Here is a 57371-nt window from a genome sequence, read left to right on the forward strand (position 1 = left end):
CGCTCCCGCGCGAGCCCTCCGCGCCGCGCAGCGTCACCGCGCGCGTGACGACCAGGTTCTCGCGGTACGTGCCGGGGGCGACGGACAGCACGTCCCCGTCCACCGCCGCTTCCAGGGCCGAGGCGAGGGAGTCGTACTCGCCCGTGCGCCGCCGCCATCGCGCCGTGCCGGTGTGCGTCACCTGGACCGAGCCCTGTGCCATGGTGCTGCTCTGCCCCCACCTCGTGCGTGCGTTCACCCGGGACCGGCGTACCGGACCCGGGACCGGTACGTGCCGGACCGGCCACCGGAGCCACCGTAGCGCGCGCAGGCCCCGGGAGTTGACCGGTCAGCTGCCTGCGTCCGCCCGGCCCCAGGTCTGCCCGGCCCGTTCCCACGCGCGGTCCCAGTGGGCGTACCGCCGCTGCACGAGCCGCCATACGACCAGCCGGCGCACCGCCTCCAGGAGGCCGCAGGCGACGGCGGCCGCTCCGGTGCCCGCCAGCCCGGCGTGGACGGCGGCCGTGTCGTGGTCCATGGGGCGCCCCGAGAGCCGCCCCTGGTCGTCCGTCCACAGCGGGAACGGCTGCCCGGGGCGCGTGGGGTGGCGTACGGAGACCACGCCGGAGCGCTCCTTGCCGTCCGGCCCTTGCCAGCGGGCGACCACCCGATGGTGTCCCTCACGGCCCGCCGTGGCCTCGCGGTCGGTCTCCGCAGGACCGCCGTGCAGGGCGCGCAGCGTCGTGGCGGTCGTCAGATGCCGGTGCCGGTGCTGTTCCCGGACCGTGTGCCGCAGGGCCTCGTGGGCGAGCGACCCCGTGGCCCAGCCGGCGGCCGGGCCCGCGAGCAGCATGAGCACCACGGCGACCAGCCCCACCCAGGCTTCCAGGACATCGGTCCGGCGACGCAGGGAATTGCGCCGCCATCGCCATGCGAGTGCCGTAGCGCGCACCATGCTCACCCCCTTCCGGGTCCGTAAATACCTCACACAGGGCATCGCATGCGGAGGAAGACGGCGGAGAGAGCAAAATCACCTCCTCCGGATGCCGTTCGGGGCGGCGCGTTGACGGCCGGCGTGCGGTGGGGAGGAGAGTGACGGAAATGCTGCAAAAGCTGTAGAAGGGGAGAGGCGCGGAGGCGGCAGGAGCGGCGGTCGTTCAGCCGAGGATCTCGACGGGGTCGCCCACGCGCACGGTCCCGGTGTGTTCGGGGATGAGGTTCCGGCCGAACACGGCCTTGCCGCCGATGCGGTGGTGCCGGGCGAGCGTGCGCAGCGGCTCCTTGCCGCGCTCGGCGGTGCTCTGGTCGGTGGTGGTGACCACGCATCGGGCGCAGTCCTTGACCGCCCGGAACGTCACCTCGCCGATCCGCAGGCGCTGCCAGCCGTCCTCGGCCCACGGCTCGGTGCCGCCGACCACGACATTGGGGCGGAAGCGGTTCATGGGGAGCGGGCCCTCGGAGGGGAGGTCGCCCTCGGCGATGAGCGCGTTGAGGGCGTCGAGGGAGGCGAGGGTGGTCACGAGCAGCGGATAGCCGTCGGCGAAGCTCACGGTCTCACCGGGGAGGGAGTACCGGGGATCGATCGGGCGGCGGCTCGCGGGCTCGTCCATGTGGAGGAGGCGGGCCGGGATTCCCAGGTAGGCGCTGATCCACGCGTCGGCGGCGGCGCCCGCGGGGACCGCCTCGATCTTGTCCCGGAACACCTGCACCGTGACTGTGCCGCCCGCTTCCGCGAGGGCGGGCACGGCGACGTCGAGCGGATCCGCCCCGGGCGCGGCGAGCCGGACGCCGCCGCCCGGGAGCGGGTGCGCCGAGGCCAAGGCGAGCCTCGGCTGCTGCCGTTGGGTGATCATCATCCCGTCGGCGCCGGCCAGCATCCACCGCCGGTCCCCGGCGATCCCCCACGGCTCCACGGCCGCCTCCGGGGCGGCGCAGCCGGCCAGCGACTTGACGGGATAGAAGTGCAGTGCGGTCAGTACAGGCGGCGTGGACATGTGGTCATCCTGCCACCCGGGTCGGGCGGTTGAACGAATACCCCTGCCCGCCGTAGCGGGACCCCCAGCACATCGGACAGATGGTCAGTAACCCCCCTGATTCGGGTATTGACGGTTGTACGGGTCCTCGTACTGGGCCGCAGCCGGGCGGGGCGCGACCGGACGCATGGCGTCATAACCGGACGGAGCGGCCGGCGCCGCCGCCGGGCGCTGCTGCTGGTACTGCTGCGGGCCCGGGTAGGCGCGCGGCGGCGTCTGCTGCGGGATGTACGGGGCAGCCGCCTGCTGCAGCCCCGCGGGCTGCTGGGGGCCGGGCGCGGGATAGCCGTACGGGGCGCCGCCCTGGGCGCCGTACGGGGCCTGCGGGGCCTGGGGTGCCTGGGCGGCCGAGGGGCCGGAGGGCAGCGCGGGAAGCGCCGGCAGGTGGCTGCCGCTGTCGTACGGCGACGACACGCGGATCGGGGCGATCTGCGGGGTGCCCCGCTCGGCGACGAGGCTGTCGTAAATCGGGGTGTCCGGGAACGACGACGAGGCGTAGTAGCCGCCGCCGTAGGTGCTGCGGGGGGAGGTCATAGCGCATAAGTTAAGCCCACGCCCCTGGCGCGGTCTATGCCACGGTCGCCATAAACCCTTCGCTGACCTGCAAAGACGCAGGTCAGGGCAGAACGGGCAAGATCGGACACATCCCTACGTACAGCCATCCGGGGGTATCGGGGCGCACGCCGGGGTGCGCGGCGCCCGCGGGTGTGCACGGACGGGGTCAGGCGGTCTGCACCTCGCTGCGGTCGCCGCCCCACAGCGTGTGGAACGAGCCCTCGTGGTCGGTGCGCCGGTAGGTGTGCGCGCCGAAGAAGTCGCGCTGCCCCTGCGTCAGGGCGGCCGGCAGCCGCTCCGCGCGCAGGGCGTCGTAGTACGCGAGCGCGGCCGAGAACCCCGGTGCCGGCACGCCCCGGCCCACCGCGGTGGCGACGACCGAGCGCCAGGCGTCCTGCGCCTTCCCGGTCTCCGCGGCGAACCCCTTGTCGGCGAGCAGCGTGGGCAGTTGCGGATCGGCGGCGAACGCCGCGCGGATGCGGTCGAGGAACGCGGCCCGGATGATGCAGCCGCCGCGCCAGATGGAGGCGACCGCCCCGAGGTCGATGTCCCATCCGTACTCGGCGCTCGCAGCACTGATCATGTTCCAGCCCTGGGCGTACGAGACGACCTTCGACGCGTAGAGCGCCTCCTCGACCAGCGCCGCGAACTCCTCCGCCTCGGCGGGGGAGAGCGGCTCCCGCGCGGGGCCCGGGAGTTCGCGCGCGGCCCCGCGCAGCTCCCGGTGGCCGGAAACCGACCGGGCGAAGACGGCCTCGGCGATGCCGGAGACGGGGATCCCGAGGTCGAGCGCGGTCTGCACGGTCCACCGGCCGGTGCCCTTCTGCTCCGCCTCGTCGGCCACGACGTCCACGAACGGGCGGCCGGTGGCGGCATCGGTGTGGGCCAGGACCTCGGCGGTGATCTCGATCAGATACGAGTCCAGCCGGCCGGTGTTCCAGGTGCGGAACGTCTCCGCGATCCGCTGCGGCGCGTAGCCCGCGACGTTGCGCAGCAGGTCGTAGGCCTCGGCGATGAGCTGCATGTCGGCGTACTCGATGCCGTTGTGCACCATCTTGACGAAGTGTCCGGCGCCGTCGGGGCCGATGTGCGTGCAGCAGGGCGTGCCGTCCTTCGCCTTGGCGGCGATGGATTCGAGCAGCGGGCCGAGGGACTTGTAGGACTCGGCCGATCCGCCGGGCATGATGCTGGGCCCGTTGAGCGCGCCTTCCTCGCCGCCGGAGATGCCGGCACCGACGAAGTGGATGCCGCGCTCGCGGAGCGCCTTCTCGCGGCGGCGGGTGTCGGCGAAGTGGGCGTTGCCGCCGTCGATGATGACGTCGCCGGGTTCGAGGAGGGCGGCGAACTCTTCGATGACGGCGTCGGTGGGATCACCGGCCTTGACCATGACGACGATGCGGCGCGGCTTCTGCAGGGCGGCGACGAAGTCCTCGGCGGACTCGGCCGGGACGAAGCTCCCCTCGTGGCCGTGCTCGGCGACGAGGGCCTCGGTCTTGGCGTAGGTGCGGTTGTGGACGGCGACGGTGTGCCCGTGGCGGGCGAAGTTCCGGGCGAGGTTACTGCCCATGACGGCCAGTCCGGTGACGCCGATCTGTGCGGTGGCCGTGGGGGCGGGGGTGCTGGGCATGGCGGTTCCACTCCTGTCACGTGCGTCGAAAGGCTTGTGCGGGGTGTCAACGCCGGACGCCCTCCACGATCTTCCCTCGGTCGTCCCTCCGGCAGCCGGGCGTCGCACGGTCATCGTGACACGGGCACGCGCGGGTGGCCGGGAGGGTGCCGGGGCGGCTCCGGGTCTGTCACCTTCTTCGCGCATGGGGGTCCCGTTACTTCGCGCGTGGGGACGCCGGCCGGTGGGCCGGGGCGCCGCGCCCCTGCGACAGGGGCCGATCGGCCCTAGGGGGACACGAATGCCGCCCGTTTACTGTCGGGTGAGGCATGCGGACAGAGGCAGTGCGGACAAGGCAGTGCGGACAAGGCAGTGCGGACACGAGATCGGAGGCTCCGCGTGAACAGCGATACCGGCCGGCGGCTCTCCGCCGTCCGCCGTCCGGGCCGGGCGGACCAGGGCCAGGACCAGGACCGGGATCCGGACCCCGCCGGGCCGCGCCGTGCCATCGGCCTGGACCGCTTCGAGGCGCTGCGGCTCCTCGGCAGCGTCTCCCTCGGCAGGGTCGTCTTCACCCGGCACGCGCTGCCTGCCATCCGGCCGGTCAACCACATCGTGGACGGCGGGGACATCGTCATCCGCACCCACGAGGGCGCGGCCCTGGTCTCCCGCACCCGGGAGGCGGCGGACCTCGGCGTCGTCGTGGCGTACGAGGCGGACGCCATCGATCCCGTGACGCACCTGGGCTGGAGCGTGGTGGTCACCGGCTACGCCCGCGCGGTCGCCGACCCCGGGGACCTCACCCGCTACCGGGCCGCGCTGCGCCCCTGGGTGGACGGGACCATGGACTGCACCGTACGCATCCACCCGGAGGAGATCACCGCCGTCCGTCTCGTCCCCTGCGACGAGTAACGGTCCTTGGCGCCGCGGGGCCCGGCCGGTCCCGCGGCTTCGCGCACCCGTTCCCGGCGCGTCGCAGAGGGCGGTTACCGTGAGTCCTCGCAGGGCCTCCCGGCCCCGTGAAGCGCAAGGAGGGTGCCGGTGGACGGGGACGAGAAGCGGTCGCGCATGCCGCGGCTGCGCCTGGACGAGCTGCTGGACGAGCTCCAGGCGCGGATCGACGACGCGCGCGGCACCCGCGACCGGGTGCACAGCCTGCTGGAGGCGGTGCTCTCCGTGGGGCGGGAGCTCGATCTCACCCAGGTCCTGCGGAGCATCGTCGAGGCGGCGGCCGTGCTGGTGGACGCGCAGTACGCGGCGCTGGGCGTGATCGGTCCGGACGGCCGCACGCTGTCGCAGTTCCTGACCGTGGGCCTCTCGCAGGAGGAGATCGAGACGATCGGTCCCTTCCCTTCCGGCCACGGCATTCTCGGTGAACTGATCCGCAAGCCCGAGCCGCTGCGCCTGAAGGACCTCGGGACGCATCAGGCCTCCTACGGCTTTCCCGCCCATCATCCGCCGATGCACACCTTCCTGGGCGTGCCGATCCGGGTGCGCGAGGAGGTCTTCGGCAACCTCTACATGACCGACAAGCGCGGCGGAGCGGAATTCGACGCCGAGGACGAGGCGGTCCTCACCACGCTGTCCGTCGCCGCCGGCGTGGCCATCGACAACGCCCGCCTGTACGAGGCGTCCCGGAGGCAGCACCAGTGGCTGCAGGTCGCCGGGGAGATCACCAGCAGCCTGCTGTCGGGCACGGCGCGCCAGGACGTGCTGGAGCTGATCGCCGTCCGGGCCCGGGAGATCACCGGGGCGGTGGTGGCGGACATCTGCGTGCCCGTCCCCGGCACGGAACGCCAGGCCGAGTCCGGCACGGAACTCCAGGTCGAGCTGGCGATCGGGAGGGCGACCGAGGTGCGCGCCGGGCTCGTTGTCCCGGTGGCGGGCACGCTCTCGGGGCAGGCCTACGGCTCGCGGGCCCCGGCGGTCACCGCCGATCTGGCGGCCGACCCGCGGTACGCCGCCGGCCCGCGCCGCTTCGAGGGCCTGGGGCCGGCGGTCGCGGTGCCGCTGGGCACGGCGGCCGGGGCCGTGCGCGGCGTGCTGCTGCTGGCCCGTCCCGCCGGCCGGCCGGCGTTCACCGACGACGAGATCCGGCCGCTGGAGGTCTTCGCCGGACAGGCGGCTCTCGCGCTGGAGCTGGCCGACCGGCGGCGCGACGCCGAGCAACTGGCGCTGCTGGAGGACCGCGACCGCATCGCCCGCGACCTGCACGACCTGGCCATCCAGCGGCTCTTCGCCACGGGCATGACCTTGCAGAGCGCCGCCCGGCTCATCGACCACTCCGGAGCCGCGGAGCGCGTCACACGGGCCGTGGGCGATCTGGACGACACCATCAAAATCATCCGCTCGACCATCTTCGGGCTGCGGGCCAGGGACTCCGAGCCCAGCCCGCTGCTGCGCGCCCGCGCGGCGCGCGCGGTGGGCGAGGCTGCCGCTCACCTCGGCTTCCCGCCGCGCCTGAGCATGGAGGGCCTGCTGGACACCGATGTGCCCTCGCACGTGGCCGACCATGTCGTCGCCGTGCTCGTCGAGGCCCTGAGCAACGTCGCCCGGCACGCCCGCGCCACGCGCGTGGAGGTGGGCTTGCAGGCCACGGCCGACCGGGTGCTGCTGACCGTGGCCGACAACGGCGTCGGCATCCCCGGAGGCGGGCGCCGCAGCGGGCTGCGCAACCTCGCCGAACGGGCCGAGGCCGTCGGCGGCGGCCTGGAGATCGAGTCTCCTGCCGAGGGCGGCAGCCGCCTGGTGTGGACGGCGCCCCTCGGTTGTTCCTAGCCGCCCTGGTGCCCGTGCCCGGGGCGCGGAGGCTGCTGGTGCTCGGCGGCCAGCGCCTCGGTGGCGATCACGGCGGCCTGTACGCGCCGCTCGACGCCCAGCTTGGCCAGCAGCCGCGAGATGTGGTTCTTGACGGTCTTCTCCGCCAGGTACAGCTTCTGGCCGATCTGGCGGTTCGTCAGGCCCTCGCCGATGAGGGCGAGGATCTCGCGTTCGCGGTCGGTGAGGCCCGCCAGGGCCTGCGGCTGCTGCTTGCCCGTCTCCTCGCCGCGCAGCCGGGCCATCAGCCGGGTCGCGGCGCCGGGGTCGAGCATCGACTGCCCGGACGCCACCGTGCGGACCGCCGTCACCAGGTCGGTGCCGCTGATCTGCTTGAGGACGTAACCGGCCGCGCCGGCCATGATGGCGTCGAGCAGGGCCTCCTCGTCGTCGAAGGAGGTCAGCATCAGACAGGCGAGCCCGGGCATGCGCGAGCGCAGCTCCCGGCAGACCGCCACGCCGTCGCCGTCGGGCAGCCGTACGTCCAGCACCGCCACGTCCGGGCGCAGCGCCGGGACCCGGGCCAGGGCCTGTGCCGCGGTGCCCGCCTCACCGACGACCGTCAGGCCGGGTTCGGCGTCGAGCATGTCGTGGACCCCGCGCCGCACCACCTCGTGGTCGTCGAGCAGGAAGATCCTGGTCGTCCTCGGCTGCTCCGTGGCACTGTCCGGCATTCCCAGCACTCTCCATCACGCTCGTCCCGTCAGGTCACCCCCGACGGGTCCTGTCGTGCAGCGTGCCCCGGAACGGGCCCGTTCAGCCAGGGCCTAACGGCCCCATGAACCCGCGTACAGGCCCCATCCCGGTACTTCGGCCCGCCAACGCGAACGGCTGCCGCATGCCGGTCGGGCCCGGCCGGAGCCGGGCCCGGTCTGCGCCGCGCGGGCCCTCAGCCGAGAGCCGCGCCGAGCACCATGAAGCCGGTGACCGCAACGAGCAGCATGCCCATGAGCGGGGCCATGAACCGCAGGTACCGGTCGTAGCGGACCTTCGCCAGGGCCAGGCCGCCCATCACGACCGCCGACGTGGGGGTGATCAGGTTGATCCACCCCGACGCCGATTGGTAGGCGGTGACCACCACGGCCCGGCTCACCCCGGCGAAGTCGGCGAGCGGGGCGAGGACGGGCATGGCCAGGGCCGCGTGGCCCGAGGACGAGGGGACGAGGAACGCCAGCGGCAGGTTGACCAGGAACATCAGCACCGCGAAGAACCCGGACGACGTGCCCGAGACGACGTTGTGCAGCCCATGGAGGATGGTGTCCGTGATGCTGGCGTTGTTCATGATGACGGTGACGCCGCGGGCCAGCATGATGATCATCGCTGCCCCGATGAAGTCCCCGGCGCCGGCCACCACGGCCTCCGCCGTGCCCTTCTCGCCCAGCCCGGCGAAGAGCCCGACCGCCACGGCCGCCACGATGAACAGCGCTGCCAGCTCGGGGAAGTACCAGCCCAGTGTGGGCAGGAAGCCGACGCCGATGCCGGCCCAGGGGATCACCGCGAAGATCATGAAGAGGAAGGTCGCCGCGAACAGTCCCAGCACGATCCGCTGCCGGACGGTCAGCGGCTCGGCCGCGGCCTCCTGCCGGCGCAGCTCCTTGTCCTCCGGCAGTCCCTCCACCAGCGAGCGGCCGGGGTCCTTCCGGACGCGGTCGGCGTACCGCACGAGGTACCGGGCGGCGAGCCCGGTCAGCACCACCCACATCAGCAGCCGGAGGACGATGCCGTCGCCGGTGCCGATGCCGGCGCTGTCGGACGCCACGCCGGTGGCGAACGGGTTCACCGTGGAGGCGAGGGTGCCCACCCCGGCCCCCACCATGATCACGGCGGCGCCGGTCATCCGGTCGTAGCCGAGCTTCAGCACGAGCGGGACCATCAGGCCGTAGAAGCCGAGCGTCTCCTCGGCCATGCCGTAGGTGGTCCCGCCCAGGGAGAACAGCGCCATCAGGACGACCAGCAGCAGGGTCCGGTGCCCGCGCAGCCGCTCGGCCAGCCGGGCGACCCCGCGGGTGAGGGCGCCGGTCCGCAAGGTGACGGTGATGAAGGCGCCGACGGCCAGGACGAACAGGAACACTCCCGCCGCTCCGAAGAACGCCCCGTCACCGCCGGGCGCGGTCAGTCCGGAGTCCGCGTTCGTGACGCCGTACAGACCGTTCACCGGGGAGAGGAAGAGGTCCTTGAGCCGGCCCGCGAACCCCGTGGTGAGGCGGACCGCGTGGTAGGTGTCCGGAACCGGGGCGCCGTCCTTGGTGTCGTAGCGCCCGGCCGGCACGACGAACGTCAGGCCCCAGACGATGACGGTGACGGCCACGAGCACGGTGAAGGCGGACGGGAAGCGCAGCTTCCTTCTGCGGGAACCGTCGTCCTGCTCCGGGACGTCCTGCGGCTCCGGGGCGGTGCGCGGTGCGGTGCCGGTGCTCATGACCGCACCAGCGCTTCCCCGGCGACCGGTTCGAGCGGGCGCCCGCCGGGGGTGACCACCGTTCCGGCGGTGCCCTCCAGGATGGCCTGCGCGTCGGCGAGCGACCCGATGGCGGCCATGCCGCCGGTGAGCTCGACGAACCGGCACACCGCCTCCACCTTCGGGCTCATGGACCCCGCCGGGAAGTCCCCGGCACGCAACTGCCCGGGCGTGGTGTGCCCGATGGGCTCGGCCTCCGGGGTGCCCCAGCCGCGCATCACCTGCGGTACGTCGGTGAGCAGGAGCAGCGCGTCGGCGTCGAGGGCCTCGGCGAGCAGGGCCGCGGTGAGGTCCTTGTCCACCACGGCCTCGACCCCGGTGAGCTGCCCGGCCTCGTCACGGACGACCGGGACGCCGCCGCCTCCGGCGCACACGGCGACCGCGCCGGAGGACAGCAGCAGCCGGATGAGCCGGGTCTCGATGACGCGCTGCGGGGCCGGCGACGGTACGACCCGGCGCCAGTGGTCGCCGTCCTGCCGTACGGTCCAGCCGCGCTCGGCCGCCAGCCGCTCGGCCACCTCCTTGCCGTACACCGGCCCCACGAACTTGGTGGGATGCGCGAACGCCGGGTCGGCGCCGGAGACGAGAGTCTGGTTGAGCAGGGCGCACACCTGCCGGTCGGGAAGGGCGTTCTGCAGCGACTGCAGCAGCCAGTAGCCGATCATGCCCTGGGTCTCGGCCCCCAGGACGTCGAAGGGGTACGGGGAGGTGAGGCTCCGGTCCGCGGCACTCTGCAGGGCGAGCAGGCCGACCTGAGGTCCGTTCCCGTGGGTGATCACCAGCTCGTGGCGGTGGGCGAGGGGGGCCAGGGCGGCCACGGCCGCCCTGACGTTGGCGAGCTGCACGGCTGCGTCCGGCCGGTCTCCCCTGCGCAGCAGGGCGTTCCCGCCGAGCGCGACGACGACGCGCATGACTTCTCCTGAGGGAGCGATGGGTGGGGGCGGGGGGCGTCAGTCGCCGAGAGTGGCGACGAGGACGGCCTTGATGGTGTGCAGGCGGTTCTCGGCCTGGTCGAAGACGACGGAGTGCGAGGACTCGAAGACCTCGTCGGTGACCTCCAGGGCCGTCATCCCGGTGCGGGCCAGGATGCCGGCGCCCACCGTGGTCCCGTCGTCGTGGAAGGCGGGCAGGCAGTGCAGGAACTTCACCCGCGGGTTGCCCGTCGCCCTGACCATGTCCATGGTCACCTGGTAGGGCTTGAGGAGCCCGATGCGCTCGTCCCATACCTCCTTGGGCTCGCCCATGGAGACCCACACGTCGGTGTAGAGGAAGTCCACGCCGGCCACACCCTCCGCCACGTCCTCGGTGAGGGTGATCCGGGCGCCGGTGGACTCCGCGATGCGCAGCGCCTCCTTGACCACGCCGGGCGCGTTGCGCAGGCTCTTCGGGCCGGTCATGCGCACGTCCATGCCGAGCATCGCGCCGGTGATCAGCAGGGAGTTGCCGACGTTGTTGCGGGCGTCGCCGAGGTAGGCGAAGGAGATCTCGTGCAGGGGCTTGTCGGTGTTCTCCCACATGGTCAGCACGTCGGCGAGGGACTGGGTGGGGTGCCAATCGTCGGTCAGGCCGTTCCACACCGGCACGCCCGCGTAGTCGGAGAGTTCCTCGACGGCGCTCTGGCTGCTGCCGCGGTACTCGATGCCGTCGTAGAAGCGGCCGAGGACGCGGGCGGTGTCCTTGATGGATTCCTTGTGGCCGATCTGGGAGCCCGACGGCTCCAGGTAGGTGACGTGGGCGCCCTGCTGGTGGGCGGCCGCCTCGAAGGCACAGCGGGTGCGGGTGGAGGTCTTCTCGAAGATGAGGGCGATGTTCTTCCCGCGCAGGCGCTGCTGTTCGGTGCCCGCGTAGCGGGCGGCCTTCAGCCGGGCGGAGAGGTCGAGAAGGAAGCGGAACTCCGCGGGGGAGTAGTCGAGTTCCTTGAGGAAGCTGCGGTGGCGGAGGTTGAGAGCCATGGCCGGTTTCTCCTTCGGGGTGGGGGCGGGTCGGACGGGTCGGACAGGGCAGGCGGGTCAGACGGCGTCGCGTTCGACGGGGCAGCTCATGCAGCGCGGGCCGCCGCGGCCGCGGCCGAGCTCGCTGCCGCGGATGGTGATGACCTCGATGCCGCTGCGGCGCAGGTGGGTGTTGGTGGTGACGTTGCGCTCGTAGGCGACGACGACGCCCGGCTCGACGGCCAGGACGTTGCAGCCGTCGTCCCACTGCTCCCGCTCGGCGGAGTGGACGTCCTGGGTCGCGGTGAGGACGTGGATCGAGGACAGGCCCAGGGCGTCGGCGATCGCGTGGTGCATCTCCTGCGGGGCGTGGTCGGTGATGCGGAGCTTCTCGCCGTCCCCGCCCGGCTCGATGGTGACCGAGGGGAGCATGCCCAGGCCGGCGTACTGGGTGAAGGCGTCGCCGCTGACCATGGTCATCACGGTGTCGAGGTGCATGAAGCTGCGCTTCTTGGGCATCTCCAGGGCCACCACCCGGCGGGCGGAACCGGCGGCGAACATCCGCAGCGCCAGCTGCTCGACGGCCTGCGGGGTGGTGCGCTCGCTCATGCCCACGAGGACCGCGCCGTTGCCGATGACCAGGACGTCGCCGCCCTCGATGGTGGACGGGTGGCCGGCCCGGTCGCCGGACCACCGCTGGAACTCCTGCTTCTCGAAGAGCGGGTGGTGCTGGTAGACCGCCTCGAAGTGGACGGTCTCGCGCCGGCGGGCCCGCTTGCTCATCGGGTTGACGCTCACCCCGTCGTACACCCAGCAGGAGGTGTCGCGGGTGAAGAGGTGGTTGGGCAGCGGGGCCAGGACGAAGTCGTCGGGGGCCATGGCGTGCAGGCGGACGCTGGAGACGGCGCCGAGGCGGCTCATCAGCTCGCGCTTGGTCACACCGCCGATGAGGCTCCGGGCGAGCCCGGCCGGGTCCATCGCGTCGAAGGCGTCCCGCATGCGGTCGGTGGCCAGGGGGCCGAACTCCCGCTCGTCGAAGACCCGGTCGTGCACCAGGGCGCGGGCGGCCGGCCGGGCCAGGGCCTCGGTGAGCAGGTCCGTCAGGTAGTGCACGGTCACCCCGCGGTCCCGCAGGGCGTCGGCGAAGGCGTCGTGCTCCTCGCGGGCGCGCTTGACCCACAGCACGTCGTCGAAGAGCAGCTCGTCCTTGTTCGTGGGGGTGAGGCGCTTCAGCTCCAGGTCCGGGCGGTGGAGGATGACCTGCCGCAGCCGGCCGGCTTCGGAATCAACATGGAAGTTCATGACTTCTCCAGGGACGGGAGCGGCGAATGGCGGGCCACGGGCCGGGCGGCGGCCGCTCTCCGGGAACCGGTGGCCGGTGTTCCGGGCCTCCGGTCGAACAACTCCACCGTGTCACGCCGGCACCACCGTTCCCGGCCGCCACTGGGCCTCAACAGAGGCCCAGTGGTCCCTGCTTGAACAGGCCCCCTGCCTGCCGGGCGACCCGGGACCAACGGCCCTGCCCGTGCCCGCAGCGCACGGCCGGAGAGGACCCGGTCGGCCGGAGAGGACCCGGTCCCGCCTCGCGCCGGAGGAGCGCGGAAAGGGGCGTCGCCCTTCACCACCGCCAAGTCGCTCGGTGGTGAAGGGCAACGCCCCTCGCTGTACCGCTGCGGTCAGCGGCCGCCCGCCGGAGTCGCGTTGCGCGCGTAGTAGGCGCTGCGCATGATGTCCTGCATGTCGTCGAGCATCGGCATGCGCGGGTTGGCGGGGGCGCACTGGTCCTCGTAGGCGTTGAGCGCCTGCCGGGGGAGGGCGCCGAGGAAGACGTCCTCGTCGATGCCCAGCGCCTCGAAGGACGGCTCGATGCCCACCGCCTCGCGCAGGCGCTCGACGGCCGCGGCGTACGAGGCGACGCCCTCCTCGGGGGTGCCGGCCGGCAGGCCCAGGGAGCGGGCGATCTCCTGGAAGCGCTCGGGGGCCCGGTAGCTCTCGTACTTGGGCCAGCCGGTGAGCTTGCCGGGCACGGTGCCGTTGTAGCGGATGACGTGCGGCAGCAGGACCGCGTTGGTCCGGCCGTGGGCGATGCGGAACGTCGCGCCGAGGGTGTGGGCCATGGCGTGGACGATGCCGAGGAAGGCGTTGCCGAAGGCCATGCCGGCGATCGTGCTCGCGTTGTGCACCTTCTCCCGGGCCACGGGCTGCGCGGCCCGGTCCGTGACGGCCGCCTCCAGGTTCTCGAAGACCAGCTTGATGGCGTGCAGGGCGAGGCCGTCGGTGAAGTCGCTCGCGTAGACCGAGACGTACGCCTCGGTCGCGTGCGTCAGCGCGTCGAACCCGCTGTCCGCGGCCAGGGCCGGCGGCAGGTCCTTCGTGAGCAGCGGGTCGACGATGGCCACGCTGGGCGTCAGCGCGTAGTCCGCCAGCGGGTACTTGCGGCCCGTCGCCGGGTCGGAGATCACGGCGAACGGGGTGACCTCCGCTCCGGTGCCGGAGGTCGTCGGGATGCACACCAGCCGGGCCCGTTCACCGAGCTCGGGGAAGCGGAAGGCGCGCTTGCGGATGTCGGAGAACTTCTGCCGCATGTCGGAGAAGTCGACATCGGGCTGCTCGTAGAGCAGCCACATCACCTTGGCGGCGTCCATCGGGGAGCCGCCGCCCAGCGCGATGATGGTGTCGGGCCGGAACTCCCGCATCAGCCGGGCGCCGTGGCGCACCGAGTCGATGCTCGGCTCCGGCTCCACGTTGTCGATGATCTGGACGGTCACGGGCTCGGGCCGGTGCCGCAGGACCCGGGTGACGCGGTCGACGTAGCCCAGCCGGGTCATGGTCGCGTCGGTCACCACGGTGACCCGCCGGACGCCCGCCATCGACGCCAGGTAGCGGATCGCCTCCGGTTCGAAGTAGATCTTCGGCGGGACCTTGAACCACTGCAGGTTGTTCCGGCGCGAGCTGACGCGCTTGACGTTCAGCAGGTTGACGGCCGAGACGTTGTCGGAGACCGAGGTGTGCCCCCAGGAGCCGCAGCCCAGCGTCAGCGACGGCACCAGGGAGTTGTAGATGCCGCCGATGGCCCCTTGCGACGCGGGCGCGTTGACGATGACCCGCACGGTCCGCATCCGGTGCCCGAACTCCTCGGCGACCGCCGGATCGCCGGTGTGGACGACCGAGCTGTGCCCCTGGCCGTGGAAGGCGACCATGGCGGCCGCGAGGCCGAAGCCCTCGGCCCGGGTGCCGGCCCTCAGCACGGCCAGGACCGGGCACAGCTTCTCCCGGGTCAGCGGCTCGTCGGTGCCCACGTGCCCGGCCTCGACGAGGATGACGGACGTCTCCGCCGGTACGGTGAAGCCCGCCTGCTCGGCGATCCACGCGGGACTCCGGCCCACGACCGAGGGGTTCACCCTCGGCTCGCCGCCGGCGGACGGGCCGGCGGGGAACAGGAACTCCTCCAGCAGCCGCTTCTCCTCCGCGGTCGCCAGGTGGGCGTGCAGCCGGCGGAACTCCTCCACCGCCCGGTCGTAGATCGCGGCGTCCAGGATCACGGCCTGTTCCGATGCGCAGATCATGCCGTTGTCGAAGGACTTCGACAGCACCAGGTCGTTGACCGCCCGCCGGACGTCGGCGCTGTGGTGGACGTAGGCGGGGACGTTCCCGGCGCCGACGCCGATGGCCGGCTTGCCCGCCGAGTAGGCGGCCTTGACCATGCTGTTCCCTCCCGTGGCGAGGATCAGCGCAACCCCCTCGTGGTGCATCAGCAGCCGGGTCGCCTCCAGCGACGGCGTCTCGGTCCACTGGACGCAGGCCCCCGGGGCGCCCGCCGCGACGGCCGCGTCGCGGACGATGCGCGCCGCCTCGGCGCTGCAGTGCTGGGCGGCGGGGTGGAAGGCGAAGACCACCGGGTTACGGGTCTTGAGCGCCAGCAGCGCCTTGAAGACGGTGGTGGACGTGGGATTGGTGACCGGGGTGATCGCGCAGACGACGCCCACGGGTTCGGCGATCTGGACCATGCCGTCGGTGTCGTCGCGGGAGATCACTCCGACCGTCCGCATCCGGGACATGCTGTCCGTCACGTGCTCGCAGGCGAACATGTTCTTCGCCGCCTTGTCCTCGAAGACGCCCCGGCCGGTCTCGTCCACCGCCAGCCGCGCCAGGTGGGTGTGCCGGTCGAGTGCGGCCACCGATGCCTTGGCGACGATGTGGTCGACCTGCTCCTGGGTCAGGGACGCGTAGTCGTCGAGCGCCTTCAGCCCGTTCGTGACCAGCCGGTCCACCGCTACGGCGGTGTCGGAGGGCGCGTCGGCGGTGGCGGTCCGGGGTGCGGCGTCGTGTCGGTTCATGGAAAGGACTCCGTCGTGGTCAGTGCGCGGCCGGGCTGCCGGCGGCCTTACCGGGCGGCACTCGCACGGGCGCCGCTCGCACCTCCAGCCTTGCCCACGGCCCGCACCGCACCGAGGGCCCGAACGTCCCCGGCAAGGGCCCGGTGGTCCGCGGTCCGGCGAGCCCGGCGGGCCGGTCGGCCCCCTCCCGGGAAGGGGCCTGCTGCGGGACCGGTCGGCCCCTGTGCGGAAGCGGCCGGCGGGGCAGGCTGGAAGGGATCAACGCCGTCCGGTTCCGCGGCTCGTGAACGTTCCGCGGCGGCTCGGGAACCTTCCGCGGCGGCTCGCGGACACGTCCTGAAGGGACCGGCAAGAGAGGAGGACATCCCCATGCAGACGCTGACCGTCGGCGAGCTCATGACATCCCGTGTGGCGCGCGCACGCCCCGGGACATCCTTCGAGGGCCTCGTACGGTTGCTGCGCCGGCGCGGTGTCAGCGGCGTGCCGGTGCTCGACCGGGACGACAAGGTCGTGGGAGTGGTCTCGGAGAAGGACCTCCTGGAGTTCCGGGCGAAGACCCGGGAGGAGGCCGGGGAGGGCTGGGGCACGGCGGCGGAGCTGATGACCAGCCCCGCGATCACCGTGCACCCCGAACAGCGCGCGGTCGACGCCGCCCGCATCATGGACCGGCACCGCGTCAACCGGCTGCCCGTCGTGGACGAAGAGGACCGGCTCATCGGCATCGTCACCCGCGGAGACCTGCTGCGCCTGTTCCTGCGGACCGACGCCGCGATCCGCGCGGACGTCGAGGGCCGGGTGCTGTCCCGGACGGTACGGGGGAGCGGAGGGACCGTGCGCGTCGAGGTCCGCGACGGGGTCGTCGTGCTGGACGGCCAGGTGCCGGCCACCGCCGACATCCCCGGGGCGGTGCGGCAGGCGTGGCGGGTGGACGGCGTCACGGGCGTGGTCAGCCGTCTGCGCACCGGCCACGAAGGGAAGGCCACCGGCCCGGAACCACCCGCCTGACGCGGGCCGGCGGGCCGAGCGGTCCGGCGTGCGGTCAGTCCGCGCGCAGGCCGTGCGCCCGGAACTGCTGCCGTACCCGCCGCACGAGCGCGGCGTCCGGCGTGCGGGTGTTCCGCAAGGGGAAGGGCAGGCCCAGGGCCTCGTACTTGCCCGCGCCGAGCTTGTGGAACGGCAGGACGTCCACGCGGTCCACACAGGCCAGCCCCGCGACGAAGGCCGCCAGCCCGTCCACGTCCGCCTCCGCGTCCGTCCAGCCGGGCACGAGGACGTAGCGCACCCACACCCGTGTGCCCAGCGCGTCGAGGCGGCGGGCGAAGCGGAGCGTGGGGGCCGGCGCGCCGCCGGTCAGCCTGCGGTAGACGCGGCCGTCGAAGGACTTGATGTCGAGCAGCACCAGGTCGGTGGAGCCCAGCAGGGCGTCGCCGGCACGCGCACCGAGGTTGCCCGAGGTGTCCAGGGCCGTGTGCAGGCCGAGCTCCTTGCACCTGCGCAGCACCTCGCCGGTGAACGCCGGCTGCAGCAGCGGCTCGCCGCCGCTGACCGTCACCCCGCCGCCGGAGGCCGTCAGGAACGGCCGGCACGACTCGATCCGGGCCATGACCTCGTCCACGGTGACGGCCCGGCCGTCACGCATGTGCCACGTGTCGGGGTTCTGGCAGTACAGGCAGCGCAGGGGACAGCCGCTGGTGAACAGCACGAAGCGGGTCCCGGGCCCGTCGACACCCGTCGACAGGTCCCAGGAGTGGATCCGCCCGGCGGGCCGGGCGGAGTCCGCCCGGCCCGGGCACCGCGTCCGGCCCGTGCCGTTCACGCCGCTCCGTGGAAGGTGCGGCCGATCACGTCGCGCTGCTGCTCCTCGGTGAGCCGGACGAAGTTCACCGCGTAACCGGAGACGCGGATGGTCAGGTCCGGGTACTTCTCGGGGTGTTCCATGGCGTCTTCGAGGACGGCCCGGTCGAGGACGTTGACGTTCATGTGGAAGCCGCCGGACGCCGTGTAGCCGTCCAGCAGGCCGACCAGGTTGGTCACCCGGTCCTCGCGGTTACGGCCGAGCCCCTCCGGGGTGATGGTGGACGTCAGGGAGATCCCGTCGAGCGCCTGGTCGTAGGGCAGCTTGGCGACCGAGAGGGCGGAGGCGGCCATGCCGTGGCGGTCCCGGCCGTTCATGGGGTTGGCGCCGGGCGCGAAGGGAGCTCCCGCGCGGCGTCCGTCGGGGGTGTTGCCGGTGTGCTTGCCGTACACCACGTTGGAGGTGATGGTGAGCACCGACTGGGTGTGCTCGGCCCCGCGGTAGGCGGGGTGCCGGCGGATCTTCGCCATGAACGAGGTGACGAGGCCGGAGGCGATGGAGTCCGCCCGGTCGTCGTTGTTGCCGTAGGACGGGTAGTCCCCTTCCACCTCGTAGTCGACCGCCAGGCCCGTGGCGTCGCGGATCACCTTCACGCGCGCGTGCTTCACCGCGGAGAGGCTGTCGGCCGCCACCGACAGCCCGGCGATGCCGCAGGCCATGGTGCGCCGTACGGGGTGGTCGTGCAGGGCCATCTCCAGCCGCTCGTAGGCGTACTTGTCGTGCATGTAGTGGATGACGTTGAGCGCGTCGACGTATGTCCCCGCGAGCCAGTCCAGCATCCGGTCGTAGGCCGTGCGCAGCTCCTCGTGGTCCAGGTACTCGCCGGTCAGCGGGGACGCGGCGGGAGCGATCTGCTCGCCGGTCACCTCGTCCCGGCCGCCGTTGACCGCGTACAGCAGCGCCTTGGCGAGGTTGACCCGGGCGCCGAAGAACTGCATCTGCCGGCCCACCGTCATCGCCGACACGCAGCAGGCGATGGCCGTGTCGTCGCCGGTGCGCGGCCGCACGAGGTCGTCGGACTCGTACTGGATGGAGCTGGTGTCGATGGAGACCCGGGCGCAGTAACGCTTGAACCCTTTGGGCAGCGCCGGCGACCAGAGGACGGTCAGGTTCGGCTCGGGAGCGGGGCCGAGGTTGTACAGGGTGCGCAGGAAGCGGAAGGAGGTGCGGGTGACCATCGGCCGGCCGTCGGCGGCGATGCCCCCGATGGACTCCGTCACCCAGGTCGGGTCGCCGGAGAACAGCTCGTCGTACTCGGGGGTGCGCAGGAAGCGCACGATCCGCAGCTTGATCACGAAGTCGTCGACGAGTTCCTGCGCGCGCGTCTCGTCGATGCGCCCCTCGGCCAGGTCGCGCTCCAGGTACACGTCGAGGAACGTCGACGTGCGGCCCAGGGACATGGCGGCGCCGTTCTGTTCCTTGACCGCCGCCAGGTACCCCAGGTACAGCCACTGCACGGCCTCGTGGGCGGTGGCGGCGGGGCGGGAGACGTCGCAGCCGTAGCCGGCCGCCATGCGCGTGAGCTCCTCCAGCGCCCGCAGCTGCTCGGCGAGTTCCTCGCGGTCGCGGATCACCGCCTCGCCGGAGGGCACGCCGTCCAGCCGCGCCCGCTCGGCCCGCTTGGCCTCGATCAGCCGGTCCACCCCGTACAGCGCCACCCGGCGGTAGTCGCCGATGATCCGGCCGCGCCCGTAGGCGTCCGGGAGCCCGGTGATGATGCCGGCCTTGCGGGCCCGGCGCATCTCCGGCGTGTAGGCGTCGAAGACGCCGTCGTTGTGGGTCTTGCGGTAGGTGCCGAAGACCTTGGTGACGAACGGGTCGGGCTCGTAGCCGTAGGCGCGCAGTGCGTTCTCCACCATGCGCAGGCCGCCGTTGGGCATGATCGCGCGCTTGAGGGGGGCGTCGGTCTGGAGGCCGACGATCAGTTCGCGGTCGCGGTCGATGTAACCGGGGCGGTGCGAGGTGATGGAGGAGGGCGTCGCGGTGTCGACGCCGAGGATTCCCTTGCGCCGTTCCTCCGGGAACAGCGCGGTGACGGTGCTCCACACGGCGCGGGTCCGCTCGGTCGGGCCCGCCAGGAACGAGGCGCCCCCCTCGTACGGGGTGAGGTTGGAGAGGATGAAGTCCCTCACGTCGATCCGCTCCCGCCAGCGATGCCCGGCGAAGGCGTGCCATGCGCCGGCGGGGGCATCGCCGCCGGCGCCGGCCGCGGACTCGGTCACCATGGTCATCTCTGTCTCCGATCGTTCACGACGCCGCTCGCGGGCCGGCTGTGCGGGCCGGTTCCGGGGGCGGTTCCGGGAGCCGGTGCGGGGAGCCGGTTCGGGGGTGTCCCGCTGCCCCGATGCTCGTCGCCGCCGGTGGTGACGGGACAGGGCCCTGGGGTACCCGGAGCCCGACCGACCGGCCCCCGTGCCCGCTGCCGCGCGGGCCGCTGGTCCCGGCGTGGCGGGGACTTTCGGCCTTCGCGGCCGCGGCGGCCGCCGGTCGCGCCTCCGGTGCCGTTCGGCCCTGGCGCGGGCCGCGGAAGACGGCCAGTGTCGGCGTCGTGGCCCCGTGCACGGGACCGGACCGATGGAGGTGGGGATGACCGGACACATCGCGCCGCCCCGGCGGGTACGCCGGGAGTGGGCCGCACTCGCCGCCCCGACCGCCGCCCCGGCCCGGTTCGCGCCGCACCTGACCGACGGCCTGCCGGCTGCTGCACGCCGTGCCCGTCGTGTCGGGTTCCGGTCCCGACATCACCCGCAGCGCGGCCGGCCGTGTGGCCTGCGAGTTCCCCCTCGTACCCGCGGTGGCCGCGGGGCCCGCGGTCCGCTGGGAGCCGGCCGGTGACGACCGGCAGGCGGTGGCGCACATCCGCGTCGGCCCGGAGGAGTTCGCCGTGACGGTCCGCGTGTCACCCTCGGGCAGCCCGGAGTCGGTCTCCCTGCTCCGGTGGGGTGACCCCGGCGGACGCGGCTACGGGGAGCACCCGTTCGGCGCGGTCTTCGAAGGGGAGGCCCGCTTCGGTGACTTCACGCTGCCGCGTACGGTCCGCGCCGGCTGGTGGATCGGCACCGATCGGTGGCCCGAAGGGGAGTTCATCCGCTTCACCGTCGACGCGGCCGCGTACCGCTGAGGCCGTGCGGGGGGCTCACCCCGTGGCGTCGGCCAGCCACAGGTCCGGGCCGAAGACCTCGTACCTGATGTCGCGCGCCGCCACACCCGCTCGCAGCAACTCGGCGCGCACCGTTCGCATGAACGGCAGGGGCCCGCACAGGTAGACGCTCGCTTCCTTCGGCACATCGACGGCGCCGAGGCTCATGAGGCCGGTCAGGGCCGCCGGTTCCTCCGCACCGGGGTGCTCGTACCAGAACAGGGAGCGGGCCGCCGGCAGGGCGTCCACCAGCCGGTGGGTGTCGGTGCGCAGGGCGTGGCCGGCGGGGGAGCGGTCGGCGTGCAGGACGGTCACGGGGCGGGTGGAGCCGGTGGCCGCGAGGTGTTCGAGCATGCCGACCATGGGCGTGCAGCCGATCCCCGCCGACACCAGCAGCAGCGGCCGGTCGCTCCCGTCGAGCACGACATCGCCGAAGGGCGCCGAGAGGGTGAGTTCGTCGCCCGTCCGTACCGAGTCCAGCAGGAGGTTGGACACCTCGCCGTCGGGACGGCCCTCGCCTCGGACCCGCTTGACGGTGATCCGGCGCGTCTCGTCGCCGGGTGCGGAGGAGATGCTGTACTGGCGCAGCTGGTGAACTCCGTCCGGCATGCGCACGCGCACGCTCACGTACTGCCCGGCCCGGGCCCGCGGCGCCGGCCCGCCGTCCGCCGGGCGCAGCAGGAAGGACGCCGCCTCGGGGGTCTCGTCGCGCCGCTCGGCCACGGTCCACCGGCGCCAGGGGTGGTCCGGCCGCACCTGGGCCTCCAGGTAGAGCCTGGCCTCCTGGGCGATCAGGGCGCCGGCCATGAGCCAGTACACCTCGTCCCAGGCCGCCCCCACCTCGGGCGTCACGGCGTCTCCGAGCACGTCGGCGATGGCGGCGAACAGGTACTTGTGCACGATCGTGTACTGATCGTCGGTGACGCCGACCGCCGCGTGCTTGTGGGCGATGCGGCCGAGCAGGACGTCCGGGCGCGTGCGGGGGTCGGCGAGCAGCGCTCCCGCGAACGCGGCGATCGAACCGGCCAGCGCCCGGCGCTGCTGCCCGCCGGCCTGGTTGCCGCGGTTGAACATGCCGTCGAGCAGCTCGGGGTGTTCGGCGAACATGGTCGCGTAGAAGCGGGTGGTGATCTCGTCCAGGGCGCCGCCCACGGTGGGGAGCGTGGCGCGGATCACCGCGGCCGACTCGGGGGAAAGCATGAGTACTCCTAAGGAACTGTGGCCGGGTGGCCCGGGAGCCGTGGAAGCGGCCCACGCGATGACGCAAAGCCTGCGGGAGTGCGCTGCCGCGGCGCGCGGGGCCGAAGGCCTCCTTCCGGGGCCGGAGGGTCCCGGAGGATGCCGCGCGGGCCGGGACCACCGGTCCCGGCCCCGGGGCTGTCCGGCCCCTGCCGCCGTCGTACCGCCGTCCCGCGGGACGGCGGGCCGTCAGCCCGCCCAGGTCCAGTCGGCGACCTCGGGCATGTCGGTGCCGTGCGCGCGGATCCAGGCGTCGTGGCGGGTGCGGGCGTCGGCCATCGCCTGCCGTACGGACGCCGCGCGGACGCCCAGCCCGGGGACGCGGTCGATGACGTCCATGACGAGGCGGTAGCGGTCGAGGTCGTTGCGGACGACCATGTCGAAGGGCGTGGTCGTCGTCCCGATCTCCTTGTAGCCGCGGACGTGCAGGTTCGCGTGGCCGGTGCGCCGGTAGGCGAGGCGGTGGATGAGCCACGGGTAGCCGTGGTACGCGAAGACGACCGGCTTGTCGGGGGTGAAGAGGGCGTCGTACTCGGTGTCGGGCATGCCGTGCGGGTGCTCTTCGGCGGGCAGCAGCCGGGCCGGATCGACGACGTTGACGACGCGCACCGACAGTTCCGGCAGATGGTGGCGGAGGAGCTGGGCGGCTGCCAGCACCTCCAGGGTGGGGACGTCGCCGGCGCAGGCGAGGACGACGTCCGGGGCGCGGTTCCCGTCCTCGGTCCCGGCCCAGTCCCAGACGCCGGCGCCGCGGGCGCAGTGGGCGCGGGCCTCGTCCGGGCCCAGCCAGTCGAAGCAGGGTTGTTTGCCGGCGACGATGACGTTGACGTAGTCGCGGCTGCGCAGCACGTGGTCGGCCGTGCACAGCAGGGTGTTGGTGTCCGGCGGGAGGTAGACCCGTACGGCTTCGGGGCTCTTGCTGAGGACGTGGTCGATGAAGCCGGGGTCCTGGTGGGAGAAGCCGTTGTGGTCCTGGCGCCAGACGTGCGAGGTGAGCAGGTAGTTGAGGGAGGCGATGGGGCGGCGCCAGGGCAGCCGGCGGGTCACGCGCAGCCACTTGATGTGCTGGTTGACCATCGAGTCGACGATGTGGACGAAGGCCTCGTAGCAGGAGAACAGCCCGTGCCGGCCGGTGAGCAGGTAGCCCTCCAGCCAGCCCTGGCAGGTGTGTTCGGAGAGGATCTCCATCACCCGGCCGTGCCGGTCCAGGTGTTCGTCGGTGGGGACGGTCGCCGCCTGCCACGCCTTGCCGCTGGCGCCGTAGACGGCCTGGAGCCGGTTGGAGGCGGTCTCGTCGGGGCCGACCAGGCGGAAGTCGCGGCGTGCGCCGGTGGCTTCCATGACGTCCTCAAGGAGATCGCCCAGCACCCGGGTGGGCTCGTGCAGGGTGGCGCCGGGCTTGCCGACGGCCACGGCGTGGCGTTCCAGGGGCGGGAGGGGGAGCTCGCGCAGCAGGAGACCGCCGTTGGCGTGCGGTGTGGCGCCGAGGCGCCGGTCGCCGTCCGGCACGCAGACCAGCACCTCGGGCCGGGGACGGCCGTGCTCGTCGAAGAGCTCCTCCGGGCGGTACGAGCGCAGCCACGCTTCCAGCTGCCGCAGGTGTCCGGGGTCGTCGCGGACAGCGGCCAGGGGGACTTGATGGGCCCGCCAGGTGCCCTCGACCGGGAGGCCGTCGACTTCGGCGGGACCGGTCCAGCCCTTGGGCGTGCGCAGCACGATCACCGGCCACCGGGCCCGTTCGGCGACGCCCTCCTGGCGGGCGGTGCGCTGGAGCAGGGCGATCCGGTCGAGGGCGGTGTCCATGGCGGCGGCCATGGCCCGGTGGACGGCCATCGGCTCGTCCCCGGTGACGTGCAGGGGCTCGTGGCCGTAGCCGCGCAGGAGCTCGTCGAGTTCGGGCTCGGGGAGGCGGGCGAGGACGGCCGGATTGGCGATCTTGTAGCCGTTGAGGTGGAGGATCGGCAGGACGGCGCCGTCGTGGACGGGGTCGAGGAACTTGTTGGAGTGCCAGGACGCGGCCAGCGGGCCGGTCTCGGCCTCGCCGTCACCGATGACGCAGGCGACGACGAGGTCCGGGTTGTCGAAGGCCGCTCCGTAGGCGTGGGAGAGTGAGTAGCCGAGCTCTCCGCCCTCGTGGATCGAGCCGGGGGTCTCGGGGGCGACGTGGCTGGGCACGCCGCCGGGGAAGGAGAACTGGCGGAAGAGCCGTTCCATGCCCGCCGCGTCACGGCTGACGTCGGGGTAGGTGGCGGAGTACGTGCCTTCCAGCCACGAGTTCGCCAGGACCGCGGGGCCGCCGTGCCCGGGGCCCCAGATGCACAGGGCGTTGAGGTCGCGGGCCCGGATGACGCGGTTGAGGTGGGTGTGGACGAGGTTCAGGCCCGGGGAGGTGCCCCAGTGGCCCAGGAGGCGCGGCTTGACGTGCTCGGGGCGCAAGGGCTCCGTGAGCAGCGGGTTGGCCGTCAGGTAGATCTGCCCGACGGCCAGGTAGTTCGCGGCACGCCAGTGCGCGTGGAGCGCGTGGAGCTCCTTGTCGGTGAGGCCGGTGAGGCCGGTGAGATCGGGGTGTCCGGTGAGAGGGGCAGGAGGGACGAGAGGGGCGGGGTCGGTGACCGGTGCCGCCGTCGTACGGTTCTGCATGACCGTCTCAGCCCTTCCGCGGAGTGGCTGTCCGGGCCCGGCGGGGAGCGGCCGCCGCCGTGTCCTCCCCGGCGTACGAGATGCGCTGGTCGACCGATACGACCCCGTCCACCGTGCGGCACAGGCGCTCGATCACCGGAATCACGCTCCTGGCCTCCGCTTCCACGGTGCCGGTGAGGGTGACCTGACCCTCCGACACCGCGGCGGTCACCGCCCACGGCGCCAGCCCCATGGTCCGCTCCAGCAGGTCGCGTTCGATCTCGGAGCGGATGGCGGCGTCGTCGCGCAGGTAGATCCGGAGGACGTCCGAGCGGCTGATGATCCCGAGGAGCCTGAAGGTCTCGTCGACCACGGGCAGGCGCTTGACCTTCCGTGCCGCCATCACGCGGGCCGTCTCCACCATGTTCCACCCGGGCCGGGCACACACCGGGGGAGCGGTCATGAGCTCGCCGGCCCGTGCACCCCCGGCCTTCGCCCGTTCAGCGGGACGGATGTGCGGGAGGGGGAGGAGACCGAAGGGGTCGGGCAGACCGGCGGGTTTGTGCATCAGGTCGGCCTCGGAGACCACGCCGACCACCCGGCCGTTGCTGTCCACGACCGGCACGGCCGTGACGTCGTAGTCCTCGAGCTTCCTGACGATCTCCTTGAACGGTGTGTCCGGGTGCACGTGGACCACGTTCCGGGTCATGAGCTCGTCGACCGTGCGATGCTCCAGCATGTTCGGCTCCTCTGCATCCGGGTGTTCACCAACAGGCTGGTGCCCGGAGCCCGGTCCCGGCTTGGGCCGGTCGGCCCGGTGACCGGGGGCCATGGGTCCTCGGCCGTGTGGTGTGCAGGGGGCCGGGAGGTCAGGCGCGTACGGTGTACCAGGCGCCGACGCCGCCGCAGCCGCCGCTCATGAACGTGGTGCTGCGGTAGCCGGGCGGGATGGGCGAGCCGGAGCAGGTCCACATGCCGTTGCGGACGAGCTCGTGGTACCAGGCGCCGATGCCGCTGCAGCCGGTGCGCTGGTAGTTGGTCGTGACGTAGCCGGGCGGGATGGGGGAGCCCGAGCAGGTCCAGCGGCCGTTGCGGGCCAGCTCGTGGTACCAGGCGCCGATGCCGCTGCAGCCGCCGCGGTCGTACCGGGTGATGACGTAGCCGGACACGATCGGCGAGCCGGAGCAGGTCCAGATGCCGTCCTTCACGGGCTGCTGGTACCAGGCGCCGATGCCGTTGCAACCCGAGCGGTCGTAGCCGGTGATGACCCAGCCGGCGGGGACGGGAGCGCCGGAACAGGACCACTTGCCCGACAGCCGCCAGTCCGGGGCCGGTGCTGCGGTGGCCGTGCCGGCGGCGGCGGTGCCGGTGAGGGCGGCCGCGATCAGTGCGACCGCCCCCACGGCGGCGGCGATGCGGCCCCGGACCGCCGCCGTCTTCGATCCGAGGTACGCCAAGGGTCTGTTCATGTCCGTCCCGTCGTCGTGGTCACTTCGTGCCTGACGAGGGGAAGGACACCGGAGAGCACCACGAATGTCAGCCCGTCCGGCACTGAGTGTGAGAAGGGCGTCACTGCCGCGTGAACAGCGGTCGTGGCGGCCCCGGCGTGGTAGGAGCCGGGGGTGCCGGGGCCGGGCGGCGGCCGGGCCCGCGAGCGGGTCCGGTCAGGAGGACGCGCCGAAGTTCTGCGTCCACCACGGGCCGTTCGACGCGAAGTTGATGCCCACGCCGATCTCCTTGAAGGAGCAGTTGAGGATGTTGGCGCGGTGGCCGGGGCTCTTCATCCAGCCGTCCATGGCCGTGCGGGCGTCCCTGGGGCTCTTGAAGATGTTCTCGCCGTACGTGCTCCAGTGGTATCCGGCGGCGGTGATCCGGTCGCCGGGGCTCTTGCCGTCCGGGCTGGTGTGGTCGTAGTAGTCCCGGGCGGCCATGTCGTCGGAGTGGCCCTGGGCCGCCGCCTGCAGCTTCGCGTTGACGGAGACCGGTGAGCAGCCGGCCTTCGCGCGCTCGTCGTTGACCATGTCCACGACCTGCTGCACGTACGTGCCGTTCGCGCCGCCGGCCCGGGTGCCGCCACCACCGGCCGAAGGCTTGCGATGGCTGCCGGAGCCGTTGCTGCCGCTGTCGTTGTTGCCATCGCCGTTGCCCCTGCTCGTCGACGGCGCCTCTCCGGTCTTGGCGGACGCCCGGTCGCCCGGCTTCTCCGCGGCCCGGCTCCCGCTCTCGGTACCGTCCTTCTTCTCCTGGCCCTGGCTCTCCTTCGAGGCCTTCGCGGCCTTCGAGACGCTCGCGCTCGGAGACGGACTGGGCTTGCCGGGAGCCGACGGACCCCCCGCCGCCAGGGAGAGGGGGTCCTTCGACGGCTCCGTCGTCCGGTCCGCGGCCGGACCGGAATCCGCCGGAGCGCTCGCGTGGGTCTCCCCGCCGCCCGACAGCGACTGGGCCACGCCGTAGCCGCCGCCCACGACGGCTATCAGCCCCACCGTCCCGCCTATGACCATGGCCCGCCGGGGGCGCCGGCCACGGTGGCGGCGCGGGTGCCGGGCGCCGTCGGATGCCGGGTCGAGCGACGGAGTCTGGGGTTCACGATTCACGTGGATCACTTCCGGTGTCGGGTCACTGCGTACTGGTCCAACACTCAGGAGACGCCCGGAACGGAACCCGATAACAGAAATTCGTGAACTTCCTCGATGAGCCTCTTGTCAGTGCCGTTGAGCCTCTTGTCAGTGCCGTGTGGCAAGGTCGTCGCACTGGCACGGAGGGGACCGGGACCGAACGGACCGGGACCGAACGGAACGAGGAGTTCGCGATGACGGGGGCCTGGGACGAGGCGCGCGTGGTGGAGCTGGCACGGCGGCTGAGGACGGCGGAGACCGGCGGCTGGAGCGGACCGGCGCTGCGGGCAGTGGTGGAGAGCCTCGGCTGGGAGTGGCGCGACGGCCCCGCCGGCCCGCAGTTGGCCACGGATCCGGAGGCGGAGGCGTGCCCGCGGCGGACGCCCCGGCTGCGCCCGGTGGACCGCTTCGAGAAGGACTACGTGCACGGCGGCGCGGAGTACGTGGGGCTGTACGTGCCCGTCGCGCTGCCGGAGGGCGGTGCGGCGGGCAAGGCCGAGGCCTTCCGCGCGGTTGCCGAGGCGCTGACGCAGGAGTTCGGCCCCGCCCCCGTCATGGGCGCGTACGGCGACCCCGGCCCCTTCTACGACTCCGCCCCGCTGTGGGGCAGCCCCTTCCTCCGCTGGCGCGCGCCGGAGAACACCCTGGAGCTGCACGCCGGCGAGCACGGCCCCGAGCTGCTGCTCCAGCCGACCGACCCGGTGGAGAACTGGTTCTGGCGGCAGGGGCACGGCGAGGACTACGCCCTCGGCGGGTTCTTCGGTTCCCGCCGCACCCCCGCCAACGCGGGCCTGGGCTTCCCGGGCCGCTGGCGCACCGACGACTGGGACGTCTTCTCCCGCGCCCTCGGCGACTTCCTCCACACGCTCCCGGCCGAGACCCACGCCCTCGGCATCGAGCTGGACCTGGGCTTCCACGCCCTGGTGCCCGGCACCTACGGTCCGGTCCTCTTCCACCTCGTGTGCGGTGACCGGCTGGAAATCGCCTACGAACCGGTGCGGACCGGAGACGGCGTCACCGACCCCGCCTCCTTCGGCTGGATCCCGCACACCACCCGCCCGGCCGCCCTGGACCACTGGATCGAAGCGCCCTACCACTCGGGGGACTTCGGCATAGGCGAGGCGGACGGCCCCCGGCTGGCCCGGATGATGGTCGGCACCCTGCGCGACCTGGGTGTCTCCTCCCCGGAGGACCTCAGCCTGAGCGACCACGCGCAGCGGGTGGGGGACTACCACGTCGACTACTACGGCCTGACCCTGCAGGAGAACCCCTGACCGAGACGCCGCCGTGGCCATCGCTCACGGCGGCGGGCCGGTCGCGACCGGTCTCAGAGCCAGCCGAGCCGGGCCGCCTTCAGGCCGGCTTCGAAGCGGCTGCGGGCGCCCAGGCGCTCCATGATCGAGGCCGTCATCCGGCGGGCCGTGCGCGGTGAGACGTGGAGCTGCGCGGCCGCGGACTCGTCGGTGTGGCCCTGGGCGATGAACGAGAGGAGGGCACGCTCGGGCTCGCCCAGGGGCTCGGCCGGGGCTCCCGGTGGGCGGTGAGCGGGGTGGACACCGCGGTCCAGGGCGGGGGCGTCATTGCGCCGGGCCGCTTCGAGGGCGGCCGGCGACTGTTGGTTCCACCGCGAGGAAGCGGCCCGGGGCGTCGGAGGACTCCTGGATGAGCCGGAGTTCGAACGTCGAGTCAATGCGCGTCGACCCGTGCGGGGACCGGGCCGGTCCGTACGGGGTCCCAAGGCCTGAATCCGACGGGTGCCGGGCGGAACGACGGGCGGACGGCGGTCCGGGTTCCGCCGCTCCGGTGTCCTGTCACAAAAATTCGGAAAAGTATTTCCGGACGCCTTGCCTGAAAGTCACGGAAAGCATGTGACCGGTCACGCAAAAAGCTCCCGCGGCATGTTCACGTCGAAAGAAAAGAGCAGGTCAGGGGCCGATTGGAGAACGGTCCGCCGATTGTCGTACGATGACGCGCGTCGCTTTTGCGTCCTCGGTGATCTCGTCGCAAGTGAGCCCGGACCACCGCTGATCGAATTTCTCTTTGGCGCGCGGCTGAATTCCGCTCAGCCCGGAAGGTTCGGCCCGGAAGACGAAGTCGTCTGTCGGCGCGAGCCGACGAAAAGGGACGGCAGCCGCACGGACCGCAACGGTGCGCAGGGCTGCCGCCAGACTTTGTCTCCGGCAGAACGGAATGCACGTCGTGGATCTGAGCGCGGCCAATCGAAAAGGCCTCAGTCTCTTCGCCCTGATCATGATCGGGCTGGGGTCCATTTTCGGCTCCGGCTGGCTCTTCGGAGCCGGTCAGGCGGCGCGGGTCGCGGGGCCGGCCGCGCTGGTCGCCTGGGTGATCGGTGCGGTCTTCATCGGCATGATCGCCATGTCGTACGCGGAGGTCGGCGCCGCCTACCCGCTGCCCGGCGCGATGGCCCGCTTCGGCTCCATCTCGCACGGCCCGGTGCTCGGCTTCATCACGGGCTGGGCCGTGTGGATCGCGACCGCCTCGCTGATCCCGATCGAGGCCATCGCGGGCACCCAGTACATGTCCTCGTGGAGCTTCGGCTGGGCCCGGGGCCTGGTCTCCGGCGGTCACCTCACCGGCACCGGTGTCGCGACGGCCCTCTTCCTGACCGTCGCCCTATGGCTCGCCTGCTACTGGTCCGTCGAACTGCTGGCACGCGCCAACAACCTGCTGACCCTGGTCAAGTTCGCCATCCCGGTCCTCGCCGTCGGCGCGCTCATCGCCTCCGGCTTCCACACGGACAACTTCACCGCGCACGGCGGCTTCGCCCCCAACGGCTGGTCCGCCGTGCTCACCGCCGTCACCGCCTCCGGCGTCGTGTTCGCCTTCAACGGCTTCCAGGCCGTCGTCAACCTCGGCGGCAACGCCAAGAACCCCGGCCGCGCCATCCCGCTCGCCCTCGTCGGCGCGCTCTCCCTCGGCCTGGTCATCTACCTCGCCCTGCAGGTCGCCTTCCTCGGCGCCGTCCCGCCCGAGAAGCTCGCCGAGGCCGGCGGCTGGAGCGGCATCGACTTCGCCTCGCCCTTCGCCGACCTCGCCAAGCTGCTGATGCTGCACTGGGTCGTCACCATGCTCCAGTTCGGCGCCTTCATCTCGCCCAACGGCGCCAACATCGGCAACGTCGCCTCCTCCGCCTACCTGGCGCAGAACCTCGCCGACACCGGCTTCTTCCCCAAGAAGATCGCCGAGGTGCACCCCCGCTACGGCGTCGCCCGCCCCGCCATGTGGCTCAACCTGGGCTTCTCCGTCCTGCTGCTGCTGACCATCGGCCACAGCTGGGAGGCCCTGGCCAGCGTCGTCTCCGCCGCGATGGTCGTCTCCTACCTCATGGGCCCCATCGCGGTCGGCGTCTTCCGGAAGACCAAGCCCGAGCTGCCGCGCCCCTTCCGGCTCCCCGCCGCCCGGGTCCTCTGCCCGCTGATCTTCGCCTTCGCGGCCTGCGCCCTGTACTGGTCGAAGTGGCCCAACACCGGCAAGGTCACCCTGCTCACCCTGGTCTCGGTCCCCATCGCCGCGGTCGTGCTGCGCCGCCGGGGCGAGAACCTGCGCCGCCAGTTCGCGCCCGCCTGGTGGATGGTCGGCTTCCTGCTGTGGCTGTCCCTGCTGTCGGCCCTCGGCAGCCCCGACTTCGGCGGCCACGGCGTGATCCCGGGCGGCCTCGACACGGCTCTGGTCGGGGTCTCGGCCCTGGGCTTCTACTTCTGGGCGGTGCGCGCGGGCGTCCAGGCCCACCGAGCGGGCCTGCCGGGGCCCGACCCGGTGCTCTCCGGTGCGGGCGCCGGGCCCGCCGCCGTCCCGGCGCAGGAGCGCGAGCGCGAGACGGCCGCCGCCGCTTCGTAGGCCTCCCTGCCGTTGCGGCGGGGCGACTCGCTTCGGCCGCAACGCCGGCCCGCCGCGTGCGGCCCGGGCCGGCGAGTCCCGTCCGTACGGCGAAGGCCGGTTCCCCTGTTACGGGGAACCGGCCTTCGCCGTACTCCGGGTGCGCCGAGCGCAGGCGTCACTTCTTGGCGGCCGCCCGCTGCTGCACGTACCCGATCACGGCCAGGGCCGTTGCCAGGCCGCCGGTCGAGTACAGCTGCACCCGGGTGTCGTCCTCCAGCAGCATGAGGACCAGGGCCCCCGCGACCCCGGCCAGCGTCAGCCAGGTCAGGTACGGGAAGGCCCACATCCGCACCACCAGCTTGCCGGGCTCCTCGCGCTCCAGCCGGCGGCGCAGCACCAGCTGGGAGGCGGCGATGAAGCCCCACACCACCAGCACGACGCCGCCGACCATGTTCAGGAGCCAGGCGAAGACCGTGGTGGGGTACCAGTACGACAGGAGCACGGCGAAGAAGCCGAAGGCGGACGAGGCGAGCACCGCGCGGCGCGGCACCCCGCCGGAGACCTTGCCCAGCGCCTTGGGCCCCTGCCCGCGGGAGACCAGCGAGTAGGCCATGCGCGAGGAGCCGTAGATGTTGGCGTTCATCGCCGACAGCAGGGCGACCAGGACGACGACGTTCATGATCTGCCCGCCGCCGGGGACGCCGAGGCGGTCGAGCACGGCCGCGTACGGGCCGCTCTCCGTGACGGACTCGTCGTTCCACGGGATCAGCGTGACGATCATCAGCATCGAGCCGACGTAGACGATGCCGATCCGCCACATCGTCGTCTTCACGGCCCGGGCGACGCCGCGCACCGGGTCCTTCGCCTCGGCGGCGGCGATGGTGACCGTCTCCAGGCCGCCGTAGGCGGCGAGCGAGGCCAGCAGGCCGATCAGCAGGCCGTTCACGCCCGTGGGCAGGAAGCCGCCGTCGTGCAGGAGGTGGGCGGCGCCGGGGGAGTCGTTGCCCGGCAGGACGCCGAGGACGGCGAGCGCGCCCAGGATCAGGAAGAGCGCGATGGCGCCGATCTTCAGGGCGGCGAACCAGAACTCGAACTCGCCGAAGTTCGAGACCGCGGCCAGGTTGCTGCCGCAGAACAGCGCCATGAAGACCAGGACCCACATCCACGACGGGGTGCCGGGGAGCCAGCCCTGCACGATGTGGGCCGCGCCGATCGCCTCGATCGCCACGCCCACCACCAGCAGGGTCCAGAACATCCAGCCCGCGGTGAAGCCGGCCCACGGGCCGATCGCCCGGTCGGCGTGGACGGAGAAGGAACCGGAGGCGGGGTTGGCGGCGGACATCTCGCCGAGCATCCGCATCACGAACATCACGAGCAGGCCGGACGCGGCGTACGCGAGCACGATCGACGGACCGGCGGCGGCGATGCCGGCGCCGGAGCCCACGAAGAGGCCCGCGCCGATGACGCCGCCGAGGGCGATCATCGAGAGGTGCCGCTGCTTGAGCCCGTTCGAGAGCGGCGACCCCTGCTGCGGGGCGCCCTCCGTGGTCGGGGGAGAGGTGGTGTCTGTCCGGCTCATGGTCGTGCCTGTCCATTATGCGAGATCGGGATGTTCGAGTATGGGCAGGCGGGTGGAGATCCGGTTAACTCGTCCGTTATCCGGACAGTCCCCTCACCGAGGGTGATCGTTTCGAAGCAGTCCATCCGAGGACGGTACAAGGCGGCACGGCGGATATTCCGTGGCGGCGGCCGGGCGACCGTGATTAGGGTGCCCGTCATGGTTCCAGGCACACTCTTCCGCTGACGCTCTCAGGGGGCCGCCCTTCCGGGCGCGCCCCGCACCGGTGACCGCAATCGCACCTCCTTCACCGAGAGACGAGCCTTCAGCATGCCTTCTTCCCGGCCTTCTCAGCCTGCCCGGCCTTCCCAGCCTTCTCAGCCCCACCCGTCCGCCGACTGCGACCAGTTCGCCCGCCGGCTGCGGGAACTCACCACCACGCTCGGCACCCTCGACCCGGACGCACCGCTCGACGACCTGGAGCCCCTGCGCGACCTCATCGGCGACGCCCGCGTCGTCGGCATCGGCGAGAACTCGCACTTCATCCACGAGTTCGGCCTCGTCCGCCGACGCCTCCTGCGGTTCCTCGTCGAGCGCTGCGGCTTCACCGTCCTCGCCTTCGAGTACGGACTCAGCGAAGCCGTCGCCCTCGACGACTGGGTCCGCGGCGCCGGGCCGGACGACGACCTCGAACGGATCACCACGGCGGCCCTGCCCATGGGCATCCAGGAGCCGCTGCGCGCGCTGCGCCTGCACAACCGCGGCGCGGCCCGGCCCGTGGGCTTCGCCGGCGTCGACATCCCGTCCGCGGGCGGATCGCTGCTGCCCGCGCTGCTCCCGGTCGCCGCCCACCTCCGCGAGGCCGACCCCGAGGCGCTGCCGCTCGCCCGGACCGCCATCGGGCTCGCCGAGCGGTTCGCCGGGGAGTCCGCGGCCGCCGCCGCGCCCGCCTGGGCGCGCCTGGACGCCACCGAGCAGGACACCCTCACGGCCGCCCTCGCCCGCCTCCTCATCCGCTTCCGCGCCACCGAACCCCTGCAGGTCGCCCGCACCGGCCGGCACGCGTACGACGTCGCCCTCCGGCGGCTGGAAGCGGCGTGCCAGGGCGACTACACCGTCCGCGCCATGGCCGCCCTCTTCGCCGGCTCCGGCCTCACCGCCGACGCCTCCGCCCGGGACGCCTACATGGCCGGCTCCGTCCTGTGGCACCTGGAGCGTGCCGAACCCGGCGCGCGCGTCGTGCTGATGGCGCACAACGCCCACCTGCAGAGGGAGCCCGTCCGCTGCGACGGGTACCCGGCCGCCCTGCCGATGGGCCAGTACCTCCACCGGGCCCTGGGTGACGGCTACTTCGCCCTCGGGGTGACGAGCATCGGCGGCCGCACCGCGGAGATGCGCCTGGACGAGGGCGCCCGGTTCGGCTTCACCGTGGACGACACGGCGCTGGAACCGCCCGAGCAGGGGAGCATCGAGGCCGCCTTCGCCGCCGCGGGCCTCGGCCGGACCCCCGCCCTGGCCGGCCTGCGGGCCGCACGCGGGTGCGACGGCGGCGGCCCCGACCGGATCCGGCTGCAGAGCTCGTACCTGCAAGCCCCGGTGGCCGAGGCCTACGACGGGACGCTCTGCGTACCGTCCTCCAGGGTCGCCGACGGCATCGACATCTGACGCCCGTACCTGACGCCTGTATCCGACACCTGCATCGGATGCCCGCATCCGGTGCCCGCGGGGACCGGGCGGGCTGCCTGCCCGGTCCCTCTCAGTGGTTCAGCCGCGTCGCCACGTGCGTGCTCTCCTCGATGTCCACACCCGCCTTGTCGAGCAGCTGCTCGGACAGGTCGCGCAGCGCGCGTGCCGCCGCGACCTCCTCGCCGACGCGCTGCTGGGAGGGGTCGGCAGGATTGCGGTTGGTCACCCCGACCGCCGTGAAGTCCGAGCCGTCGTGCATGTGCAGCCGCACCGCCGCCTGGGTCAGTGCGCCCGCCTCGCGGAACTCCATGTCGATGGGGCTCTCGACGATCTTCTCCGTGGTCATCACACACCTCCGGGATCCGCCACTGCCGCCCTGTTGCGCTCCAGCAGGTCGATCACTTCCTCGTCCGGGGTCTGGGAGAAGTCCTGGTACCACTCGCCGACCGCGAAGAAGACGGACGGAGTGCTGAGGCAGACCAGCTCGTCCACCTCCGCACGGAGCGCCTCCGCCGCGTCCGGCGCCGCCACCGGCTCGGCCAGCACCACCCGGGCCGCCTCCTGGGCCCGTACGACCCGGCAGGCGGCCGACGCCGTGGCGCCGGTCGCGACGCCGTCGTCGACCACGATCGCGGTGCGGCCCTTCAGGGGGATGCGCTCGCGGCCGCCGCGGAACCGCTCGGCCTGGCGGGCGAGGTTGGCCTCCTCGCGCTGCTGCACCTCGGCGAGGTCGTCCTCCTCCACACGGCTCATCCGGACGATGTCGCTGTGCACGACCCGCACCCCGCCCTCGCCGATCGCGCCGAACCCCAGCTCCTCGTGGAAGGGCACCCCAAGCTTGCGCACGAGCACCACGTCCATGGGGGCGCCGAGCGCCCGGGCGACCTCGTAGGCAACGGGGACTCCGCCCCGCGGCAGGCCCAGGACGACGGGACGCTCGGCGCGCAGGTGACCCAGCCGCTCGGCCAGGCGCCGGCCGGCGTCCACGCGGTCACGGAATCTCATGATCCACCTCTTCTCCCGGGGGCGGCGCTCCGGAGAACGAGGGAAGCCATACCTCCAATATGGTCAGATTCCGGCCGATCGTCCACGTCAGGGCACGGGTACCGGGGGACGGGCGCCGGGGGCATGGGACTCAGGGCACGAGCTTCAGGGCACGAGCCTCAGGACTCGCCACCCGCCTCCAGTGCGGCCCGGAGCCGCGCCGCCACCTCCGCAGCCTCCTCGTCGGAGGCGTAGCGTCCCCGCGGCCAGAAGAAGCCCCGCAGCCCGTCCTTGCGGTTGCGCGGCACGACGTGCACGTGGAAGTGCGGCACCGACTGGCTCACCCGGTTGTTCGCGGCCACGAACGACCCCGCGGCCCCCATCCCGCGCTCCACGGCCGCCGCGATCCGCTGCACCCGGGCGAAGAACGGCCCCACCTCGTCGGCGGAGAGGTCGGTGAGCGTCTCGGCGTGCCGCCGGGGCACCACCAGCACGTGGCCGGGGAAGAGCGGCCGGGCGTCCAGGAAGGCGACCGCCGTGCCGTCCTCGAAGACCCGGTGCCCGGCCGAGCCGTCCGCGGCGATCTCACAGAAGATGCAGGCAGCCTCGTCCATGTGCTCCAGTCAACCGCAGCCGCCCCGTCCCCGCCCCGTCCCCGCCCCGTCCCCGCCCCGGCCCGGCCCACACCCGGCCGGGCCCGCCACGCCGCCGATCCGGCGTTCCTCGCCGGCCGCCCGTGACGCGTCCGGGCGGCCGGGGCAGGGTTCACCCATGCCTCTCCACGTCGGAACCTCGGGCTGGCAGTACAAGGACTGGCGCGGCGTCCTCTACCCGGACGGCTGCCCGCAGCGGCTGTGGCTGGAGGAGTACGCGCGGCGGTTCGCGACGGTCGAGAACAACAACGCCTTCTACCGGCTGCCGCCGCCCGGGACCTTCGCCGGCTGGCACGACCGCACGCCCGGGGACTTCGTCATGGCCGTCAAGGCGAGCCGCTACCTGACCCACATCAAGCGGCTGCGCGAGCCGGAGGAGCCGGTCGCGCGGCTGATGCGGCACGCCGCCGGGCTGGGCGACCGGCTGGGCCCCGTCCTCCTCCAGCTGCCGCCCACCCTGCAGGCCGACCCGGCGCTCCTGGACACCGCGCTCGGCTGCTTCCCCGGCGGCGTCCGCGTCGCCGTCGAGCCCCGCCACGACTCCTGGTGGACCGACGAGGTGCGCGCCGTCCTGCGCAGCCACGGCGCCGCCCTCTGCTGGGCCGACCACGGCTCCCGGCCCGTCACCCCGCTGTGGCGCACCGCGCCTTGGGGGTACGTGCGCTTCCACAGCGGACGCGCCCGGCCCTGGCCGCGCTACGGCCGGACGGCGCTCGCGAGCTGGGCCGGCCGCATCGCCGACACCTGGCCCGACCGCGCCCACGTCTACGCCTACTTCAACAACGACCCCGGCGGGGCGGCCGTCCACGACGCCGTCGTGTTCGCCCGCGCAGCGGCCAAGCTCGGGCGCAAGGTGAGCCGTACGCCGGAAACGCGCGCCTGAGCCCGCACCGGTGCGCCGGCCGGTGCGCCGGGTGTCTCCCGGACGGCCGCGGAACCGGGAACGCCGGACGCACCTGTCTCGTCCCAGCCGGTGTGGCCCGAAATTGCGCACGGCCCGGTGTGCCGTGCGTACGGGGAAGGGGGCGCACGGCGTGGACGGCGAACAGCAGCGACACCCGTTACTGGCCGGCCGGTACCGGCTTATCGACCAGCTGGGCAGCGGCGGCATGGGCGTCGTCTGGCGCGCGGTCGACGAACTCCTCGACCGGGAGGTCGCCGCCAAGGAGGTCCGGGCCCCCGACCACATGAGCGACCAGGACGTCCGCACCCTCTACGCGCGCCTGAAGCAGGAGGCCCGGGCCGCCGCCCGCATCAGCCACCCCAACGTCATCACGGTCCACGACGTGGTCGAGCAGGAGGGCCGTCCCTGGATCGTCATGGAGTTCGTCCGCGGCCGGTCGCTCGCCGAGATCCTGCAGCACGAAGGCGTGCTCAGCCCCAAGGAGGCCGCCAAGGTCGGCTCCATGGTCCTGCAGGCGCTGCGCAGCGCGCACTCGTCCGGCGTCCTGCACCGCGACGTCAAGCCCGCCAACGTCCTGCTGGAGCCCGGCGGCCGCGTCGTCCTGACCGACTTCGGCATCGCCCTGGTGGAGGGCTCCGGCACCCTCACCCGCACCGGCGACCTCATCGGCTCCCCCGACTACCTGGCGCCCGAACGCGCCCTGGGGGAACGGCCCGGCACCCCCTCGGACCTGTGGTCCCTGGGTGCCACGCTGTACTCGGCCGTCGAAGGCGTCTCGCCCTTCCGCCGTCCGTCGGCGATCGGCACCCTGCAGGCCGTCGTCCAGGACGACCTTCCGACGCCGCGGCGCGCCGGACCGCTCACCCCGCTCCTCGAAGGCCTCCTCCGCAAGGACCCGCAGACGCGCATGGGTTCGACCGAGGCACTGCGCCTGCTGGACGCCGTCGCCGCCGGCCAGATGCTCACCCAGCCCGACTGGGGAAGGCCCGAGCCGACCGGATACGTTCCGACCGCGATCGCCGCTCCCACACCCACACCGCTGCCGCCGCCCGCTCCCGGGCCCGCCACCGGCTCCGGCTCCGGTCGTGCGGCCCCGCTGTACGGCGCTCCGGTCGCGTCGGGGACGCCGCCGCCTCCCGGCGCGCCAGGAGGGCCCGGAGCGCCGACGAGCACGTCGGGCGCGGTCGCCGGGGGCCCGGCCGGGCCGGCCGTCGCCGGGTACCCGTTCCGCGGGGCGTACGGGTATCCGATGGCCGCGCAGGGGGCGGTGCAGACCCCTTATCCGGCACCCGACCGGGCCTCCGTTCCCGTGCCCCTGCCCAGCCCGCCGCCGCGACGCGGCTGGCCCGTCTACCTGGGACCGCTGCTGGCGCTGCTCCTCATCGCGGGCGGCACCGTCGCCGGGGTGCTGGCCGCGGGCGGGCCGGGGGACACCGGGGAGCAGCCGGGCGGTGGTTCCACGGGCACCGCGCAACCCGCGGACTCGCAGACACCGGACGACGCGCAGAACTCCAGCCCGCAGCCCGGCCCGTCGGACCAAGCCACCGGCGATCCCACCTACCCCACCACCGAGCCGACGAAGAACCCGGGCAGTACGTGCAACGGGGGCTGGGTGACGAAGTGCGCAACGCGGTGAGGAGCAGTGCGCTGCGGAAACTGCGCTGAGGAAAAGCGCGTGTTGAGGACAACGACGGAGAAACCAAGGGCCGGCTTTCGGGGGATGCATATGCGGCTGGTAATCAATCCGTTCCGGGAAGCGCAACGGAAATCGTCCGACCGGCGCCGGTGTCAGCGCCGGCACCGCCGCAAGGCCGTCGCCCTCCTCGCCGTGCCCGCGCTGATCGCCGGCGCGAGCCTGGCCGGGTGCGGTTCGTCGGGGAAGAAGTCCGTCCAACTCGTCCTGGAAGCCGTCGGGGAGGCGGGCGCGTTCCCGTTCACCGACCACCCGGACACCGACCTGCGGGGCGTCACCGCCGCCGCCCGCGGCGGCGGTGCGCGGGCGGGCGACGCACGGGGCGCGTTCGGTGGGATCCAGGGCCGGACCCGCTGCGACAAGGCGTCGCTGATCAAGCAGCTCACCGACGACCCCGACAAGGCCAGGGCGTGGGCCGCGGTGAAGGACATCGACGAGGGCAGGATCGGCGAGTACATCAACGGCCTCACGGAGACGGCCCTGGAGTACGACACGCTCGTCAGGAACCACGACTTCCGGGACGGGGAGGCCAGCGAGTACCTGTCGGTGCTGCAGAAGGGCGTGCTCGTCCTCGTGGACGACTACACGTCGCCCGCCGTCAAGTGCAACTGCGGCAACCCGCTCCTGGAGCCGGACAGTGACGTGGACGTGAAGGCGGCGAGTTACACGGGGACCCGCTGGGAGACGTTCACCGCCACGGAGGTGACCGTCATCAAGGCCCGTACGAAGGAACAGGGTCCGGTGAAGCAGATCCCCCTCGTCGATCCCTTCCAGGGCGACAAGGCCTTCGACCGCGGCGTGGGCAGCGACGGGAGCAAGGACAGCAAGGTCTTCCACTGGGATCCGCCGAAGACGCCCCAGAGCTCTCCGGGCGCGGCGGAGTCCTCGGGCTCCCGGGGCTCCCAGGGCCCGGGCCGCGGGGGAACGTCCTCGGGGTCGTCCTCGGACAAGTCCTCGTCACCGCCGGACGATTCGTCCGGCCCCGGCTCGTCCGGCCCCGGCTCGTCGGGTCCCGGTTCATCCGCCCCCGGCTCGTCCGGCTCCGGCGATCCGTCGGGCGGGGTCTCCGCGCAGGGCGTGCCGCCGGTCACGAAGCCCCCTGCGGCGACGGGGCCGAGCAGGTCGTCGAAGCCGAAGGAGCCCTCGTCCGGCTCCTCGCACACGACGCCGCCTCGTACGACGACGCCGCATGCGACCGCCCCGGCGACGACGAAGCCGGCCGCACCGCCCACCACGCACAAACCGGTGGTGCCGCCCTCGACCCACGAGCCGGTGGCACCCACCGCGACCCACAAGCCGGTGGCGTCGACCGCCGAGCGGCCTGTGGCGCCGACCGCCGAGAAGCCCGTTGCGCCGACGGCCGGAAGGCCCGTGGCGCCGACGGAGAAACCGGTCGCTCCGACCGCGGCGAAGCCCGATCCGCCGCCCCCGCCGAAGACCCACGCGCCGCCCCCGCCCGCCACGCACGCCCCGCCCCCGCCCACCCATGAGCACCCTCCGGCCACCCATGAGCACCCGCCCGCCGAGCCGCCCCGGGCGACCGGCTCGCCCTGAACCCGCGCACCCCTCGGGGCCGTACATCCCCAATCCCGGCCAAGCAGGGACAAACGGCCGTCGCGATACGTTGTCCCTGCAAGCAAGAGGCCGTCCAAGGGGTGAGCATGGGGATGCTGAAGGGTGCCAACGTCCGGATTCCGGCGCCGGCGGTGCGAGTCGAGCTGGGCTGGAGCACGGCCCCCGGGGCGCCGGACGTCGACGCCTCCGCCCTGCTGCTCACGGGCGGCAGAGTCCGCTCGGACGCGGACTTCGTCTTCTACAACCAGGCCGTGCACCCCTCGGGCGCCGTCCGCCACGAGGGCAAGCGGCCGTCCGGCGCCGGCACGACGACCGACACCCTCGCCGTGGACCTCGCCGCGGTCGAGCCGTCCGTCGAGACCGTGGTGCTGGCCGCCTCCGCCGACGGCGGCCCCTTCGGCCGGGTGCCGGGGCTGTACATCCGCGTCGTGGACGCGGCCGGCGGCGCGGAGCTCGCGCGCTTCGACAGCACGGATGCCACGACCGAGACGGCGTTCGTCCTCGGCGAGCTCTACCGCCGCCAGGGCGAGTGGAAGTTCCGGGCGGTGGGCCAGGGCTACAGCAGCGGCCTGGAAGGCCTGGCGACCGACTACGGCATCACCGTGGACGAGCCGCAGCCGGCCCCCGCCCAGCCGCCCGTCCAGGCCCCGGTCCACGCCCCCGCACCGGTCCCGGCCGCCGCCATACCGGCGCCGCCCGTCCAGGCCCCCGCGGCGCCGCCCGTGCCGCCGGTCGCCCCGCCCCCGCCCGCCGCCCCGCCGGCGCCGCAGCCGGTGCGCCTGACGAAGGTCACGCTCACCAAGGAGGCGCCCACCGTCTCCCTCACCAAGCAGGGCGGCACGTCCGGGGCGCTGCGCGTCAACCTCAACTGGGAGGTGCGCAAGTCGTTCAAGGGCTGGGGCCACAAGTTCGGCAAGGCCATGGCCATGCACGCCGACCTGGACCTCGACCTCGGCTGCCTCTTCGAGCTGCGCGACGGCTCCAAGGGTGTGGTGCAGGCCCTGGGCAACTCCTTCGGCTCCCTGCACCGGCCGCCGTTCATCCACCTCGACGGCGACGACCGTACGGGCGCGGTGGAGTCCGGCGAGAACCTCACGGTCAACCTGGACCACATCGACGACTTCCGGCGCATCCTCGTCTTCGTGACGATCTACGAGGGCGCCCGGAGCTTCGCCGGCCTGCACGCCACGGTCACGCTGCAGCCGCAGCACGGCGCGCCCGTCGACTTCTCGCTCGACGAGTGCACCGTGCTCTCCAACGTCTGCGCGCTGGCCCTCATCACCAACAACGGCGGCGACCTCGTCGTCCAGCGCGAGGCCCGCTACCTGGTGCCCGACCGCGGCGTCAGCCCGCAGCGCACGCTCGACCGCGCGTACGGCTGGGGCATGAACTGGACGCCGGGCCGCAAGTGACCGGCCGGGCGGCTCAGGGCGCGGCCTCGGGGCGGGCGTACGTCCGCCCCTTCCAGGCCGCGCCCCGGCCCCGGTAGTGCTGGACGGCCGAGTCGACGGTCATCAGCAGGTAGAGCAGGGCCGTGACGGGCAGCAGCGGTGCCAGCAGGAGCGGCTGCCGGTAGTAGCGCAGCATCGGCGCGTACGTCCCGGCCATGATCGCCCAGGCGGCGGCCCCGGCGGCCAGGAGGGCGGTCTCCCCGGTCAGGGCGCCCGTCACCACGGCCACCGGCGGCACCAGGTAGACCACCGCCAGCCCGGCGACCGTCCCGGCCAGGACCAGCGGGTTGTGGCGCAGCTGGGCGTACGCGCTGCGCGAGACCATCCGCCACAGCGGGCCCAGGCCCGGGTACGGCCGGACGCTGTCCACGCGGTCCGCGAGGCCCAGCCAGATCCGGCCGCCCGTGCGCCGCACGGCCCGGGCGAGCGTCACGTCGTCGATCACCGCCTGCCGGATGCTGCCGGGCACGCCCGCCCGCTCGGCCGCCTCCCGCCGCAGGAGGACGCAGCCGCCCGCCGCGGCCGTGGTTCGCGCGCCCGGCCGGTTGATCCGGCGGAACGGGTAAAGCTGCGCGAAGAAGTAGACGAAGGCGGGCACGATCAGCCGCTCCCAGGCGGTCGCCACGCGCAGCCGGGCCATCTGCGAGACGAGGTCGAGGCCGCCCGCCTCGGCCGCCGAGACGAGCTCGCGCAGGCTGTCCGGCTCGTGCGCGATGTCGGCGTCGGTGAGGAGCAGGTACGTGGCGTCGGTGCGGGCGCGGGCGAGCGCCATGCCGTGCCGCACGGCCCAGAGCTTGCCCGTCCAGCCCGGCTCGGGCTCTCCGGGGGAGTCGACGGTCAGCGGCAGGCCGCCGCGCTCGGCCGCCAGGGCCCGGGCCAGCTCCCCGGTGCCGTCGGAGCTGCCGTCGTCCACCAGGAAGACCTCCGCCCGCCCCGGGTAGTCCTGGGCCAGCAGGGACGGCAGGCTCGACGGCAGGACCGCCGCCTCGTCCCGGGCGGGTACGACGATCGCCACCGGCGGCCATTGCGCGGGCGGCGTGCGCTCGGGCAGCCGCACGTCCGTGCGCCAGAAGAAGCCCTGGCCCAGCAGCAGCCACAGCCACGCGGCCAGGGAACCCACAGTGATCCAAGTCAGCGCGCTCACCCCTCGCAGTCTGCCGCACGAGGGCCGCGCATCTGCGCGAATTCGCAGGAAGCGGGGGCGGGAGGCGCGAGGCACGCGTCCTGCCGGGCCCCCTGTTTCCGCCCATCGATTAGAGTGACCGGGTGAAGATCGCGCTCATGGACTCCGGCAACGGGCTGCTCGCGGCGGCCGCCGCCGTGCAACGGCTGCGACCGGACGCCGATCTGGTCCTCTCCTCCGACCCCGACGGCATGCCGTGGGGGCCCCGTACCCCCGAGGACATCATCGCGCACGCCCTGGCCTGTGCCCGGTCCGCGGCCGAGCTCGCCCCCGACGCGCTGATCGTCGCCTGCAACACCGCGTCCGTGCACGCCCTCGCGGCGATAAGGGCGGAGCTGGAGCCGGGGATCCCGGTGATCGGCACCGTGCCCGCGATCAAGCCCGCGGCGGCCGCCGGCGGTCCCGTCGCCATCTGGGCCACCCCGGGTACCACCGGCAGCCCCTACCAGCGGGGTCTGATCCGGGACTTCGCGGCCGGCGTCGAGGTCACGGAGGTGCCCTGCCCCGGTCTCGCCGACGCCGTCCAGTACGCCGACTCGGCCGCCGTGGACGCCGCGGTCGCCGCCGCAGCCGCCCTCACGCCCCGCAATGTAAGGAGCGTCGTCCTGGGCTGCACCCATTACGAGCTGGTCGCGGAGCGTATCCGCGCGGCGGTTGAGCCCCGGCTGTCGCCGGCGGTGCCGCGCCTGGCCCTCTACGGCTCGGCCGAGGCCGTGGCCGCCCAGACGCTGCGCCGCATCGGTGCCGCCCCGGCCCCCGACGCCGAGCCGTCCGGGCGCCTGACGGTGCTGCTCAGCGGCCGTGAGGGCACCATCGACCCGGCCTCCCTCACCTACCCCGAGGGCCGCGCCCTCGTCGAGGCCGCCGCCGTCCGCCCCTGAGGCCCCCGCCGTCCCCTTCCGGCCACCCGATCCGGTGCGGTCCGCGCAGCACCCCTGCCGTGGTGGCGGAAGGTGAGTAGGCTGCCTCGTATGAGGGACCATTCCACGGGCCCGCAGGGCCACGAGGGCGACGAGAAGACAGGCGCGGCCGGACCCCCTTCCCCGGCCGACGGCGCCGCGGACCTCGCCGTCTGGACGGGACGCGCGACCAACCGCGTCCAGTGGCTGCTCGCCGCGGCCGGCGCCGCCTGCCTGGCACTCGGCGTCGAACTGGCCGTCGACAGCGCATGGACCTCGGGCCTGGCCCCTCTCGTCATGGCGGTCGTCGGCTGCGTCGCGGCCGGGCTCCTGATGCTCTACGGCACCCTCGCGTTCGTCCACGTGGCCGTACGGGTCGACACGGAGGTGCTGGAGGTGCGCTGCGGGCACATCGGCGTCCCGCGCACCCGCATCCCGCTCGCCCAGGTGGTCGGCGCGGACTTCGACCCGCGCGTCACCCCGCGCCAGTGGGGCGGCTGGGGCTATCGCTGGCGGCCCGAGAAGGGCACCGCCGTCGTCGTGCGCCGGGGCGAGGGCTTCGTCCTGCGCCTGGGCGACGGCCGTACGTTCACGGTCACCGTCGACGACGCGGAATCCGCCGTACGGGTGATCCGCCAGGCCCTGCGGCTCGCCCCGGGCCGTAAGGCTCCCGCCTGACCTGGGCTTTTCCCGCCGCCCCTGCGGCCACCTGGGTGAACGCCGGACCTCCGCGGACCACTAGGCTCCTGCCCATGCCCACCCCCGATTTCATCCGAGACCTCCGCGCGACCGCGGGCAACCAGCTCCTGTGGATCCCCGGCGTGAGCGCCGTCGTCCTCGACGCCGAGGGCCGCGTGCTGCTCGGCCGCCGCTCGGACAGCGGCCAGTGGGCGATCATCGGCGGCATCCCCGACCCCGGCGAGCAGCCGGCCTCCGCCATCGTGCGCGAGGTGTACGAGGAGACCGCCGTCCACTGCGTGGCGGAGCGCGTCCTGGTGGTCGAGGCGCTCGCCCCCGTCACCTACCCCAACGGCGATGTCTGCCAGTTCATGGACACCTGTTTCCTGTGCCGGGCCGTGGGCGGCGAGGCGTGCGTCAACGACGACGAGTCCCTGGAGGTCGGCTGGTTCGAACCGGACGCCCTTCCGCCCATGCAGGAGTTCGCGGTCCGGCGTATCAAGCACGCCCTGGAGGGCGGCTCCACGTGGTTCGAGGGCATCGGGGACAACTGACCGCCGCACACCCCGCACAGGCCCTCCACCTCCGCACATAGACGGCCACGACTGCCTCCGGGGGCAGCCATCGACGCCGCCTATGGCTGCCTATAGTGGCGCGCATGGAACTGCGCCACCTCCGCTATCTGCTCGCCGTCGCCGAGCATGCGAACTTCACCCGCGCCGCGGAGGCCCTGCACATCTCGCAGCCGACGCTGTCACAGCAGGTCAAGCAGCTGGAGCGGGCCCTGCGGGTCCAGCTGCTCGACCGCTCCGGGCGCACCGTTCGCCTCACCGACGCGGGCGAGGCGTTCACGCGCTACGCCCGGCGCGCCCTGCAGGACCTCGCGGCCGGGGAGCGCGCCGTGCTGGACGTGCAGGACCTCTCGCGCGGCACCTTGCGGCTGGCCGTGACCCCGACGTTCACCGCGTACCTGATCGGGCCTCTGGTCGCGGACTTCCACGCCCGGTACGGCGGGATCACCCTGGACCTCCGCGAGATGGCGCAGGACCGCATCGAACCCGCCCTCCTCGCCGACGAGCTGGACCTCGGCATCGCCTTCAGCAGGGAGCACCTGCCGGGGATCGCCGGCACCGGCCTGTTCACCGAGACCCTCGGCCTCGTCGTCGGCCCCGGTCACCCCTGCGCGGGCCGCAGCACGGCGCTCCCGGCCGGCGAGCTGGCCGCCCATCCGCTGGCCCTGCTCAGCGGCGACTTCGCGACCCGCCGGCACATCGACGCCTACCTCGCCGGGCACGGCGTCACACCGCGCATCTCCGTCGAGGCCAACTCCATCAACGCGCTCACCGAGATCGTCGGGCGGAGCGCGCTCGCCACCGTGCTGCCCGACGCCATCACCCGCGGCACCGCGCACCTGCACCCCGTACCGCTCGACCCGCCGCTGCCCGCGCGCACCGTCACGCTGCTGCGCCGCGAGGCCGGCTACCGGAGCGCTGCCGCACGGGCCTTCACGGCTCTTGCCCGGCGCTGGGCGCCGGAGCAGGCCGGCCCTCCGGGGAGCGGGGATCCTCGGAGCGCGGCTCCGGAGTGAGGACGGCGCGGCGCCTGCGGCCGCGCAGCACTTCGAGGGCGACCGGCAGCAGGGACACGGCGACGACCGCGCCCACGAGGGGCAGCAGGTAGCGGTCCACGTTCGGTACGGCGGAGCCCAGTGCGTAACCGCCGAGGACGAGCCCCACCGTCCACACCAGGCCGCCGGCCACCTGCCAGAGCGCGAAGGTGCGGGGCGCGACGCCCAGCGCCCCGGCGAGGGGGTTGAGGACGGTGCGCACCACGGGGACGAAGCGGGCCAGCACGATGGCGCGGGCGTGTCCGTAGCGGCCGAGCAGCTCCTCGGCGCGCTCGGCGCCCTCGTGGAGCTTGCGGCTGCGGGAGCGGGTGAGGAGGGCCCGGCCGCCGCGCCGCCCGAGGACGTAGCCGGCCTGGGCGCCGGCGAGGGCGCCGGCCACGGACGCGGCCAGGACCTGCGCGAGGTCCAGGTGCGGCCCGGAGTGGGCGCCGCTGCGGGCCAGCAGGCCCGCGGTGAACAGCAGGGAGTCGCCGGGCAGGAAGAAGCCGATCAGCAGGCCGGTCTCGGCGAACATCACCACGGCGATGCCGAGCGCTCCGAAGGCGGAGAGCAGCGAGGAGGCGTCGAGCGGGTTGACCGCCAGGGCGGCGGCGGACTGGGCGGGCACGAGGCATGGCCTCCCGGGATCGGTGACGGGGCGGGCGGGCCCCGCCGCCTGCGGCCCTGCAGACGGCGGACGAGACTGTAGACGATGCGCCGGGCCGTTACGGGCGCATGCCGCTCGCCCGGGCGATGGCGTCGACCTCGCGCCGGTCGTCGTCGCCGGCGGCCGCGCCGCCCGGGGGCCCGGAGCCCGCGGGGGAGCCGTGGGTGCCCATCACGACGCGCATGCCGTGCGGTCCGAGGAACCCGGCGAGTCTGGTGAGGACCCGGCCGAACTCAGGTGTGAGCAACTCTTTTTCGCGTGGGGAGAAGGGAATGTCGACCCCGCTCTCCCGGTGCACGATCGCCTCGTTGAAGCCCTTCAGGATCCGCAGCAGCAGTGCGTAGGACTCGGGGTCGAGGGTCGTCTGGAGCTCGGCCAGGCAGAGCGCGAACTGCTTGGTGCGCTCCAAGAAGTTCCGGTCGTTCATAGGGACATCGTCGCGAAGCGGCCCGCGGCCCGTGGGACTTTCGGCATCTTCGGACCGGCTGTGGTCTGAAGAATGGATTCGGCGGAGAATCCGTGTTCTCTTTACGGGAATTCAGTCGCGGTTTTCACCCTCCCGGGGGAACGCCGATCGGCCCGTCGGCTCCGTGCGCCCGGACCCCGCGGCGGCGGCCGCATCGCACGGGGCGCCGCCCGGGGTGTGCGGTGCGCCGCGGCGTGAACGCAAAAACGGGGCACGAGAGTTCCAGCTCTCGAAGAGAGAGCCGGACGCAATTCCCTTGTGCCGGTTTACTCCAGGAGTCGCCGATGCCCGGAATCTCACCCTGTTGGTAAGAGGTCGGCTTTGCTAACGTATCCGCTGAGTACCCTTCCGAGCGCGGCCGGTGGCTGCCGGGCAGAGTCGACCCATTCGCCGGGGAACCCTGGCCCCTGAGCGGGGCCGGGGCCCAAGATGTCCCCTCGCTCGGGCTGACTGCAGGGACGCGCATGAGAACTCTTCGGGCGGTCCGCGAGTGCCCTCTCGCATTGCGATTGCTATTCATCAACCAGTGCGGCATCGATGCCGGTTTCTATCTGCTGATTCCCTTTCTGGCAACCTATATCGGGCATGATCTCGGAATGTCGGCGGCCGTCGTCGGACTGGTCCTCGGAGTGCGCAACCTCAGCCAGCAGGGCATGTACATCATCGGCGGCACCGCGGCCGACCGGCTCGGCCCGCGGGTGGTCATCATCGCCGGGTGCGCCCTGCGGACCGTGGGTTTCACGCTCTTCTCGTTCGGCAACTCGCTGCCCCTGCTGCTCGCCGCCTCGGGAATCAGCGGACTCGCCGCCGCGCTCTTCTACCCGGCCGTGCGCTCGTACGTCTCGCACGAGTCGGGCGAGCGCAAGGCCGAGGCGTTCGCCCTGCTCAACGTCTTCGCCACCATCGGCTCGCTCGTCGGGCTGCTCGTCGGCAGCGTGCTCTACCTGACCGACTTCCGGATCTGCGCCCTCACGGCGGCCGGGCTCTTCGCCGCGCTGACCATCGCCCAGGCGTTCGCGCTCCCGGCGCGCGAGGTCACCTCCGGCCACGAGCCCATCGTGCGGGAGCTGCGGGAAGTGCTCGCCAACCGCCGTTTCCTGTGCTTCGCCTTCGCCACCACCGGCATGTTCGTCATGGAGAACCAGCTGTACATGCTGCTGCCCGACGGGGCGCAGCAGGTGTCGGGCTGGGGCGGCGCCGAAGCGTTGCTGCTGAGCGCCGGGGCGGTCGCCAACCTGCTGTTCCAGTTCCGGATCACCCGGAGCCTGGAGGAGCGCGGGGGCGGCATGCGCTGGGTCGGGGCCGGCATCGCCGTCATAGGGCTCGGCTTCGTGCCGCCGCTGCTGGTGTGCGACGCGGCGCCGCCGCGGAGCGTCGGAGAGGTGGTCCCGCGGCTCCTGGTCATGGTCTCCGCGTCGCTGCTGCTGTACCTGGGCGGCATGGTCGCCTATCCGCCGGTCCTGGGGCTGATCCCGCGGTTCGGCAGCGAGCGGCTGACCGGTACGTATTTCGGACTGTTCTACGTGCTCTCCGGGGCGACGGCGGCCGGCGGGAACGCCGTGATCGGCTGGGTGATGGACGTCGGCGAGCGCACCGGCCGGGCCTGGCTGCCGTGGGTGTCCTGCCTGTTCTTCGGACTGGCGTCGGGGAGCGCCGTGGCCTGGCTGTACCGGACACGGGTGCTGCCGTGCCCGTATCCGGGTGCGGGCACGGCAGCGGAGGCCGCCGCGGCGGACGGCGTGCCGGGCGCGGTGCCCGACCGGGCGCGGCTGCTGCCCGGCCAGCCGCGCGTCACGGACGAGGCGGCCGACCGCCGCCGGGGGTGACGCCCGGTGCACGCCTGCCCGGAGCGCACGGCCTCACCACCGGACGAACCGTCACCTGATGGGCCAAACGGCTCCCGCTGCCGGGTTGGCGCGTGCGCGGCGTGGTAGAGGACGGACGGGGCCGGTCCCCGAGAGGCGCACACAGGTCGAGCATCGAGCATGAGGAGGGCGCCCATGCCCATCGCAACGGTGAACCCCGCGAACGGCGAGACGCTCAAGACGTTCCAAGAGCTGGGAGCCGAGGAGATCGAACGGCACCTGGCCGCCGCGGCGTCGGCGTTCCGGGACTACCGCACCACGGACTTCGCCGAGCGGGCCCGCCTCCTGAACCGGGCGGCGGACCTCCTGGAGGAGGACCGGGACGACATCGCCCGCACCATGACCACCGAGATGGGCAAGCCGCTGGCCGCCGCCCGGGCGGAGGCGGCGAAATGCGTCAAGGCCATGCGCTGGTACGCCGCGCACGCTGCGGAGCTGCTGGCCGACGAGCACCCGCCGCAGCCCGAGGTCGCCGACTCCGGGGCCGTGCTCGCCCGCGTCCGCTACCGGCCGCTGGGCGTGGTCCTCGCCGTCATGCCGTGGAACTTCCCCCTGTGGCAGGTCGTCCGCTTCGCCGCGCCCGCCCTGATGGCGGGCAACACGGGCCTGCTCAAGCACGCCTCGAACGTGCCGCAGACCGCGCTGTACCTCGGCGACCTCTTCCGCCGCGCCGGGTTCCCGGCCGGCTGCTTCCAGACCCTGCTCATCGGCTCGCGGGCCGTCGAGGGCATCCTCCGCGACCCCAGGGTCGCCGCGGCGACCCTCACGGGCAGCGAGCCCGCGGGCCGCTCGGTCGCCGCGATCGCCGGTGACGAGGTGAAGAAGACCGTCCTCGAACTGGGCGGCAGCGACCCGTACGTCGTGATGCCGTCCGCCGACCTGGGACGCGCCGTGCGGACCGCGGTCACCGCGCGCGTCCAGAACAACGGCCAGTCCTGCATCGCGGCCAAGCGCTTCATCGTCCACACCGACGTCCACGACGCCTTCGTCGAGCGCTTCACCGCCCGCATGGCCGGGCTGACCGTCGGCGACCCCATGGCCGAGACCACCGACGTCGGCCCCCTGGCCAGCGAACAGGGCCGCGCCGACCTCGAAGAGCTCGTGGACGACGCCGTGCGGCGGGGCGCGACGGCCCTGTGCGGGGGGCAGCGGCCGAAGGACCTGCCCCGGGGCTGGTTCTACGAGCCGACGGTCCTCACCGGCATCACCCCCGACATGCGCATCCACCGCGAGGAGACGTTCGGCCCGGTGGCGACCGTCTACCGCGTGGACGGCCTCGACGAGGCCGTCGCTCTGGCCAACGACACACCGTTCGGCCTCAGCTCGAACGTCTGGACCACGGACGCGGCGGAGCAGGAACGTTTCGCGCGGGACATCGAAGCAGGAGGCGTCTTCTTCAACGGCATGACCGCCTCGCACCCCGCGCTGCCGTTCGGCGGGGTCAAGCGATCGGGCTACGGCCGCGAGCTCTCGGGCCACGGCATCAAAGAATTCTGCAATGTGACGACGGTCTGGCACGGGGCGGAACCGGCGCAGGGGGCGTGACCAACCCCCTAAAGATTAACGATTCTCCTCACGGATTTTTCCGTTTCCGCAGGTGGCGTGAGGGGTTGTGCGTCGGGTGCGGTGGCGGCGTGGTACGCCCCCGGCGCAACCCCATAGCGGCGCCGGAGACGTTGTGGTGATGTGCTTGTCGTACTTACGGTGGGTGCCGCGGCTCCACCGCTCGGATTTCCTACGGAAATCAGTGGAGTCCCTATCAGGCGCCTGTAGTACGCACCATCATCCCCATCCACAAGAAGGAGAATGGTCATGACGTACGAGCGTCCCACCCTCGCCAAGGCCGGCAGCTTCCGCAAGGTGACCGGCGTCAAGAGCACCGGTCCGAAGGACGTCCTGGGCGGCAAGCAGCTCCTCTGACGTGAAGGCGGGTGGCGGCCTCCGGCCGCCACCCGTTTTTCCTGCCCGATTCCCCGCCCGCGCGTCACCGAGGGAAGGCCGTGGCCCATGGATCAGGCCCTGTCGCTCCAGTCCGTGCCCGTCTGGTTCGTCGTCCTGCCCGACACCGACGCGGCGGCCGCCCCCGCCGCCACGGCGCTCCGCTTCGCCCACCGCAGCCTGCTCCACGCCTCCGGACGGCCGTGGATCGTGGGCCGCTGGGACCCCAGGACGGCCGTGACGGGCGCGCACCGGGACACGCGGGTCGCGGTGATCGGTGAGCACGCCGTCACGGCGGACGAAGCCGAACGGGCCGCCGCCGCGGCAGCCGGCACCGCCTCACCCACGGCGCTGGACCGCCTCGGTGGCCGCGCCGGCAGCTTCCACCTGCTGACCAGCGGCGGCGGAGGCGTCCGGGTGCAGGGCGGCGTCGTCGGTCTGCGCCGCGTCTTCCACGCCGCGGCCCCGATACCCGGCGGCCGGCCGGTGAACCTGGCGTCCGACCGGGCCGACGTCCTCGCCGAACTCACCGGCGCCGGGCTCGACGAGCGCCGCATCGCCCTGGAGATGCTCACCCTGGGCGTACCGCACCCGTGGGGCGGGGACCCCCTGTGGCGGGGCGTGCACGCCGTGCCCGGCGGCCACCGCCTGACGATCGACGCCGGCGGCCGGCCCCGCACCACCCGCTGGTGGTCGCCGCCCGACCCCGTCGTCCCGCTCGCCGAGGGCGCCCTGCACCTGAGGGAAGCGCTCACCGAAGCCGTCGGCGTCCGCACCCGCGGGCGCGGCCTCGTGTCGTCGGACCTGGGCGGACTGGATTCGACGGCGGTCTGCTGCACGGCGGCCCGGGGCGGCGCCGAGGTCGTCGCCTACACCGCTGCCATCCACGACGAAGCCGGCGACGACGCGTACTGGGCCGAGCGGACGGTCCGGGAGCTCGGCAACGTCGAGCACCACCTCGTACCGGCCCGCGACGTCGCCATGACGTTCGACGGGATCGATACCCTCCAGGACGTCCTGGACACCCCCAGCATCCTCACGGTCGACCGCAACCGCCGCATGGGCATCGTCGGACTCGCCGCCGCCCGCGGGTCCCGCCTCCATTTCACCGGCCTGGGCGGGGACGAACTCCTGGCCGGCACGCCCGCCCGGCTGCACACGCTGTTCCTCACCCACCCCTTCGCCGCGCTCCACGCGATACGCGGGTACGCCGCCAAGTACCGCTGGTCCCGGCGAGCGGTCCTGCGCCAGCTCCTGGACCGCAGGTCCTACGGCGCCTGGCTGGACCGGCTCGCCCGCGAGCTGACCGCCCCGGCGGCCCCCGCGGACGAGCCGCTCCTCGACTGGACGGTTCCGCCCCGGATGCCGCCCTGGGCCACCCCCGACGCGGTCGCCGCCGCGCGCGAACTGCTCCGCGCGGGACGGGCCGCCGGGCCCCGGGGCAGGGACCGCGGCGAACACCGCGAACTCGTCGCCATGGACGGCATCTCCCAATGGACCCGGCACATCGGGCAGATGGCCGCCCCCCTCGGCATCGAGGTCTCCGCCCCCTACTACGACGCCCGCGTCATCGAGGCGGCCCTCGCCGTCCGCACCCACGAGCGGATCACGCCCTGGCGCTACAAACCGCTCATCGTCGAAGCCATGCGGGGCGTCGTCCCGGAAGCCTCCCGCAGCCGCGGCACCAAGGCCAACGCGACGTTCGAGGAGGAGGCGGGGCTGCGCCGGCACCGCGGGGCCCTGCTGGTGCTGAGCGAGGACTCCCGGCTGGTCCGGCTCGGTCTGGCCGACGGCGAGGCGCTGCGCGCGTGGTGCGGCCGCGCCCTGTCCGCGGAGTCCGAGAGCTACCTGCTGCACCCGACCGTCGCCTGCGAAGTGTGGCTTCGCTCGCGGGAGATGACGCCCCTGCCCGCCGCCGACCGAAAGGCGTGAACCGGTGCCAGCACTCAAGCCCGGCGTCCTGCTGACCGAGACCGAGTACGGCATGGCGCTGCTCGACCAGGAGAGCGCCGAGTACTGGACGCTCAACCCGACGGCGGCCCTCGTGCTGCAGACCCTGCTGGACGGCCACGGCCCCGAGCGGGCGGCCGAGCTCCTCACCGCCCGGTACGACGGCGTCGACGCCGGAACGGCAGGAGAGGACGTCCGGCGCATCATCGGCGAGCTGAGCTCGGCGGGACTGCTCACCCCGTAAGGCGCCCGTGTCACCCATGGAAGCGCCCGTGTCACCCGTGGAAGGGGCCCGTTCGCCCTGCAGCCGTCCCTCCAGCCCGCCCCCCTCGAACGAAGAGGCACGCATGACGACGCCGGAAGCGATTCCGTACCAGCCCAGCTCCGTCCCCCTGGGCCGCCGCTGCGTGGCACGGCTGGCCGTGGCCTGTGCCCACCTGCTGGCCACCCAGCCGCCCGCCCGGATCCGCGCCGTCCTCATCAGGCTGCGGCGCGGTGCCCGTCCCGCGACGCTCGCCGAGGCGAGCACGGCACGGCGCACGGTGCTCGCCGTGAGCCTCGCCGCCGGAGGACACAAGGGCTGCCTGCCCCGCTCCCTGGCCACCGTGCTGCTCTGCCGCTGGTACGGCCACTGGCCGGCCTGGTGCGTCGGCGTGCGCAACCGCCCGCCGTTCGCCGCGCATGCCTGGGTGGAGGCCGAGGGGGTCCTCGTCGGCGAAGGCGCCCCGGCCGACTACTTCCAGCGCTTCTTCACCGTGGAGTGAGCCGATGACCGCGCCACCTTCCGTGGACACGCCCCGGACCGGCCCTCCCGCCCCCGCGCCGGACGGCGCACCGGAGAGCGGCCCGGACCGGTCGTGGCGGGGGCAGCGGGCCCTGCTGGGCCACCTGCGCCCGCAGCGGTGGCGCATGGCCGCGGGCGTCGCCCTGGGGCTCGTCGGCAGCGTCATGGGCCTGGCTCAGCCCCTGGCGGCCAAGCGGGTGATGGACGACATGGGCCACGGCACGCCGGAGGCCGGCCCCGTGCTCGTGCTCAGCCTGCTGGTCGTGGCCGGAGCGGCCCTCGCCGGACTCGGGTACTACGTGCTGCAGTGGTCGGCCGAATCCCTCGTCTGCACCGCCAGGCGCCGGCTGACCGACCGCCTCCTGCGGCTGCGCGTGCCCGTCGTGGAGGGCTCCGAACCGGGCGACCTCATCGCCCGTGTCACGTCCGACACGACACTGCTGCGCCAGACCGCGCCCCAGGCGGTGTCGGCGGCGGTCACCGGCACCCTGGTCACCGCGGCGACGGTCGTCATGATGGGACTGCTCGACGCCGTCCTGCTGGGCGTCACCCTCGCCGTGGTCGCCTTCGTCGGGATCGTCGTGGCGGTCGTGGCCCCGCGGATCGGCCGCGCCACGCACGGCACCCAGGAGGCGGTGGGGCGCATCGGGGCGGCGCTGGAGCGGGTGCTGGGCGCCTTCCGCACCGTCAAGGCGTCCGGCGCCGAGCGGCACGAGGCGGCGGCGCTGCTCCGGGAGGCCGAACGCGCCCGGCGCGCCGGGATACGGGCGGCTGCCTGGGAGGCCGTGTCGGCGACGACGTCGGCGGTGGTCGTCCAGGTCTGCTTCCTCGTGGTGCTCGGCGTGGGTGGCGCGCGCGTCACTTCCGGCGCGACGGACGTCTCCACCCTCGTCGCCTTCCTGCTCTACCTCTTCGCCCTCGCCCCGCGCATCGGGCAACTGGTCGAAGGCGTCGGCCAGATCCAGATCGGGGCCGCTGCAGCGGCCCGCATCGCGCAGGCCGAAGAGCTGGAGACGGAGGAGCAGGAGGACGACGCGACGGAAGACGTCACGCGAGTGCCCCTCAGCGTGTCCTTCGACCGGGTGAGCTTCGCCTACCGCCCCGGGCTGCCCCGCGTCCACCGCGAGGTCTCCTTCACCGTCCCCGCCCGCGGCCTGACCGCGTTCGTCGGCCCGTCCGGCGCGGGCAAGACCACGGTCTTCTCCCTGATCGAGCGCTTCTACGAGCAGGATTCCGGCCGGGTGCTGCTGGACGGCGAGGACATACGGCACTGGCCGCTGGCCCGGCTCCGCGCCTCCATCGGCTACGTGGAACAGGACGTCCCCGTCCTTGCCGGCACCCTCCGGGACAACCTGACCCTGGGCACCCCCGACCCCGGCGCCGCGGAGCTCGCCCGCGCCCTGCGGCTGGCCCGCCTCGACCTGCTCGCCGAGCGCCTGCCCGACGGCCTGGACACCGACGTCGGCCACCGCGGCAGCCGCCTCTCCGGCGGCGAGCGGCAGCGCGTGGCGATCGCCCGCGCCCTGCTCCGCCGCCCCGGCCTGCTCCTCCTGGACGAGGCCACGTCCCAGCTCGACGCCGCCAACGAGGCGGCCCTCCGCGACACGATCACCGAAACAGCCCGTCACACCACCGTCCTGGTCGTCGCCCACCGGCTCTCCACGGTGACCACGGCGGACCGGATCGTGGTCATGGAGGCCGGACGCGTACGGACGGTCGGCACCCATGCCGAGCTCATGACGCGGGACGCCCTCTACCGCGACCTGGCGAGCACACAGTTGCTCGGCCGGTAGTCGATCAGGCCTTCGTCCAGGCCACCCGCATGTGCTCACGTGCTGCCGGCGGTGCTTCCAGGCGCTCGAAGACACCGGGTTCCGAACGGAAGAGGCAATCGATGCCATAGCGGTGCAGCAGTGCCACGTCCGAGTCCGCGGGCCGTGTGGGGAACAACCCTGCCAGGCGGTCCGCCGGCTGAGGGCTGTGGGGTGCATAGTCGAGAAGTTGTGCCAGCGCGGCCCGCACGTAGCTGTGGTCGCTGCTGCTCTTGGCTTCGATGATTTCTGTACTGCCCGGTGCGGACACATGAATGTCCGTGATTCCGGCCGGAGTACGCAGACGCCGGTGAGCAACACCACCGAGCGTTTCGGTGTACTCACGTACGAGAAGTGCCTCGGCCCTGCTCACGACGATCTGGCGTGCGTCTCGTTGATAGGTGGAAGCCGTGGTGTGGAGACCTTCGACGGGCACGATCCGGGTGCCCGCGGCGATGGCCGATGCGACCTCGATGTCTCGAGCGATCTTGTTCTGCAAGTCGGTGTACGTGCCGATGTCCAGCCCTTGAAGGACTTCCTCGGCCTTCTCGCCCTCGAGTATGCGGAGGCCCATGAAGTTGTCGTTTTCATTGAAACTGGGCAGTGCCCAGACCTCGGCGTAGGGGATCTCGGTGGGCTGGAAGGAGAGCAAGCTGTAGACGTTGTGCCAGCTGCCATTGGTCGGATCCGGCGACCACATGGTGTCGGCAAAGGCCGAGTTCTGCAGTGTCTCACCGATCTCGCCGATGCCGCGCACGAGTTTGCCGCCGGTGAACAGCACTACGTCACCGGTGCGGAGGCGCTGCATGTTCCGGTCCTGGGCGGCGGTGGCCCCCCAGAAGCGCGCCCGGCCCGTGGGATGTGAAGCGAGCAGCTTCTGGAGCTGGGCGGGTGTGAGGGCAGTCTTATGGTGTCCTGTGGCGAAGGGCACCTCTTTATCCAGCGTGTCCCGCCAGTGGCGCCTGGCGGCGGGGTTCCCGTAAGACGGCTGGATCGCCACGAGCGGCATGCTGTTGTCCTCCCCGTTTCAGATGGCCTGAACGGGCTCGATCGTCTCATCCCCCTCTGACAGCTTCGTCGCAGCGGTCCGGTTCGGAGACCGGCGCGGTGGCGGAGTTGCCCGCAGCCGGCCGACCGGACTGATCCGGCTGGAGGCTTCGGAGGAATCGCTGTGTGGCGGGATCCGTGGAGTAGAGGCAGGTGCCCCGGGTACCCCGAGAGGCGAGGACTCGATAGGTGTTGAGGGCGTAGACGAGGTAGTCATCGGGACTGACGTTCCTCATGGCGGGGTCGTGGCTTTTCTCCGGGTGGGCTTCCCAGCTGTCCCGGACACGGATCAGGTCGGGTCCGATGACGACTGCTCCGTAGTCGTATTCCAGCCCCTGAGCGGTGTAGATGCAGCCGACCTGTTGGTGGCCTCCGTCGTCGGTCGCCCAGTAGACGCGGCCGGGGACGCGCGGAGCGGAGGGTGAAGTGCGGTCGGCACGGAGGTTCCACGGTCGTGCCCAGGTATGAGGGCTTCCTGTGTGGTGGCAGAAGAGTGACACTTCCGCCGGGAGCGGTGGCCTGTCGGGGGCGTTCCAGGGCCAGCAGAAGCCGGCCGTGATGCGAGCGCCGTTCCCGGCGGCGATGTGTCTGTCGACCCAGGTGCCGAGAGCGCAAGGACAGGATGCGACGGTCAGGTCGTAGTCGGTGCCGACCCACGGCTCAGACGTTTGCGCGGTGGAGAACAGGGTGTCGATCCAGCGTTGATAGGCCTGAGAGCCGCTGCAGCGGAACTGGGTGGCCAGGTTGATGTGCTGGAAGTCTGCGCCCGTCTCGGCCGCCAGATCCTGCAGTTCGGCGAGAGTCGCGCCTTCTCCTGGTCTTATGATCTGGCGTTCGTCGAGGAACAGAACCAGCGCGGCAGTGTTCTGCAGCATCCTGATCAGCAGCGACGAGTGGCGTGCGCGGCGGAATCGTCGTCCAGTACGTGCACGATGTGCCTCGTCCAGGAG

The 57371-nt window shown here is 72.9% G+C and carries 49 protein-coding genes and 1 pseudogene (2 of these 50 cut by a window edge); 22 read left to right on the forward strand and 28 right to left on the reverse strand.

Translation table 11 applies throughout. From position 1 onward, the window contains the following. The 5 genes from ACFZCD_RS21160 to gndA form a co-directional block, all read right to left on the reverse strand. Positions 1 to 202, reverse strand: the 5' portion of a protein-coding gene (locus ACFZCD_RS21160) for a right-handed parallel beta-helix repeat-containing protein (protein WP_391833007.1). It extends 2234 nt beyond the left edge of the window; 202 of the gene's 2436 nt are visible here — the first part of the coding sequence; its start codon is at positions 200 to 202; its stop codon lies off the left edge, out of view. Positions 203 to 328: 126 nt separating this feature from the next. Next, complete coding sequence (locus ACFZCD_RS21165; RefSeq protein ID WP_391833009.1) at positions 329 to 934, reverse strand: hypothetical protein; 606 nt, start codon at positions 932 to 934, stop codon at positions 329 to 331. Between the two features lie 202 nt (positions 935 to 1136). Beyond that, positions 1137 to 1973, reverse strand: coding sequence for an MOSC domain-containing protein (locus ACFZCD_RS21170; RefSeq protein ID WP_391833011.1), 837 nt, complete (start codon positions 1971 to 1973; stop codon positions 1137 to 1139). An 84-nt stretch (positions 1974 to 2057) separates the two neighbouring features. Beyond that, positions 2058 to 2546, reverse strand: a complete 489-nt coding sequence (locus tag ACFZCD_RS21175; protein ID WP_391833013.1) for a DUF6643 family protein — start codon at positions 2544 to 2546, stop codon at positions 2058 to 2060. A 187-nt stretch (positions 2547 to 2733) separates the two neighbouring features. Further along, positions 2734 to 4194, reverse strand: coding sequence for an NADP-dependent phosphogluconate dehydrogenase (gene gndA / locus ACFZCD_RS21180; protein WP_391833015.1), 1461 nt, complete (start codon positions 4192 to 4194; stop codon positions 2734 to 2736). A 486-nt stretch (positions 4195 to 4680) separates the two neighbouring features. On the opposite strand from gndA, the gene ACFZCD_RS21185 reads away from it, so the two are divergent. Both ACFZCD_RS21185 and ACFZCD_RS21190 read left to right on the forward strand, forming a co-directional pair. Continuing rightward, complete coding sequence (locus tag ACFZCD_RS21185; RefSeq protein WP_391833142.1) at positions 4681 to 5085, forward strand: pyridoxamine 5'-phosphate oxidase family protein; 405 nt, start codon at positions 4681 to 4683, stop codon at positions 5083 to 5085. Between the two features lie 156 nt (positions 5086 to 5241). Beyond that, complete coding sequence (locus ACFZCD_RS21190) at positions 5242 to 6951, forward strand: GAF domain-containing protein (protein WP_391833144.1); 1710 nt, start codon at positions 5242 to 5244, stop codon at positions 6949 to 6951. Here the strand turns inward: ACFZCD_RS21190 and ACFZCD_RS21195 are convergent. From ACFZCD_RS21195 to adhE, 6 genes are all read right to left on the reverse strand, one after another. Next, positions 6948 to 7664: a response regulator gene (locus tag ACFZCD_RS21195; protein ID WP_391833017.1), complete on the reverse strand. Its 717-nt coding sequence runs from the start codon at positions 7662 to 7664 to the stop codon at positions 6948 to 6950. The two genes, ACFZCD_RS21190 and ACFZCD_RS21195, sit on opposite strands and share 4 nt — an antisense overlap. A gap of 215 nt (positions 7665 to 7879) precedes the next feature. Beyond that, positions 7880 to 9409, reverse strand: coding sequence for a YfcC family protein (locus ACFZCD_RS21200; RefSeq protein ID WP_391833019.1), 1530 nt, complete (start codon positions 9407 to 9409; stop codon positions 7880 to 7882). Next, the gene (locus tag ACFZCD_RS21205) at positions 9406 to 10359 is read right to left on the reverse strand and encodes a carbamate kinase (RefSeq protein WP_391833021.1); all 954 of its coding nucleotides are present in this window, start codon (positions 10357 to 10359) and stop codon (positions 9406 to 9408) included. The genes ACFZCD_RS21200 and ACFZCD_RS21205 overlap by 4 nt, the downstream gene beginning before the upstream one ends. A gap of 39 nt (positions 10360 to 10398) precedes the next feature. Then, a complete protein-coding gene (gene argF, locus ACFZCD_RS21210) occupies positions 10399 to 11400 on the reverse strand; it encodes an ornithine carbamoyltransferase (protein WP_391833023.1) in 1002 nt (333 codons plus the stop codon). A 57-nt stretch (positions 11401 to 11457) separates the two neighbouring features. Next, the gene (locus tag ACFZCD_RS21215) at positions 11458 to 12681 is read right to left on the reverse strand and encodes an arginine deiminase (protein ID WP_391833025.1); all 1224 of its coding nucleotides are present in this window, start codon (positions 12679 to 12681) and stop codon (positions 11458 to 11460) included. A 374-nt stretch (positions 12682 to 13055) separates the two neighbouring features. Continuing rightward, positions 13056 to 15716: a bifunctional acetaldehyde-CoA/alcohol dehydrogenase gene (gene adhE, locus ACFZCD_RS21220; protein ID WP_391833027.1), complete on the reverse strand. Its 2661-nt coding sequence runs from the start codon at positions 15714 to 15716 to the stop codon at positions 13056 to 13058. A 369-nt stretch (positions 15717 to 16085) separates the two neighbouring features. On the opposite strand from adhE, the gene ACFZCD_RS21225 reads away from it, so the two are divergent. Beyond that, positions 16086 to 16721 (forward strand): CBS domain-containing protein, encoded by a 636-nt coding sequence (locus ACFZCD_RS21225; protein WP_391833029.1) that lies wholly within the window; start codon positions 16086 to 16088, stop codon positions 16719 to 16721. 34 nt (positions 16722 to 16755) lie between these two features. On the opposite strand, the gene pflA is transcribed toward ACFZCD_RS21225, so the two are convergent. Both pflA and pflB read right to left on the reverse strand, forming a co-directional pair. Continuing rightward, positions 16756 to 17532, reverse strand: coding sequence for a pyruvate formate-lyase-activating protein (pflA, locus tag ACFZCD_RS21230; RefSeq protein ID WP_391833031.1), 777 nt, complete (start codon positions 17530 to 17532; stop codon positions 16756 to 16758). Then, positions 17529 to 19802, reverse strand: a complete 2274-nt coding sequence (gene pflB / locus ACFZCD_RS21235; protein WP_391833032.1) for a formate C-acetyltransferase — start codon at positions 19800 to 19802, stop codon at positions 17529 to 17531. The genes pflA and pflB overlap by 4 nt, the downstream gene beginning before the upstream one ends. A 470-nt stretch (positions 19803 to 20272) precedes the next feature. On the opposite strand from pflB, the gene ACFZCD_RS21240 reads away from it, so the two are divergent. Next, a complete protein-coding gene (locus tag ACFZCD_RS21240; protein WP_391833146.1) occupies positions 20273 to 20692 on the forward strand; it encodes a DUF6920 family protein in 420 nt (139 codons plus the stop codon). Between the two features lie 15 nt (positions 20693 to 20707). Here ACFZCD_RS21240 and ACFZCD_RS21245 read toward each other — a convergent pair whose 3' ends face one another. The 5 genes from ACFZCD_RS21245 to ACFZCD_RS21265 all read right to left on the reverse strand — a co-directional run bounded on the left by ACFZCD_RS21245 (position 20708) and on the right by ACFZCD_RS21265 (position 27162). Then, positions 20708 to 21910, reverse strand: coding sequence for a globin domain-containing protein (locus ACFZCD_RS21245; RefSeq protein WP_391833034.1), 1203 nt, complete (start codon positions 21908 to 21910; stop codon positions 20708 to 20710). Positions 21911 to 22138: 228 nt separating this feature from the next. Further along, positions 22139 to 24589 carry a phosphoketolase gene (locus ACFZCD_RS21250; protein WP_391833036.1) on the reverse strand — a complete coding sequence of 817 codons (2451 nt, stop codon included), beginning with the start codon at positions 24587 to 24589 and terminating at the stop codon, positions 22139 to 22141. A 7-nt stretch (positions 24590 to 24596) separates the two neighbouring features. Further along, complete coding sequence (locus ACFZCD_RS21255) at positions 24597 to 25304, reverse strand: CBS domain-containing protein (protein WP_391833148.1); 708 nt, start codon at positions 25302 to 25304, stop codon at positions 24597 to 24599. 133 nt (positions 25305 to 25437) lie between these two features. Continuing rightward, positions 25438 to 26037 (reverse strand): hypothetical protein, encoded by a 600-nt coding sequence (locus tag ACFZCD_RS21260; protein WP_391833038.1) that lies wholly within the window; start codon positions 26035 to 26037, stop codon positions 25438 to 25440. Between the two features lie 195 nt (positions 26038 to 26232). Then, complete coding sequence (locus ACFZCD_RS21265; RefSeq protein WP_391833040.1) at positions 26233 to 27162, reverse strand: CAP domain-containing protein; 930 nt, start codon at positions 27160 to 27162, stop codon at positions 26233 to 26235. A 215-nt stretch (positions 27163 to 27377) separates the two neighbouring features. On the opposite strand from ACFZCD_RS21265, the gene ACFZCD_RS21270 reads away from it, so the two are divergent. Then, on the forward strand, positions 27378 to 28457 hold the full coding sequence (locus ACFZCD_RS21270) for a hypothetical protein (protein ID WP_391833042.1): 1080 nt from the start codon (positions 27378 to 27380) through the stop codon (positions 28455 to 28457). A gap of 53 nt (positions 28458 to 28510) precedes the next feature. Here the strand turns inward: ACFZCD_RS21270 and ACFZCD_RS21275 are convergent, their stop codons facing one another. Continuing rightward, positions 28511 to 28873, reverse strand: coding sequence for a response regulator transcription factor (locus tag ACFZCD_RS21275; protein ID WP_391833044.1), 363 nt, complete (start codon positions 28871 to 28873; stop codon positions 28511 to 28513). Positions 28874 to 29382: 509 nt separating this feature from the next. Between ACFZCD_RS21275 and ACFZCD_RS21280 the strand changes: the two genes are divergently transcribed. Next, positions 29383 to 31041, forward strand: a complete 1659-nt coding sequence (locus ACFZCD_RS21280; protein ID WP_391833046.1) for an APC family permease — start codon at positions 29383 to 29385, stop codon at positions 31039 to 31041. 157 nt (positions 31042 to 31198) lie between these two features. Here ACFZCD_RS21280 and ACFZCD_RS21285 read toward each other — a convergent pair whose 3' ends face one another. Beyond that, positions 31199 to 32602 (reverse strand): amino acid permease, encoded by a 1404-nt coding sequence (locus tag ACFZCD_RS21285; protein WP_391833048.1) that lies wholly within the window; start codon positions 32600 to 32602, stop codon positions 31199 to 31201. Between the two features lie 309 nt (positions 32603 to 32911). On the opposite strand from ACFZCD_RS21285, the gene ACFZCD_RS21290 reads away from it, so the two are divergent. Beyond that, complete coding sequence (locus ACFZCD_RS21290) at positions 32912 to 34246, forward strand: erythromycin esterase family protein (protein WP_391833050.1); 1335 nt, start codon at positions 32912 to 32914, stop codon at positions 34244 to 34246. A gap of 91 nt (positions 34247 to 34337) precedes the next feature. Here ACFZCD_RS21290 and ACFZCD_RS21295 read toward each other — a convergent pair whose 3' ends face one another. The 3 genes and pseudogenes from ACFZCD_RS21295 to ACFZCD_RS21305 all read right to left on the reverse strand — a co-directional run bounded on the left by ACFZCD_RS21295 (position 34338) and on the right by ACFZCD_RS21305 (position 35865). After that, complete coding sequence (locus tag ACFZCD_RS21295) at positions 34338 to 34613, reverse strand: DUF1876 domain-containing protein (protein WP_391833052.1); 276 nt, start codon at positions 34611 to 34613, stop codon at positions 34338 to 34340. 35 nt (positions 34614 to 34648) lie between these two features. Continuing rightward, positions 34649 to 35272: pseudogene (locus ACFZCD_RS21300) on the reverse strand (phosphoribosyltransferase); the annotation flags it as partial. Positions 35273 to 35430: 158 nt separating this feature from the next. Then, entirely contained in the window at positions 35431 to 35865 is a 435-nt protein-coding gene (locus ACFZCD_RS21305) for an HIT family protein (protein ID WP_391833054.1), read from the reverse strand. Between the two features lie 157 nt (positions 35866 to 36022). Between ACFZCD_RS21305 and ACFZCD_RS21310 the strand changes: the two genes are divergently transcribed. The 4 genes from ACFZCD_RS21310 (at position 36023) to ACFZCD_RS21325 (ending at position 41488) form a co-directional block, all read left to right on the forward strand. Continuing rightward, positions 36023 to 36787, forward strand: a complete 765-nt coding sequence (locus ACFZCD_RS21310) for a DUF72 domain-containing protein (protein ID WP_391833056.1) — start codon at positions 36023 to 36025, stop codon at positions 36785 to 36787. Positions 36788 to 36938: 151 nt separating this feature from the next. Continuing rightward, entirely contained in the window at positions 36939 to 38444 is a 1506-nt protein-coding gene (locus ACFZCD_RS21315) for a serine/threonine-protein kinase (protein WP_391833058.1), read from the forward strand. 192 nt (positions 38445 to 38636) lie between these two features. Then, on the forward strand, positions 38637 to 40055 hold the full coding sequence (locus tag ACFZCD_RS21320; protein WP_391833060.1) for a DUF6777 domain-containing protein: 1419 nt from the start codon (positions 38637 to 38639) through the stop codon (positions 40053 to 40055). A gap of 107 nt (positions 40056 to 40162) precedes the next feature. Beyond that, positions 40163 to 41488, forward strand: coding sequence for a TerD family protein (locus ACFZCD_RS21325; protein WP_391833062.1), 1326 nt, complete (start codon positions 40163 to 40165; stop codon positions 41486 to 41488). Between the two features lie 13 nt (positions 41489 to 41501). On the opposite strand, the gene ACFZCD_RS21330 is transcribed toward ACFZCD_RS21325, so the two are convergent. Continuing rightward, on the reverse strand, positions 41502 to 42662 hold the full coding sequence (locus ACFZCD_RS21330) for a glycosyltransferase (protein WP_391833150.1): 1161 nt from the start codon (positions 42660 to 42662) through the stop codon (positions 41502 to 41504). Between the two features lie 131 nt (positions 42663 to 42793). On the opposite strand from ACFZCD_RS21330, the gene ACFZCD_RS21335 reads away from it, so the two are divergent. From ACFZCD_RS21335 to cynR, 4 genes are all read left to right on the forward strand, one after another. Continuing rightward, positions 42794 to 43591, forward strand: coding sequence for a glutamate racemase (locus ACFZCD_RS21335; RefSeq protein WP_391833064.1), 798 nt, complete (start codon positions 42794 to 42796; stop codon positions 43589 to 43591). Between the two features lie 90 nt (positions 43592 to 43681). After that, entirely contained in the window at positions 43682 to 44287 is a 606-nt protein-coding gene (locus ACFZCD_RS21340; RefSeq protein WP_391833066.1) for a hypothetical protein, read from the forward strand. Between the two features lie 74 nt (positions 44288 to 44361). After that, positions 44362 to 44841, forward strand: coding sequence for an NUDIX domain-containing protein (locus tag ACFZCD_RS21345; protein WP_391833068.1), 480 nt, complete (start codon positions 44362 to 44364; stop codon positions 44839 to 44841). Between the two features lie 104 nt (positions 44842 to 44945). Next, on the forward strand, positions 44946 to 45875 hold the full coding sequence (gene cynR / locus ACFZCD_RS21350) for a transcriptional regulator CynR (protein ID WP_391833070.1): 930 nt from the start codon (positions 44946 to 44948) through the stop codon (positions 45873 to 45875). Here cynR and ACFZCD_RS21355 read toward each other — a convergent pair. Both ACFZCD_RS21355 and ACFZCD_RS21360 read right to left on the reverse strand, forming a co-directional pair. Beyond that, positions 45793 to 46521: a DedA family protein gene (locus tag ACFZCD_RS21355; protein ID WP_391833072.1), complete on the reverse strand. Its 729-nt coding sequence runs from the start codon at positions 46519 to 46521 to the stop codon at positions 45793 to 45795. The two genes, cynR and ACFZCD_RS21355, sit on opposite strands and share 83 nt — an antisense overlap. Before the next feature lie 97 nt (positions 46522 to 46618). Beyond that, a complete protein-coding gene (locus tag ACFZCD_RS21360; protein WP_391833074.1) occupies positions 46619 to 46987 on the reverse strand; it encodes a hypothetical protein in 369 nt (122 codons plus the stop codon). A gap of 503 nt (positions 46988 to 47490) precedes the next feature. Between ACFZCD_RS21360 and ACFZCD_RS21365 the strand changes: the two genes are divergently transcribed. The 7 genes from ACFZCD_RS21365 to ACFZCD_RS21395 all read left to right on the forward strand — a co-directional run bounded on the left by ACFZCD_RS21365 (position 47491) and on the right by ACFZCD_RS21395 (position 55356). Beyond that, the gene (locus ACFZCD_RS21365) at positions 47491 to 48852 is read left to right on the forward strand and encodes an MFS transporter (protein WP_391833076.1); all 1362 of its coding nucleotides are present in this window, start codon (positions 47491 to 47493) and stop codon (positions 48850 to 48852) included. 174 nt (positions 48853 to 49026) lie between these two features. After that, positions 49027 to 50436: an NADP-dependent succinic semialdehyde dehydrogenase gene (locus tag ACFZCD_RS21370; RefSeq protein WP_391833078.1), complete on the forward strand. Its 1410-nt coding sequence runs from the start codon at positions 49027 to 49029 to the stop codon at positions 50434 to 50436. Between the two features lie 267 nt (positions 50437 to 50703). Then, complete coding sequence (locus ACFZCD_RS21375) at positions 50704 to 50811, forward strand: keywimysin-related RiPP (RefSeq protein ID WP_391833080.1); 108 nt, start codon at positions 50704 to 50706, stop codon at positions 50809 to 50811. An 87-nt stretch (positions 50812 to 50898) separates the two neighbouring features. Next, positions 50899 to 52761, forward strand: a complete 1863-nt coding sequence (locus tag ACFZCD_RS21380) for a lasso peptide isopeptide bond-forming cyclase (protein WP_391833082.1) — start codon at positions 50899 to 50901, stop codon at positions 52759 to 52761. A gap of 4 nt (positions 52762 to 52765) precedes the next feature. After that, positions 52766 to 53023, forward strand: coding sequence for a lasso peptide biosynthesis PqqD family chaperone (locus ACFZCD_RS21385; protein ID WP_391833084.1), 258 nt, complete (start codon positions 52766 to 52768; stop codon positions 53021 to 53023). A gap of 103 nt (positions 53024 to 53126) precedes the next feature. After that, entirely contained in the window at positions 53127 to 53543 is a 417-nt protein-coding gene (locus ACFZCD_RS21390) for a lasso peptide biosynthesis B2 protein (RefSeq protein WP_391833086.1), read from the forward strand. 4 nt (positions 53544 to 53547) lie between these two features. Continuing rightward, positions 53548 to 55356 carry an ABC transporter ATP-binding protein gene (locus ACFZCD_RS21395; protein WP_391833088.1) on the forward strand — a complete coding sequence of 603 codons (1809 nt, stop codon included), beginning with the start codon at positions 53548 to 53550 and terminating at the stop codon, positions 55354 to 55356. Between the two features lie 4 nt (positions 55357 to 55360). On the opposite strand, the gene ACFZCD_RS21400 is transcribed toward ACFZCD_RS21395, so the two are convergent. After that, positions 55361 to 56383: a hypothetical protein gene (locus ACFZCD_RS21400; protein ID WP_391833090.1), complete on the reverse strand. Its 1023-nt coding sequence runs from the start codon at positions 56381 to 56383 to the stop codon at positions 55361 to 55363. 46 nt (positions 56384 to 56429) lie between these two features. Continuing rightward, positions 56430 to 57371: the 3' end of a DNA/RNA helicase domain-containing protein gene (locus ACFZCD_RS21405; protein WP_391833092.1), read on the reverse strand. The gene runs 1014 nt beyond the window's last position; the window shows 942 of its 1956 coding nt (coding positions 1015-1956); the start codon falls outside the window, past its right edge; the stop codon is at positions 56430 to 56432.

It is taken from the genome of Streptomyces sp. NPDC008001 (assembly GCF_042958085.1).
Lineage (GTDB): Bacteria > Actinomycetota > Actinomycetes > Streptomycetales > Streptomycetaceae > Streptomyces.

Coding starts and splice junctions, on each gene's coding strand:
- ACFZCD_RS21165 (WP_391833009.1), bottom strand. CDS start 934: ATGGTGCGCGCTACGGCACTCGCATGGCGATGGCGGCGCAATTCCCTG.
- ACFZCD_RS21170 (WP_391833011.1), bottom strand. CDS start 1,973: ATGTCCACGCCGCCTGTACTGACCGCACTGCACTTCTATCCCGTCAAG.
- ACFZCD_RS21175 (WP_391833013.1), bottom strand. CDS start 2,546: ATGACCTCCCCCCGCAGCACCTACGGCGGCGGCTACTACGCCTCGTCG.
- gndA (WP_391833015.1), bottom strand. CDS start 4,194: ATGCCCAGCACCCCCGCCCCCACGGCCACCGCACAGATCGGCGTCACC.
- ACFZCD_RS21190 (WP_391833144.1), top strand. CDS start 5,242: ATGCCGCGGCTGCGCCTGGACGAGCTGCTGGACGAGCTCCAGGCGCGG.
- ACFZCD_RS21195 (WP_391833017.1), bottom strand. CDS start 7,664: ATGCCGGACAGTGCCACGGAGCAGCCGAGGACGACCAGGATCTTCCTG.
- ACFZCD_RS21200 (WP_391833019.1), bottom strand. CDS start 9,409: ATGAGCACCGGCACCGCACCGCGCACCGCCCCGGAGCCGCAGGACGTC.
- ACFZCD_RS21205 (WP_391833021.1), bottom strand. CDS start 10,359: ATGCGCGTCGTCGTCGCGCTCGGCGGGAACGCCCTGCTGCGCAGGGGA.
- argF (WP_391833023.1), bottom strand. CDS start 11,400: ATGGCTCTCAACCTCCGCCACCGCAGCTTCCTCAAGGAACTCGACTAC.
- ACFZCD_RS21215 (WP_391833025.1), bottom strand. CDS start 12,681: ATGAACTTCCATGTTGATTCCGAAGCCGGCCGGCTGCGGCAGGTCATC.
- adhE (WP_391833027.1), bottom strand. CDS start 15,716: ATGAACCGACACGACGCCGCACCCCGGACCGCCACCGCCGACGCGCCC.
- ACFZCD_RS21225 (WP_391833029.1), top strand. CDS start 16,086: ATGCAGACGCTGACCGTCGGCGAGCTCATGACATCCCGTGTGGCGCGC.
- pflB (WP_391833032.1), bottom strand. CDS start 19,802: ATGACCATGGTGACCGAGTCCGCGGCCGGCGCCGGCGGCGATGCCCCC.
- ACFZCD_RS21245 (WP_391833034.1), bottom strand. CDS start 21,910: ATGCTTTCCCCCGAGTCGGCCGCGGTGATCCGCGCCACGCTCCCCACC.
- ACFZCD_RS21250 (WP_391833036.1), bottom strand. CDS start 24,589: ATGCAGAACCGTACGACGGCGGCACCGGTCACCGACCCCGCCCCTCTC.
- ACFZCD_RS21260 (WP_391833038.1), bottom strand. CDS start 26,037: ATGAACAGACCCTTGGCGTACCTCGGATCGAAGACGGCGGCGGTCCGG.
- ACFZCD_RS21270 (WP_391833042.1), top strand. CDS start 27,378: ATGACGGGGGCCTGGGACGAGGCGCGCGTGGTGGAGCTGGCACGGCGG.
- ACFZCD_RS21285 (WP_391833048.1), bottom strand. CDS start 32,602: ATGAGCCGGACAGACACCACCTCTCCCCCGACCACGGAGGGCGCCCCG.
- ACFZCD_RS21290 (WP_391833050.1), top strand. CDS start 32,912: ATGCCTTCTTCCCGGCCTTCTCAGCCTGCCCGGCCTTCCCAGCCTTCT.
- ACFZCD_RS21295 (WP_391833052.1), bottom strand. CDS start 34,613: ATGACCACGGAGAAGATCGTCGAGAGCCCCATCGACATGGAGTTCCGC.
- ACFZCD_RS21305 (WP_391833054.1), bottom strand. CDS start 35,865: ATGGACGAGGCTGCCTGCATCTTCTGTGAGATCGCCGCGGACGGCTCG.
- ACFZCD_RS21310 (WP_391833056.1), top strand. CDS start 36,023: ATGCCTCTCCACGTCGGAACCTCGGGCTGGCAGTACAAGGACTGGCGC.
- ACFZCD_RS21325 (WP_391833062.1), top strand. CDS start 40,163: ATGGGGATGCTGAAGGGTGCCAACGTCCGGATTCCGGCGCCGGCGGTG.
- ACFZCD_RS21340 (WP_391833066.1), top strand. CDS start 43,682: ATGAGGGACCATTCCACGGGCCCGCAGGGCCACGAGGGCGACGAGAAG.
- ACFZCD_RS21345 (WP_391833068.1), top strand. CDS start 44,362: ATGCCCACCCCCGATTTCATCCGAGACCTCCGCGCGACCGCGGGCAAC.
- cynR (WP_391833070.1), top strand. CDS start 44,946: ATGGAACTGCGCCACCTCCGCTATCTGCTCGCCGTCGCCGAGCATGCG.
- ACFZCD_RS21360 (WP_391833074.1), bottom strand. CDS start 46,987: ATGAACGACCGGAACTTCTTGGAGCGCACCAAGCAGTTCGCGCTCTGC.
- ACFZCD_RS21365 (WP_391833076.1), top strand. CDS start 47,491: ATGAGAACTCTTCGGGCGGTCCGCGAGTGCCCTCTCGCATTGCGATTG.
- ACFZCD_RS21370 (WP_391833078.1), top strand. CDS start 49,027: ATGCCCATCGCAACGGTGAACCCCGCGAACGGCGAGACGCTCAAGACG.
- ACFZCD_RS21375 (WP_391833080.1), top strand. CDS start 50,704: ATGACGTACGAGCGTCCCACCCTCGCCAAGGCCGGCAGCTTCCGCAAG.
- ACFZCD_RS21380 (WP_391833082.1), top strand. CDS start 50,899: ATGGATCAGGCCCTGTCGCTCCAGTCCGTGCCCGTCTGGTTCGTCGTC.
- ACFZCD_RS21390 (WP_391833086.1), top strand. CDS start 53,127: ATGACGACGCCGGAAGCGATTCCGTACCAGCCCAGCTCCGTCCCCCTG.
- ACFZCD_RS21395 (WP_391833088.1), top strand. CDS start 53,548: ATGACCGCGCCACCTTCCGTGGACACGCCCCGGACCGGCCCTCCCGCC.
- ACFZCD_RS21400 (WP_391833090.1), bottom strand. CDS start 56,383: ATGCCGCTCGTGGCGATCCAGCCGTCTTACGGGAACCCCGCCGCCAGG.